The organism is Serpentinimonas barnesii (genome assembly GCF_000696225.1).
Classification (GTDB): domain Bacteria; phylum Pseudomonadota; class Gammaproteobacteria; order Burkholderiales; family Burkholderiaceae_C; genus Serpentinimonas; species Serpentinimonas barnesii.
Window position 1 is genome coordinate 1 of sequence record NZ_BAWN01000001.1, and the last position, 41556, is coordinate 41556.

42 protein-coding genes, 1 tRNA gene and 1 pseudogene are annotated in these 41556 nt (G+C 65.8%); 31 read left to right on the forward strand and 13 right to left on the reverse strand.

The genetic code is table 11. From position 1 onward, the window contains the following. A partial coding sequence (locus tag SRAH_RS00005; RefSeq protein WP_232840950.1) for a YheT family hydrolase occupies window positions 1-773 on the forward strand: 773 nt, incomplete at its 5' end. Window positions 774-835: 62 nt separating this feature from the next. On the opposite strand, the gene SRAH_RS00010 is transcribed toward SRAH_RS00005, so the two are convergent. Continuing rightward, window positions 836-1369 (reverse strand): c-type cytochrome, encoded by a 534-nt coding sequence (locus SRAH_RS00010; protein ID WP_082209983.1) that lies wholly within the window; start codon window positions 1367-1369, stop codon window positions 836-838. Between the two features lie 168 nt (window positions 1370-1537). Between SRAH_RS00010 and SRAH_RS00015 the strand changes: the two genes are divergently transcribed. The 5 genes from SRAH_RS00015 (at window position 1538) to ubiA (ending at window position 7627) form a co-directional block, all read left to right on the forward strand. Then, window positions 1538-2302: a ParA family protein gene (locus tag SRAH_RS00015; protein WP_029461312.1), complete on the forward strand. Its 765-nt coding sequence runs from the start codon at window positions 1538-1540 to the stop codon at window positions 2300-2302. Window positions 2303-2474: 172 nt separating this feature from the next. Then, complete coding sequence (locus SRAH_RS00020) at window positions 2475-3572, forward strand: calcium/sodium antiporter (protein WP_232840951.1); 1098 nt, start codon at window positions 2475-2477, stop codon at window positions 3570-3572. Window positions 3573-3637: 65 nt separating this feature from the next. Next, window positions 3638-5764 carry an ATP-dependent DNA helicase RecG gene (recG, locus tag SRAH_RS00025; protein ID WP_029461314.1) on the forward strand — a complete coding sequence of 709 codons (2127 nt, stop codon included), beginning with the start codon at window positions 3638-3640 and terminating at the stop codon, window positions 5762-5764. A 13-nt stretch (window positions 5765-5777) separates the two neighbouring features. Next, the gene (locus tag SRAH_RS00030) at window positions 5778-6740 is read left to right on the forward strand and encodes a LysR substrate-binding domain-containing protein (RefSeq protein ID WP_029461315.1); all 963 of its coding nucleotides are present in this window, start codon (window positions 5778-5780) and stop codon (window positions 6738-6740) included. Then, window positions 6737-7627, forward strand: a complete 891-nt coding sequence (gene ubiA / locus SRAH_RS00035; protein WP_029461316.1) for a 4-hydroxybenzoate octaprenyltransferase — start codon at window positions 6737-6739, stop codon at window positions 7625-7627. The genes SRAH_RS00030 and ubiA overlap by 4 nt, the downstream gene beginning before the upstream one ends. Here the strand turns inward: ubiA and proC are convergent. Together proC and glpK are read right to left on the reverse strand one after the other, a co-directional pair. After that, entirely contained in the window at window positions 7624-8550 is a 927-nt protein-coding gene (gene proC, locus SRAH_RS00040; protein WP_076606937.1) for a pyrroline-5-carboxylate reductase, read from the reverse strand. The genes ubiA and proC overlap by 4 nt on opposite strands. Before the next feature lie 99 nt (window positions 8551-8649). Beyond that, window positions 8650-10143, reverse strand: coding sequence for a glycerol kinase GlpK (gene glpK, locus SRAH_RS00045; protein ID WP_029461318.1), 1494 nt, complete (start codon window positions 10141-10143; stop codon window positions 8650-8652). A 254-nt stretch (window positions 10144-10397) separates the two neighbouring features. Here glpK and SRAH_RS00050 point away from each other — a divergent pair, with 254 nt between their 5' ends. The 20 genes from SRAH_RS00050 (at window position 10398) to SRAH_RS00140 (ending at window position 21390) form a co-directional block, all read left to right on the forward strand. Continuing rightward, the gene (locus tag SRAH_RS00050) at window positions 10398-11978 is read left to right on the forward strand and encodes a glycerol-3-phosphate dehydrogenase/oxidase (RefSeq protein WP_029461319.1); all 1581 of its coding nucleotides are present in this window, start codon (window positions 10398-10400) and stop codon (window positions 11976-11978) included. A 252-nt stretch (window positions 11979-12230) separates the two neighbouring features. Beyond that, window positions 12231-12599, forward strand: coding sequence for a 50S ribosomal protein L14 (rplN, locus tag SRAH_RS00055; protein WP_029461320.1), 369 nt, complete (start codon window positions 12231-12233; stop codon window positions 12597-12599). 13 nt (window positions 12600-12612) lie between these two features. Next, complete coding sequence (gene rplX, locus SRAH_RS00060; protein ID WP_029461321.1) at window positions 12613-12933, forward strand: 50S ribosomal protein L24; 321 nt, start codon at window positions 12613-12615, stop codon at window positions 12931-12933. 2 nt (window positions 12934-12935) lie between these two features. Next, window positions 12936-13475 (forward strand): 50S ribosomal protein L5, encoded by a 540-nt coding sequence (gene rplE, locus SRAH_RS00065; protein WP_029461322.1) that lies wholly within the window; start codon window positions 12936-12938, stop codon window positions 13473-13475. Between the two features lie 8 nt (window positions 13476-13483). Continuing rightward, a complete protein-coding gene (gene rpsN, locus SRAH_RS00070; protein WP_029461323.1) occupies window positions 13484-13789 on the forward strand; it encodes a 30S ribosomal protein S14 in 306 nt (101 codons plus the stop codon). A 20-nt stretch (window positions 13790-13809) separates the two neighbouring features. Beyond that, entirely contained in the window at window positions 13810-14205 is a 396-nt protein-coding gene (gene rpsH, locus SRAH_RS00075; RefSeq protein ID WP_029461324.1) for a 30S ribosomal protein S8, read from the forward strand. 24 nt (window positions 14206-14229) lie between these two features. Beyond that, complete coding sequence (rplF, locus tag SRAH_RS00080) at window positions 14230-14763, forward strand: 50S ribosomal protein L6 (RefSeq protein ID WP_029461325.1); 534 nt, start codon at window positions 14230-14232, stop codon at window positions 14761-14763. A gap of 11 nt (window positions 14764-14774) precedes the next feature. Then, the gene (gene rplR / locus SRAH_RS00085; RefSeq protein WP_029461326.1) at window positions 14775-15143 is read left to right on the forward strand and encodes a 50S ribosomal protein L18; all 369 of its coding nucleotides are present in this window, start codon (window positions 14775-14777) and stop codon (window positions 15141-15143) included. A 14-nt stretch (window positions 15144-15157) separates the two neighbouring features. Continuing rightward, complete coding sequence (gene rpsE, locus SRAH_RS00090) at window positions 15158-15676, forward strand: 30S ribosomal protein S5 (RefSeq protein WP_029461327.1); 519 nt, start codon at window positions 15158-15160, stop codon at window positions 15674-15676. Between the two features lie 13 nt (window positions 15677-15689). Beyond that, window positions 15690-15872: a 50S ribosomal protein L30 gene (rpmD, locus tag SRAH_RS00095; protein ID WP_029461328.1), complete on the forward strand. Its 183-nt coding sequence runs from the start codon at window positions 15690-15692 to the stop codon at window positions 15870-15872. Between the two features lie 13 nt (window positions 15873-15885). Further along, on the forward strand, window positions 15886-16320 hold the full coding sequence (rplO, locus tag SRAH_RS00100) for a 50S ribosomal protein L15 (RefSeq protein WP_029461329.1): 435 nt from the start codon (window positions 15886-15888) through the stop codon (window positions 16318-16320). Between the two features lie 34 nt (window positions 16321-16354). After that, a complete protein-coding gene (secY, locus tag SRAH_RS00105; protein WP_029461330.1) occupies window positions 16355-17674 on the forward strand; it encodes a preprotein translocase subunit SecY in 1320 nt (439 codons plus the stop codon). A 1-nt stretch (window position 17675) separates the two neighbouring features. Continuing rightward, a complete protein-coding gene (gene infA, locus SRAH_RS00110; protein WP_029461331.1) occupies window positions 17676-17894 on the forward strand; it encodes a translation initiation factor IF-1 in 219 nt (72 codons plus the stop codon). Between the two features lie 31 nt (window positions 17895-17925). Further along, window positions 17926-18039 (forward strand): 50S ribosomal protein L36, encoded by a 114-nt coding sequence (gene rpmJ, locus SRAH_RS11815; protein WP_072242940.1) that lies wholly within the window; start codon window positions 17926-17928, stop codon window positions 18037-18039. Window positions 18040-18057: 18 nt separating this feature from the next. After that, complete coding sequence (gene rpsM, locus SRAH_RS00115; protein ID WP_029461332.1) at window positions 18058-18423, forward strand: 30S ribosomal protein S13; 366 nt, start codon at window positions 18058-18060, stop codon at window positions 18421-18423. Window positions 18424-18444: 21 nt separating this feature from the next. Next, entirely contained in the window at window positions 18445-18849 is a 405-nt protein-coding gene (rpsK, locus tag SRAH_RS00120; RefSeq protein ID WP_029461333.1) for a 30S ribosomal protein S11, read from the forward strand. A 212-nt stretch (window positions 18850-19061) separates the two neighbouring features. Further along, on the forward strand, window positions 19062-19685 hold the full coding sequence (rpsD, locus tag SRAH_RS00125) for a 30S ribosomal protein S4 (RefSeq protein ID WP_029461334.1): 624 nt from the start codon (window positions 19062-19064) through the stop codon (window positions 19683-19685). A 114-nt stretch (window positions 19686-19799) separates the two neighbouring features. Further along, window positions 19800-20786, forward strand: coding sequence for a DNA-directed RNA polymerase subunit alpha (locus tag SRAH_RS00130; RefSeq protein WP_029461335.1), 987 nt, complete (start codon window positions 19800-19802; stop codon window positions 20784-20786). A 96-nt stretch (window positions 20787-20882) separates the two neighbouring features. Further along, complete coding sequence (rplQ, locus tag SRAH_RS00135; protein WP_029461336.1) at window positions 20883-21290, forward strand: 50S ribosomal protein L17; 408 nt, start codon at window positions 20883-20885, stop codon at window positions 21288-21290. 23 nt (window positions 21291-21313) lie between these two features. Then, window positions 21314-21390, forward strand: a tRNA-Met gene (locus SRAH_RS00140). A gap of 80 nt (window positions 21391-21470) precedes the next feature. Here the strand turns inward: SRAH_RS00140 and SRAH_RS00145 are convergent. From SRAH_RS00145 to SRAH_RS00155, 3 genes are all read right to left on the reverse strand, one after another. Then, entirely contained in the window at window positions 21471-22616 is a 1146-nt protein-coding gene (locus SRAH_RS00145; RefSeq protein WP_029461337.1) for a pyridoxal-phosphate-dependent aminotransferase family protein, read from the reverse strand. Window positions 22617-22813: 197 nt separating this feature from the next. After that, window positions 22814-23758 carry a class I SAM-dependent methyltransferase gene (locus SRAH_RS00150; RefSeq protein WP_045475562.1) on the reverse strand — a complete coding sequence of 315 codons (945 nt, stop codon included), beginning with the start codon at window positions 23756-23758 and terminating at the stop codon, window positions 22814-22816. A gap of 46 nt (window positions 23759-23804) precedes the next feature. Next, on the reverse strand, window positions 23805-24935 hold the full coding sequence (locus SRAH_RS00155) for a 3-deoxy-7-phosphoheptulonate synthase (protein ID WP_029461339.1): 1131 nt from the start codon (window positions 24933-24935) through the stop codon (window positions 23805-23807). Window positions 24936-25253: 318 nt separating this feature from the next. On the opposite strand from SRAH_RS00155, the gene SRAH_RS00160 reads away from it, so the two are divergent. From SRAH_RS00160 to SRAH_RS00175, 4 genes are all read left to right on the forward strand, one after another. Continuing rightward, entirely contained in the window at window positions 25254-27233 is a 1980-nt protein-coding gene (locus SRAH_RS00160) for an ABCB family ABC transporter ATP-binding protein/permease (RefSeq protein ID WP_045475550.1), read from the forward strand. Then, window positions 27214-28158, forward strand: a complete 945-nt coding sequence (locus SRAH_RS00165) for a LysR substrate-binding domain-containing protein (RefSeq protein ID WP_029461341.1) — start codon at window positions 27214-27216, stop codon at window positions 28156-28158. The genes SRAH_RS00160 and SRAH_RS00165 overlap by 20 nt, the downstream gene beginning before the upstream one ends. Next, window positions 28155-29201, forward strand: coding sequence for a dihydroorotase (gene pyrC, locus SRAH_RS00170; RefSeq protein ID WP_029461342.1), 1047 nt, complete (start codon window positions 28155-28157; stop codon window positions 29199-29201). The genes SRAH_RS00165 and pyrC overlap by 4 nt, the downstream gene beginning before the upstream one ends. A gap of 126 nt (window positions 29202-29327) precedes the next feature. Then, window positions 29328-30329, forward strand: a complete 1002-nt coding sequence (locus tag SRAH_RS00175) for a sodium-dependent bicarbonate transport family permease (RefSeq protein WP_029461343.1) — start codon at window positions 29328-29330, stop codon at window positions 30327-30329. Between the two features lie 17 nt (window positions 30330-30346). On the opposite strand, the gene SRAH_RS00180 is transcribed toward SRAH_RS00175, so the two are convergent. The 7 genes and pseudogenes from SRAH_RS00180 to SRAH_RS00210 all read right to left on the reverse strand — a co-directional run. After that, a complete protein-coding gene (locus SRAH_RS00180; protein ID WP_029461344.1) occupies window positions 30347-32839 on the reverse strand; it encodes an adenosylcobalamin-dependent ribonucleoside-diphosphate reductase in 2493 nt (830 codons plus the stop codon). Next, window positions 32836-34089 (reverse strand): NAD(P)H-dependent flavin oxidoreductase, encoded by a 1254-nt coding sequence (locus tag SRAH_RS00185; protein WP_045475553.1) that lies wholly within the window; start codon window positions 34087-34089, stop codon window positions 32836-32838. Before SRAH_RS00185 ends, SRAH_RS00180 begins: the two co-directional genes overlap by 4 nt. Before the next feature lie 126 nt (window positions 34090-34215). Next, the gene (locus SRAH_RS00190) at window positions 34216-35076 is read right to left on the reverse strand and encodes a peptidylprolyl isomerase (protein ID WP_029461346.1); all 861 of its coding nucleotides are present in this window, start codon (window positions 35074-35076) and stop codon (window positions 34216-34218) included. A 92-nt stretch (window positions 35077-35168) separates the two neighbouring features. Further along, complete coding sequence (gene narI, locus SRAH_RS00195; RefSeq protein ID WP_029461347.1) at window positions 35169-35888, reverse strand: respiratory nitrate reductase subunit gamma; 720 nt, start codon at window positions 35886-35888, stop codon at window positions 35169-35171. After that, entirely contained in the window at window positions 35885-36610 is a 726-nt protein-coding gene (gene narJ / locus SRAH_RS00200; protein ID WP_076606938.1) for a nitrate reductase molybdenum cofactor assembly chaperone, read from the reverse strand. The genes narI and narJ overlap by 4 nt, the downstream gene beginning before the upstream one ends. A 1-nt stretch (window position 36611) precedes the next feature. Continuing rightward, the gene (gene narH, locus SRAH_RS00205) at window positions 36612-38144 is read right to left on the reverse strand and encodes a nitrate reductase subunit beta (protein ID WP_029461349.1); all 1533 of its coding nucleotides are present in this window, start codon (window positions 38142-38144) and stop codon (window positions 36612-36614) included. 30 nt (window positions 38145-38174) lie between these two features. Continuing rightward, a pseudogene (locus SRAH_RS00210) lies at window positions 38175-40247 on the reverse strand (nitrate reductase subunit alpha); the annotation flags it as partial. Between the two features lie 39 nt (window positions 40248-40286). Between SRAH_RS00210 and SRAH_RS00215 the strand changes: the two are divergent. Next, a complete protein-coding gene (locus SRAH_RS00215; protein ID WP_232840952.1) occupies window positions 40287-41423 on the forward strand; it encodes an MFS transporter in 1137 nt (378 codons plus the stop codon). The last annotated feature ends 133 nt before the right edge of the window (window positions 41424-41556 follow it).

The window sequence follows — 41556 nt, forward strand, 5'->3', positions numbered from 1 at the left end:
CGTGGGCGCTATCTTGTCAGACCCGTAGGCTGCTGGCAAGGTGGGTTGGCGGGACGGTTACACCGCACTTCCGGGGCTGCTCTGGCTCCATCAACTTGGCCCCGCGCGCCTACCACAGCGGCGACCACGAAGAAATAGCCTGGATGCTGCGGCGCATACGCGAGCAAGTGGGGCCTGCTTGCACCTTGTACGCGGTCGGTGTTTCGTTGGGTGGCAATGCCTTGTTGCGCTGGGCGCAGGAGGCGGGAACCCTTGCAGGGATGATGGTGCGGGCCGTGGCAGCGGTTTCAGCCCCGCTGGACTTGTCTGCCGCTGGCGATGCGATCGACAGCGGAGCCAATTGCTGGATCTACGCGCAGATGTTTCTGCGCACCATGAAACTCAAGGCGCGCAGCAAAGGGCAGCAGTTTCCGGGTCTGTTTGACTTGCAGCGCGCCTTGGCCGCACGCACCTTGCGAGAATTTGACGACGCCTTTACTGCTCCGCTGCATGGCTTTGCCGGGGTGGACGATTACTGGAGCCGCGCTTCAGCCAAGCCCAGCCTGGCCGCCCTTGAACTGCCGACGCTGCTGCTCAACGCCCGCAACGACCCCTTGGTGCCGGGCAGCAGCCTACCCACTGTGGCTGAGGTGGGGCCATCCACCACGCTGTGGCAACCAGGAACGGGTGGGCATGTGGGTTTTCCGGGGGGCTTGCGCTGGAGTGCTGCAGGTCCACGCTGGAATTTGCAAACCCTGCCTGCCTCCGTGTGCGACTGGCTGGCAGGCCATTAACCTTGCGGCGATGGGCAGCGGGGGCAAGTGCGCCCCACAACAAACCCGTGAGGGTGTCCGGCTTATTGCGCAGGGGCGGCTGGCGCAGGCGCCGCTGCGGCGTCCGGGGCCACTGGCTCGGGGAAGGAGCCACCGCCAGCGTTGGCCAGATAGACCACGGCGCGCTTGATTTCGAAGTCGCTGAACGCGCCGCCGCCTTGGGCGCCCATGGCACCCTTGCCTTGCAAGGTGGAGGTGATCAGGCGCTCCAACCCGGCCCCGATGCGCGGCGCCCAAGCCGCGGCGTCGCCAAACTTGGGGGCACCTACCACGCCGGCAGCATGGCAGGCCATGCAGGCGGATTGGTACACCTGCTGGCCGGTTTGCAGTTCGCGCGTGGCTTCGCGCATGGCCACCGAACCGACGCGCTGGATGCGCTCGGCTAGGGCGCGCTCTTGCTCGGCCACGTTAACGGGGGGTGCAAAGGGCTTTTGCAACACCAGCACCACCAACAGGGTGGTCACGATCAAGGGGACCACCACGGCCAGAAGGATCAACCAGCTTTTGAGGTTGAACGTCGAGGGGGCGCCAGCGGGGGAGGATTTTGCGTCACTCATGGGGGGCCTTTGGATGCGAAAACGGCTCAAAAACACAGGAGCCCAAGCAGGGGGGCTCCGACTGGCACCATTATAAGCGGCAGCAAGCAGGAAAACTCATCCGGTATCGCCGGCCAAGCGCGGCGGCGTTATGATGCCAAGAGCGCATTCGCGCACGAAAGCCGCAACATGCCACTGGTCGTATTCAATCAAAAAGGCGGGGTGGGCAAGTCCACCATCGCGTGCAACTTGGCCGCCATCAGCGCGGCGCAGGGGCGTCGCACCTTGCTGATCGACCTCGACGTGCAGGGCAATTCGAGCCGCTACCTGCTCGGTGCCCAGCCCGCCACCCAAGCCGGTGGGGTGGCCGGTTTTTTTGAGCAGACGCTGAGCTACACCTTCAATCCGCTGGCGCCCACGCACTTTGTGCAGCGCACGCCCTTTGAAGGGCTGGACCTGCTGGCCGCCAGCCCAGCGCTGGATGAGTTGCAGCCCAAGCTGGAAGCGCGCCACAAAATCTACAAGCTGCGCGAGGCGCTGGCACTGCTGGGCCGCGAGTATGCGCAGATCTACCTCGACACCCCGCCAGCGCTGAACTTCTACACCCGCTCGGCGCTCATGGGGGCCAGCGGCTGCCTGATTCCTTTCGATTGCGACGACTTTTCGCGCCAGGCGCTCTACACCTTGCTGGCCAATGTGGAAGAAATCCGCGCCGACCACAACGCGGCGCTGCAGGTGAAAGGCATCGTGGTGAACCAGTTCCAGCCCCGCGCACGGCTGCCGCAGCAACTGGTGCAAGAGCTAATCGACGAAGGGCTGCCGGTGCTGCAACCTTATCTGCAATCGTCGGTCAAGGTGCGCGAGTCGCACCAGTTGGCGCGCCCGCTCATCCACCTCGAGCCCAAACACCCGCTCACCCAGGCCCTGCTGGCGCTGCACCAGCGGCTGCTCTAGGCCCAAAGCAGCGCGTGGCGGCGCCTAGGGCGCGAGGCGGGTGCGGCATCCCCAGCGCCGCTTTATTCACGTTTTCCCTGTAACATGCTTCGCTTTCGCAGATGTGTGCGCGGGCTGGCCCTTGCTACCATCCGCGCCTTTGCGTTTGAGGATATTGAATATGCTGCTGCACATGGTTTTTTTCGTCGCCGGTCTGGTGGCTTTGGTGTTCGGGGCCAGCTCGCTGGTGCGCGGGGCCTCCAAGCTGGCGCTGTCGGTGGGCATTTCGCCGCTGGTGGTGGGGCTGACCATCGTGGCCTTTGGCACCAGCGCCCCCGAGATGGCGGTTACCGTCGGGGCGGTGATGAATGAGCAGTACGACATCGCGGTGGGCAACGTGATCGGCAGCAACATCTTCAACGTGCTGTTTATCTTGGGGCTGAGCGCAATCATCGTGCCGCTGGTGGTGCACACCCAGTTGATCCGCCAAGAGGTGCCGATCATGATCGGGGCTTCGTTGCTGGTGCTGGCCTTGGGGCTCGACGGAGCCATCAGTTGGATCGACGGGGCCATTTTGTTTGGCCTGTTGCTGACCTATACCGGCTTTTTGGTGGTGCAGTCGCGCCGCGCCACGGCTGCCGAATCGGCTGAGTTTGACGCCGAATTGAAACCCGCCACCGCCGCCGACTGGGATGGCAAGCTGCCGGTGCAGATCGTGTTGATTCTCATCGGGCTGGTGCTGCTGGTGCTGGGCTCGGGCTGGTTGGTGGATTCGTCCATCGCCTTCGCGCGCTTTTTTGGCGTGAGCGAGCTGATCATCGGTCTGACCATCGTCGCTGCGGGTACTTCGATGCCGGAGGTGGCCACGTCCATCACCGCGGCCATCAAGGGCGAGCGCGACATAGCCGTGGGCAACGTGGTGGGCAGCAACACCTTCAACCTGCTGGGGGTGCTGGGGCTGGGGGGTTTGGTCTCGTTTGGATCGGCGGGCTTGATTTTCTCTGAAGCGGTGCTGGCCTTCGACATCTGGATCATGCTGGCGGTGGCGCTGGCCTGCCTGCCGGTGTTCATTTCCGGGCGTGAGATTGCGCGCTGGGAAGGCGCGGTGTTCTTTGGCTACTACGTGGCCTATGTGGCCTACCTGATTTTGGCGGCGCAACAACACGCGGCCTTGCACGGCTTTAGCATGGTGATGCTGGGCTTCGTGGTGCCGCTGACGATCATCACGCTGGTGGTGGTGATGCTGCGCCAAAAGCCGCCGGCCAGCGGCGCTGACGCTGGAACGAATTGAGGTGCCACGGGGTGCGGGCTTGGTGCATGGACTGCGGGGACTGCGGGAGCTGCAGGGGCTAGGGCGTGGCTGAGCCCGCCCCGCGCCCCAGCGCCCTGAGCGGGCCACAAAAAGCGCTGCGCAAGCTCGGCCTGCTGCGCCCGATCGACCTGGCGCTGCACCTGCCGCTGCGCTACGAGGACCAGACCCGCATCACCCCCTTGGCGCAGGCGCAGGCCGGGCAGACGCTGCAGATTGAGGGCACGGTGCGCAGCGCCGAGGTGCGCAGTGCGGGCCGGCGCCAGTTGCAGGTGCTGCTCGACGATGGCAGCGGCCGCTGCACCCTGTTGTTTTTCCACTTCAGCGGCGCGCAGCAAAAGGCGCTTGCTCCGGGGGCGCGCATCCGCGCCCGGGGCGAGCTGCGCAGCGGCCTGTTTGGCCCCACGCTCTTGCACCCGCAGTGGCAGCGCGCCGAGGGCGAGTTGCCGCGCACCCTCACCCCCGTCTATCCGGCCAGCGCCGGGCTGCCGCAGGCCTATCTGCGCCGCGCCATTGTGGGGGCGCTGGAGCGCGCCGATTTGAGCGAGACCGTGCCCGCGCAAGCCTGGGCCGACTGCCCTGGGCTGCAGCCCGAGCCCGAGCAGCTTGCAGCAGCGCCGCAGGGCAGTTTGCGCGCTGCTTTGCAGTGGCTGCACCAGCCACCGCCCGGGGTGGCGCTGGACAGCCTGGAGCAGCGCACGCACCCGGCCTGGGTGCGCCTAAAGGCCGAAGAACTGCTGGCGCAGCAACTGGCGCAGTGGCAGGCGCGGCGCGAGCGCTTGCTGCGCCAGGCCCCGGCTTTGCTGGCGCGCCCAGAGGGTTTGGCGCGCGCTTTGCAAGCCGTTTTACCCTTTGCGCTCACGGCAGCCCAAGGCCGGGTAGGCGCCGAAATCGTGGCCGACTTGGCCCGCAGCACCCCCATGCACCGCCTGCTGCAAGGCGATGTGGGCAGCGGCAAAACGGTGGTGGCGGCGCTGGCGGCGGCGCACGCCATCGACGCCGGCTGGCAGTGCGCCCTGATGGCCCCGACCGAAATCCTGGCCGAGCAGCATTTTGGCAAGCTGGTGGGCTGGCTTGCCCCCCTGCTGGCCCCTCAGGGCTTGTGCGTGGCCTGGCTCACCGGCAGCCAGGGCAAGGCAGAGCGCGCCGCCATGCTGGAGGCGGTGCAGCGGGGCACGGCGGCGCTGGTGGTGGGCACCCACGCCGTGATCGGTGAGCAGGTGCGTTTTGCGCGCCTAGGGCTGGCCTTGATCGACGAGCAGCACCGCTTTGGTGTGGCGCAGCGGCTGGCGCTGCGCGAGAAAAACGCCGACTGCGAGCCGCACCTGCTGATGATGAGCGCGACCCCGATCCCGCGCACGCTGGCCATGAGCCATTTCGCCGACCTCGACGTCTCGACCCTGGACGAGTTGCCCCCTGGGCGCAGCCCGATCCTGACCAAGCTGCTCAGCGCCAGCCGGCGCGACGAGCTGCTGGAGCGGCTGCGCGCGCAACTGGCGCAAGGGCGGCAGGCCTACTGGGTTTGCCCCCTGATCGAAGAAAGCGAGGCGCTCGATTTGCGCAACGCCCAGGCCACGGCAGGCGAGCTGGAAGCGGCGCTGGCGGGCGGCACCGGCCCCGACGGCGCGCCCTTGCAAGTTGGGCTGCTGCACGCGCGCCTGCCCGTGGCAGAAAAAAAGGCCGTGATGGCGCGCTTTAGCGCCGGGCAGATTGGGGTGCTGGTGAGCACCACGGTGATCGAGGTGGGAGTCGATGTGCCCAACGCCACGCTGATGGTGATCGAGCACGCCGAGCGCTTTGGCCTGAGCCAGTTGCACCAGTTGCGCGGCCGCGTCGGGCGCGGGGCGGCGGCCTCGGTGTGCGTGCTGCTGTACGCACCCGGCGAGCACGGCCGCCTGAGCGAGACGGCGCGCCAGCGCCTGCGCGCGCTGGCCGAAACCCACGACGGCTTCGAAATCGCGCGCCGCGACCTGGAAATCCGCGGCCCCGGCGAGTTTCTGGGGGCGCGCCAATCGGGCTTGCCGCTGCTGCGCTTTGCCGACCTGGCCCAGGATGCGCCGCTGCTGGAGTGGGCGCGCGCTTGGGCCCCGCGCCTGCTGGCCGAGCAACCGCAAGCGGCTCAGGCCCACATTGAGCGCTGGTTGGGAGCAAAATCGGACTTTCACAAGGCCTGAAGCGGGCACTGCCATGACCCTGACCGAACTCAAGTACATCGTTGCCGTGGCGCGCGAGCGCCATTTTGGCCGGGCCGCCGAGGCCTGCTTTGTCTCGCAGCCCACGCTGAGCGTGGCGATCAAGAAGCTGGAAGAAGAGCTGGACCTCAAGCTGTTCGAGCGCAGCGCCAGCGAGGTGAGCGTGACGCCTTTGGGGGCCGAGGTGGTGCGCCAGGCGCAGGTGGTGCTGGAGCAAGCCGCGCTCATCAAAGAAATCGCCCAGCGTGGCCAAGACCCGCTGGCCGGCCCGCTGCGCCTGGGGGTGATCTACACCATCGGCCCCTACCTGCTGCCCGACTTGGTGCGCCGCGTGATCGAGCGCACGCCGCAGATGCCGCTGCTGCTGCAAGAAAACCTCACCGCCAAGCTGCTGGAGCAGTTGCGCATTGGCGAGCTCGACGCCGCCATTCTGGCCGAGCCCTTCCCCGACACCAACCTGGCCATCGCGCCACTGTACGACGAGCCCTTTTGGGTGGCCTTGCCGGTGCAGCACCCGCTGGCGCAGCACAGCAGCGTGAGCGCCGAGCAACTCAAACAAGAGACCATGCTGCTGCTCGGGGCCGGGCACTGCTTTCGCGACCACGTGCTCGAAGTCTGCCCAGAGTTTGCGCGCTACGCCAGCAACGCCGAAGGCATACGGCGCAGCTTTGAGGGCTCCTCGCTGGAAACCATCAAGCACATGGTGGCCGCAGGCATGGGCATCACGCTGGTGCCGCGCCTGAGTGTGCCGGCGGCGGCGCTGGCGGCGCAGGCCGGGGCCCCGTTGCCGCCCGACGGGGCGCCCTATGTGCGCTACCTGCCCTTTGCCGGTGCACCGCCCACCCGGCGCGTGGTGCTGGCTTGGCGGCGCAGCTTCACCCGCTACGAGGCCATCGCTGCCTTGCGCAACGCCATTTACGCCTGTGCCTTGCCCGGGGTGCAGCGCCTGACCCCATGAACGCCGCCGCCCCGGGTGCGCCGGGCCGGCTGGCGCTGTACCTGGACTTGATTCGCTGGGACCGCCCGGCCGGCTGGCTGCTGCTGCTCTGGCCCAGCCTGTCGGCGCTGTGGCTGGCGGCCGAGGGCTGGCCGGGCTGGCACCTGCTGGCGGTGTTCGTGCTGGGCACGATTTTGATGCGCAGCGCGGGTTGTTGCAGCAACGATGTGGCCGACCGCGAATTTGACCGCCACGTCAAGCGCACCGCGCAGCGGCCCGTGACCAGTGGGCGCGTGCAGGCGCGCGAGGCGCTGCTGCTGGGTGCGGCCCTGGCTTTGCTGGCATTTATGCTGGTGCTCACCACCACCGCAGCGGCGGTGGCGTGGTCGGTGCCGGCGCTGCTGGTGGCGCTGCTCTACCCTTATGCCAAGCGCGTTTTTGCCATGCCGCAGGCGGTGCTGGGGGTGGCCTTCAGCTTTGGCATCCCCATGGCCTATGCGGCAGCGCAGGGCGCTGTGCCCGCATTCGCTTGGGCGCTGTTGCTGGCCAATCTGTTCTGGGTGTTGGCCTACGACACCGAATACGCGATGGTGGACCGCGACGACGACTTGCGCATCGGCATGAAAACCTCGGCCATCACGCTCGGGCGCTTTGATGTGGCGGCGGTGGCCGGCTTTTACCTGCTGCACCTGCTGCTCTGGGGCGCGCTGCTGTGGCCGCAGGTGGGCGGGCTCTGGTTTGGGCTGGCGCTGGGCCTGGCGCTGGCGCAGGTGGGCTGGCACCTGGGGCTGATCCGCCAGCGCCAGCGCGAGGGCTGCTTTCGCGCCTTTAAGCTCAACCACTGGCTCGGTTTCACCCTGTTTGCCGGGGTGGCGCTGGAGTATGCGCTGCGCGGGGCGCCTGCCTAGCCCCCAAACTCGTCGCCCATTTCGCGCGCGCGCCGGTGCGCCGCAGCGATGGCCGCCACGAAGGCATCGGCCACTTGGGCCGCTTCCAGCACGCTCAGGGCGGCGTGGGTGGTGCCGCCTTTGGAGGTGACGCGCTGGCGCAGCACCTCGGGCGGCTCGCTGCTGCTTTGCGCCAGTTGCGCCGCGCCGACGAAGGTGCCGATGGCCAGCTCGGACGCGGCGGCGGGGCTTAGGCCCAACTCGGTGCCAGCGCGGCGCATGGCCTCCAGAAAATAAAACACATAGGCCGGCCCGGAGCCCGACAGCGCGGTGACGGCGTCCAGGTCCGACTCTTGCGGCAGCCAAAGCGTGCGCCCGGTGCCCGCCAACAGCGCCTGCACCTGCTCGCGCTCGGCCGCACTCACGCCCGCGCGGGCGTAGAGGCCGGTCATGCCCAAGCCAACCAGCGCCGGGGTGTTGGGCATGGCGCGCACGATGCGCTCGCTGCCCAGCCAGCGCGCCATGCTCTCGGTGCGGATGCCTGCGGCCACGCTCAGGTGCAGGGCATGGGCGGGCAGGTGGGGGGCGGATTCCAGTGCCGCTTGTTTGAACGTTTGCGGTTTGACGGCCCAGACCACGATATGGGCCGATTGGGGGGGTTGCTCGCCCTGGGTGGCTGGGTCGGGTGTGCCGGCTTGGACGAGGCCGCGGGCATTGGGGTGCACCGCCACACCGGGGAACTGCTGCGCCAGGCGCTCGCGCTGTTCGTCCCAAGGTTCGACGATGTGCAGCGCGGCTGCGGGGTGGCCTTGGCGCAGCAGGCCGCCGACGATGGCGCTGGCCATGTTGCCGCCGCCGATGAAGTAGATTTGGCCGGGCGCACCGGGGTTGGGTGGCAGGCTGGGCAGATGGGTTGTGCGGGTGGGGCTGGTGGAGCTGTTCATGCCGCCATTGTCGCGCAAGGTGCTCGCGCTGCAGCCGCACGGTTCGGGGCCCTGAGAGGTGCCTTCAGGGCTGCAGGGTTTGGGGCTGGCTGGGGCGCTTCAGGGGGCCACGGTCTGGCGCACCGCGTGTTCCCAGCGCGCCATTTTGGCGGCCGCCTCGTCGCGCGAGAGCGTAGGCAGGAACGTGCGCTCGCAGCGCCACTGCCGGCTCAGATCCTCCAGCCCACCATAGACGCCGGCGTGCAGCCCGGCCAGCCAGGCCGCGCCCAAGGCGGTGGTCTCGGTCACGGCCGGGCGCAGCACCGGAATGCCCAGCAGGTCGGCCTGCATCTGCATCAGCAAATCGTTGACGCAGGCCCCGCCATCGACGCGCAGCTCGCTCAGCGGCACCCCGCCTGCGGCCACCGCGTCGCGGCTCATGGCTTGCAGCAGGGCCGCACTCTGGAAGGCGATGCTCTCCAGCGCCGCGCGGGCGATGTGCGCCATCGTGCTGCCGCGCGTCAGGCCGGTGATGCTGCCGCGCGCCTCGGGTTGCCAATAGGGCGCGCCCAGCCCGGTAAAGGCAGGCACCAGCGTCACGCCACCGGCATCGGGCACGCTGGCGGCCAGCGCCTGCACCTCGCTGCTGGAGTCGATGGCGCGCAGGCCGTCGCGCAGCCACTGCACCACCGCGCCGCCCACAAACACGCTGCCTTCGAGCGCGTACTGCGGGGTGCCCGCCGCTTGGGCCACTGCGGTGCTGATCAGGCCGTGCTGGCTTTGCTGCATGCGCTCGCCCGTGTGCATGAGCAAAAAGCAGCCGGTGCCGTAGGTGTTTTTGGCCATGCCGGGCTGGAAGCAGGCCTGGCCGAACAGGGCGCTTTGCTGGTCGCCCGCCACGCCGGCAATGCGCACCGGCGCACCCAAGCACTCGGCGCTGCTGAGGCCGTAGTCGGCGCTCGACGGCCGCACCTCCGGCAGCAACGCGCGCGGAATGTTGAACAGCGCCAGCAACTCCTCGTCCCACTGGCGCGTGTGCAGGTTCAGCAGCAGCGTGCGGGCGGCGTTGCTAAAGTCGGTGGCGTGCAGCGCACCGCCTGTGAGCTGCCACAGCAACCACGAGTCGATGGTGCCAAAAGCCAGCTCGCCGCGCTCGGCGCACGCCCGTGCCCCTGGGGTGTGATCGAGCAACCAGGCGATTTTGCTGGCCGAAAAATAGGGGTCCAGCCGCAGCCCGGTCTTGGCCTGCACCCAGGGCTCGTGCCCGGCCGCTTGCAGCGCGGCGCAGGCGGCGCTGGTGCGCCGGTCTTGCCAGACGATGGCGCGCCCCAGCGGCGCACCGCTGCGCCGCTCCCACAGCAGCGTGGTTTCGCGCTGGTTGGTCAGACCAATGGCGGCAATCTGCTGCGCCTGCAAGCCGGCCAAGCTCAGGGCTTGGCGCGCAGTGGCCAGTTGCGTGGCCCAGATCTCGTGCGGGCAGTGCTCGACCCAGCCCGGCTGCGGGTAGTGCTGCCGGATTTCCTGCTGCGCCTGCGCCAGCACGCGGCCCTGGCGGTCAAAGACGATGCTGCGCGAACTGGTGGTGCCCTGGTCCAGGGCCAGCAAATAAGCCATGTGTGTCTCGCTCGTGTCGGTCGGTTGCTGCTGGTTGGGGATGCGTTCATTCGCTTGCCACAAAGGCCGGTGACAATCGTCACAATCGAAGCCGGTTTGGCTTGCGGGTGGCCTTGCCGCCGGGCTGGCCCGCGAACCAGACGGGCTTGCGCGGTGGACTGGTTCACGCAGCGGCCCGCCGGCTTGTACTCCCGCCTGCTTGTGGCACTGTAACAGCCCCCCGCCCCTGTATTTGCCCTTATTCTTGCCCCACCATGACCCGCCAGCAGACCCTAGAACAGTTGCAAGGCACCCCGGTATGGGATCTGCTCGTCGTCGGCGGCGGAGCCACCGGCTTGGGCGTGGCGCTGGAGGCGGCTCGGCGCGGCTGGCGCGTGGCGCTGCTGGAGTCGCACGACTTTGCCAGCGGCACCTCCTCGCGCTCGACCAAGCTGCTGCACGGCGGCGTGCGCTATCTGGCGCAAGGCAATCTGACCTTGGTGCGCGAGGCGCTGGCCGAGCGCCAGGCGGTGTTGCACATCGCGCCGCACCTGGCGCAGCCGCTGCCCTTTGTGATGCCGTGCTACCGCCCTTGGCAGGCGCCTTTTTACGGGCTTGGGCTCAAGCTCTACGACTGGCTGGCCGGCAGCGCCGGCCTTGGCCGCACGCGCTGGTTGGACCGCGAGCAGGCGCTGGAGGCGCTGCCCGGCGTGCAGGCCCAGGGGCTGCTGGGTGGCATCCAGTACTGGGACGCGCAGTTTGAGGATGCCCGGCTGGCGCTGGCGCTGGCGCGTAGCGCCGAGGCGGCTGGTGCGGTGTTGCTCAACTATGTGGAGGTGCAGCAAGTGCAGAACGCCCAAGCGCCTGCCACCACGCAGGGCGGCGGCCTGCTGCAGGTGCAGGCGCTCGATCGGCACGGAGGAGGGCGGCTGCTGGTGCAAGCGCGCTGCGTGGTCAATGCCACCGGGGTCTGGGTGGATGGTTTGCGCCAAGGCATGCAGCCCGCAGCTGCGCCGCTGGTGCAGCCCAGCCAGGGCGTGCACCTGGTGGTGGCGCGCGATTTTTTGCCTGGGCAGCAGGCGCTGCTGGTGCCGCGCACCGCCGATGGCCGGGTTTTGTTTGCCGTGCCGTGGTTGGGCGCGCTGGTGTTGGGGAGCACCGACACGCCGCGCACCGATCTGCCGCGCGAACCCGAGCCCTTCGAGGCCGAAATCGAATTCATCTTGCGCGAGGCTTCGTTGGCGCTGGCGCGTCCGGTGCGGCGCACCGATGTGAAGAGCGTCTGGGTCGGGCTGCGGCCGCTGGTGGCTCCAGCCTCGGCCGGGGCCAGCACCAAAAGCCTGTCGCGCGAGCACCGCATTGTGGTCGATCGCTCGGGTCTGGTCACGGTCACGGGGGGCAAGTGGACCACTTTCCGTGCCATGGCCAGCGATGTGCTGGCGCACTGCGTAGAGGCCGGGCTGCTGGACGCGCGCGCCGCCTTGGTCAGCCCGCCTACCCCCCTGTGCGGGGCCGTGCAGGGGCCGCACCCGCCGTTGCACCAGGCACCCGGCTTGCACCTGTATGGCAAGCAAGCCGCCGCCGTGCAAGCCCTGCCCGGAGCCGGGCGCATGCTGGGAATGGGTCTGAGCGAAGCCATGGTGCGCTACGCCGTGCGGCACGAGTGGGCGCTAAACGTAGAAGACGTGCTGGCGCGGCGCTGGCGTGCCCTGTTTCTCGATACCGCCACCGCCGAGGGCATGGCCGCCGACGTGGCGCAGATCGTGCAAGACGAGTTGCAACGCGCCGGTGCGAGCCATACCGACCCCCAATTGCCGGCTTTTGTGGCGCTCGCGCAACGCTATCGGCTGCGCTAGGGCGGCGCTACAAGGTGGCTGCGGAGGGCGACCCCAGCCCCGCAAGCGCAGGACTTGTGCAACAAAGTTCACAAGACGCTTGACGCAGCCCCTTTCGTGTGTGACAATACGCGGCTTCGCTAGAAAAAAGCGAAGAATTCTTGCCCAGCGAAGCGGCTGCCTCGGTTTACCGGGGTGGCAGCAACGACGGGCCCAAGACTGATCGCCGCAGGCCAAGGGGGCCTTCGGGATTCAAGTTGGGACTTAAATCAAATGATCCAAACGCAATCTCGACTCGATGTTGCCGACAACACGGGTGCCAAGTCCGTGATGTGCATCAAGGTGCTCGGCGGCTCCAAGCGCCGTTACGCCAGTGTGGGCGACGTCATCAAAGTCAGCATCAAAGAAGCCGCGCCACGTGGTCGCGTCAAAAAAGGCGAAATCTACAACGCCGTGGTGGTTCGCACCGCCAAAGGCTTGCGCCGCCCGGACGGGGCCTTGATCAAGTTCGACGGCAACGCCGCCGTGCTGCTCAATGCCAAACTCGAGCCGATCGGCACGCGCATCTTCGGACCGGTGACGCGCGAGCTGCGCACCGAAAAGTTCATGAAGATCGTTTCGCTGGCCCCGGAAGTCCTGTAAGAGGAGTGTCGCAATGAACAAGATTCGCAAAGGCGACGAGGTCATCGTCATCGCCGGCCGTGACAAAGGCAAGCGCGGCAAAGTCACGCAGCGCGCCGATGAAACGCGGCTGCTGGTCGAGGGCGTCAACATCGTCAAGAAACACGCCAAGCCCAACCCCATGAAGGGTGAGCCTGGCGGCATCATCGCCAAGACGATGTCCATTCATCAGTCCAACGTGGCGATTTTTAACCCAAGCACCGGCAAAGCCGACCGCGTGGGGATCAAGCTGCTCGAAGACGGCAACAAAGTGCGCGTCTTCAAGTCCAGCGGCGCAGAAATCAAGGCGGCCTGAACATGACACGCTTTCAACAAGTTTTTCGCGACAAGATCGCACCGGCGCTGCAGCAGCAGTTCGGCTTCGAGTCCGTGATGCAGGTTCCGCGCATCACCAAAATCACCCTTAACATGGGTGTGGGTGAAGCGGTGGCCGACAAAAAAGTGCTGGAAAACGCCGTGGGCGACCTGAGCAAGATTGCCGGTCAAAAGCCAGTCGTGACCCGGGCCCGCAAGGCCATCGCCGGTTTCAAAATCCGTGAAGGCCAGCCAATCGGCTGCATGGTCACGCTGCGTGGTGCGCGCATGTACGAATTCCTCGACCGCTTCGTCACCGTGGCGCTGCCGCGGGTGCGCGACTTTCGCGGCATTTCGGGCAAGGCCTTCGATGGCCGGGGCAATTACAACATCGGCGTCAAAGAGCAGATCATTTTCCCGGAAATCGAATACGACAAGGTCGATGCCTTGCGTGGGCTGAACATCAGCATCACCACCACCGCCAAGAACGACGCCGAATGCAAGGCGTTGCTGGCTGGTTTCCGTTTCCCGTTCAAGAACTGAGGTGCTGCGTGGCCAAACAAGCTTTGCTCCAGCGTGAACTCAAGCGCGACCAACTGGTCGCCAAGTTTGCCAACAAGTACAACGAATTGAAGGCGATCTCCAAAGACGCCAAGCGCAGCGACGAAGAGCGCGACGCGGCCCGTCTGGCGCTGCAAAAACTGCCGCGCAATGCCAACCCAACGCGCCAGCGCAACCGCTGCGAAATCACCGGCCGTGCCCGTGGAACCTTCAAACAGTTCGGTCTGGGCCGCATGAAGGTGCGCGAAATGGCGTTTGCCGGCGAAATCCCCGGCATCACCAAAGCCAGCTGGTAAGGCGTGAAGGAGTAAACATTATGAGCATGAGTGACCCCATCGCCGATATGCTGACGCGCATTCGCAATGCGCAGATGGTGGAAAAGCCCACCGTGGCCATGCCGGCCTCCAAAGTCAAGGCCGCCATTGCGCAGGTCTTGAAAGACGAGGGCTACATCGACGGCTTCCAAATCAAGAGCCAAGACGGCAAGAACGAGCTCGTCATCGGCCTCAAATACTACGCCGGGCGCCCAGTCATTGAGCGCATCGAGCGCGTCAGCCGCCCAGGCCTGCGCATCTACAAAGGCAGCAAAGCCATTCCGCAAGTCATGAACGGGCTGGGTGTGGCCATCGTCACCACCCCGCAAGGCGTGATGACCGATCGCAAGGCGCGCGCTGTCGGCGTCGGCGGCGAAGTGTTGTGTTACGTCGCCTGATGCGAGAACGAAGGAGTATCTGAGATGTCTCGTGTAGGTAAAACACCGATCGCCATTCCGGCCGGGGTCGAAGTGGCCCTGCAGCCCGACGCGATTCGCGTCAAGGGCGCGCTGGGCGCACTGGCGCTGGCACCCAATGCCCAGGTCACGGTGCAGCAAGCCAACGGCAAGCTGACATTCGCTGCCGTGGGCGAGAGCGCACAGGCCAAAGCCCTGTGCGGCACCATGCGCCAGTTGGTCAACAACATGGTGCTAGGCGTGAGCAAGGGCTTCGAGAAGAAGCTCTCGCTGGTGGGTGTGGGCTACAAAGCCACCGCCAGCGGCAACAAGCTCAACCTGGCCGTGGGTTATTCGCACCCGGTCGATTTCGTGATGCCCGAAGGCGTCAGCGTGGCCACACCGGCCGCGACCGAAATCGTCATCAAGGGTTCGGATCGCCAGCGCGTGGGCCAGATTGCCGCCGAAATTCGCGCCGTGCGTCCGCCTGAGCCTTACAAAGGCAAGGGCATTCGCTACGCCGGCGAGAAGGTCGTCATCAAAGAGACCAAGAAGAAATAAGGACAGCGAACATGTTGACCAAAAAAGAACAGCGTTTGCGCCGTGCCCGCCAGACCCGCATCCGCATCGCTCAGCAAGGCGCCCTGCGCCTGAGCGTGAACCGCAGCAACCTGCACATCTACGCCAACGTCATCTCCGAAGACGGCGCGCGCGTGCTGGTCTCGGCCTCGACGCTGGAAGCCGAAGTGCGCGCCCAACTGGCCGCGGCCAGTGGCAAGGGCGGCAACAAGGCGGCGGCCGAACTGGTCGGTCAGCGCATTGCCGCCAAGGCCAAAGCCGCCGGTATCGAAAAGGTGGCTTTCGACCGCTCCGGTTTTGCCTACCACGGCCGTGTCAAAGCCCTTGCAGAAGCCGCGCGTGCCGCCGGCCTGCAATTCTGATTGGGGATGATCAAATGGCAAAGATGCTTGCGAATGTAAAAAGCGAGGCCAATGACGATGGCCTGCGCGAGAAGATGATTGCGGTCAACCGCGTCACCAAGGTGGTCAAAGGCGGGCGCATCATGAGCTTTGCCGCCCTCACCGTGGTGGGCGACGGCGACGGCCGCGTCGGCATGGGCAAGGGCAAGGCGCGTGAAGTGCCGGTGGCCGTGCAAAAAGCCATGGACGAGGCGCGCCGCAACCTGTTCAAGGTCGCGATCAAAAACGGCACCCTGCACCACGCGGTGCACGGCCAGCACGGCGCTTCCAGCGTCATGATGCTGCCGGCCAACAAGGGTACCGGCATCATCGCCGGCGGCCCCATGCGCGCCGTCTGCGAAGTGCTGGGTGTGACCGATGTGGTGGCCAAGAGCCACGGCTCGACCAACCCCTACAACCTGGTTCGCGCCACCCTCGACGCCCTGCAGCGCGCCATGACGCCCTACGAAGTGGCGGCCAAGCGCGGCAAGTCGGTCGAAGAAATTCTGGCCTAAAAGGGAAATCCCCATGACCACCGCCAACACCCTCACCATCAAGCTGGTGCGCAGCCCAATTGGCTGCCGTGAAGACCACCGCGCCACCGTGCGTGGCTTGGGTCTGCGCAAAATCAACAGCGTCAGTGTGCTGCAAGACACCCCCGCGGTGCGTGGCATGATCAACAAGATCAGCTACCTGCTGCAAGTGATCTGAACGGATTTTGATTATGGAACTCAATACCCTCAAGCCCGCTGCGGGCTCCAAATCGGCACGGCGCCGCGTCGGTCGGGGCATCGGCTCTGGCCTGGGCAAAACCGCCGGCCGTGGCCACAAAGGCCAAAAGTCGCGCGCCGGTGGCTACCACAAGGTGGGCTTCGAAGGCGGCCAGATGCCGCTGCAACGCCGTTTGCCCAAGCGCGGCTTCAAATCGACCACGCTCAAGTTCAACGCCGAAGTCACGCTGGCCGATCTGCAAGCGCTGGGTGAGGCGCAGGTCGACATGCTGCTGCTCAAGCAAGCGGGCTTGGTGCCGGAGCTGGCGCGCAAGGTCAAGGTCATCAACACCGGCGCACTGACGCTGGCGGTGCAACTGAACCAGATCGCTGCCACGGCTGGCGCCAAGGCAGCCATCGAGGCCGCTGGCGGCTCGGTGGCGGCTTGACGCCTGATCGTTTTACCAAGCACGGAACCTAGCTGTGGCCAACAACGCTGCCTCTCTAGCCAAAACCGGAAAGTACGCCGATTTGCGTCGGCGACTGTTCTTTTTGCTGGGCGCGCTGATCGTTTATCGCATCGGTGCGCACATCCCAGTGCCGGGCATCGACCCCGACCAACTGGCGCAGTTGTTCCAGGGCCAAGCGGGCAACATCCTGAACCTGTTCAACATGTTCACGGGTGGCTCGCTGCAGCGATTTGCGGTGTTTGCGCTGGGCATCATGCCCTACATCTCGGCCGCGATCATCATCCAGTTGCTGACCTACGTGGTGCCGTCGCTGATTGCGCTGCGCAAGGAAGGCGAAGCCGGCAAACGCAAGATCACCCAGTACACGCGCTACAGCACGCTGGCATTGGCGATTTTCCAGTCCTTTGGCATCGCGCTGGCGCTTGAGGGCATGCCCGGCATGGTGGTCGATCCTGGCTGGGCCTTTCGCTTCACCGCCGTGGTGAGCCTGGTGGCGGGCACCATGTTCCTGATGTGGCTGGGCGAGCAGATCACCGAGCGCGGCGTGGGCAACGGCATTTCCATGCTGATCTTTGCCGGCATCGTGGCCGGGTTGCCGAGCGCCATGGGCGGTCTGACCGAGTTGGTGCGCACCGGTGCCATGGGCATTCTGTCGGCCATCTTCATTCTGTTGCTGGTGGTTGCCGTCACCTACTTCGTGGTCTATGTCGAGCGCGGCCAGCGCAAGGTGCTGGTCAACTACGCGCGCCGCCAAGTGGGCAACAAGGTCTACGGGGGGCAATCCTCGCACCTGCCGCTCAAGCTCAACATGGCTGGCGTGATTCCGCCCATCTTTGCTTCGTCCATCATTCTGCTGCCGGCCACTTTGGTGAGCTGGGTCAGCACCGGCGATGGAACGGCGTGGCTGCGCGATCTGGCCGGAGCCCTCTCACCGGGGCAGCCGATCTACATTGCCCTGTACGCGGCGGCGATCATCTTCTTTTGTTTCTTCTACACCGCGCTGGTATTCAACAGCCGCGAGACGGCAGACAACCTCAAGAAGAGCGGCGCCTTCATACCGGGCATCCGGCCGGGCGACCAGACGGCGCGCCACATCGACAAAATCTTGGCGCGGCTGACGCTGGTCGGGGCGCTCTACATCACCGCGGTGTGTCTGCTGCCCGAGTTCCTGATCCTGTACTACAACGTGCCGTTCTATTTTGGGGGCACCTCGTTGCTGATCATCGTCATTGTCACCATGGACTTTTGGACCCAGGTGCAAAACTACATGATGTCGGAGCAGTACGAGTCGTTGCTCAAGAAATCCAATTTCAAGGGCGCCCCCGGGGTCTGATATGTCCAAAGACGATGTGATTGAGATGCAGGGTGAGGTGGTGGAGAATTTACCCAACGCCACCTTCCGCGTCAAACTGGAAAACGGCCACGTGGTGCTCGGGCATATTTCGGGCAAGATGCGCATGCACTACATCCGCATCCTGCCTGGTGACAAGGTCAAAGTGGAGCTCACGCCCTATGACCTGACGCGTGCGCGCATCGTGTTTCGCAGCAAATGAGTTTTTTGAGATTTACGTTCAGGAGTAAGACATGAGAGTTTCGGCTTCGGTCAAAAAAATGTGCCGCAACTGCAAAATCATCCGTCGCCATGGAGTGGTGCGTGTCATCTGCACCGATCCGCGACACAAACAGCGTCAAGGCTGATTCGATTAGAGGACCATCATGGCACGTATTGCTGGTATCAACATTCCGCCGCACAAGCACGCCGAAATCGGCTTGACGGCAATCTTTGGCATCGGGCGCACCCGCGCGCGGCAGATCTGCGAGGCTTGCGGCATTGATTACGCCAAAAAGATCAAAGAGCTGAGCGACGCCGAGCTGGAAAAAGTGCGTGAAGCGGTAAACGCTTTCACCATCGAGGGCGATTTGCGTCGCGAAACCACGATGAACATCAAGCGTTTGATGGACATCGGCTGCTACCGCGGTTTCCGCCACCGCCGCGGTTTGCCTGTGCGCGGTCAGCGCACCAAGACCAACGCCCGCACCCGCAAGGGTCCCCGCAAGGCCGCCCAGTCGCTGAAGAAATAATCCCCTAGAAGGACACCTGCCATGGCCAAGCCACAAGCCTCCAACGCCGCCGCACGCGTGCGCAAAAAGGTTCGCAAGAACATCTCCGACGGCATTGCACACGTGCACGCCTCGTTCAACAACACCATCATCACCATCACCGACCGCCAAGGCAACTCCTTGTCTTGGGCTTCGTCGGGTGGGCAAGGCTTCAAGGGTTCGCGCAAATCGACCCCCTTTGCCGCGCAGGTGGCGTCCGAGGTGGCTGGCCGTGCCGCCATCGAGCAGGGCATCAAAAACCTCGATGTCGAGATCAAGGGCCCCGGCCCAGGGCGCGAGTCTTCGGTGCGCGCGCTGGGTGCCCTCGGGATCCGCATCAACTCGATCGCTGACGTGACCCCGGTGCCGCACAACGGCTGCCGCCCACAAAAGCGCCGCCGCATTTAATGGGTGCTTGAGCTTGACGCGTTTTCAAGGTCTGTGGTCCGCTTGACTGCAGGCCAAGGAATGTGTTAGCATATCAGGCTCTGTTTTAGGGGCCACTGCAATGCGTTTGCGGTGGCATTTTCATTTTAAGCCCACCGCCGCTGCCCTGATTGGGGCCGGCTCCCACCACAGTCTGCAAAGCTGTCGGTGGCAGATCGTTCAAGGAAATCCACGTGGCACGTTACCTAGGCCCCAAGGCCAAACTCTCACGCCGTGAAGGCACCGACCTGTTGCTCAAGAGCGCGCGGCGCTCGATCAGCGACAAAGCCAAATTCGACTCCAAGCCCGGTCAGCATGGCCGCACTTCGGGTCAGCGCACCTCCGATTTTGGCTTGCAGCTGCGCGAAAAGCAAAAGGTCAAGCGCATGTACGGGGTGCTGGAGCGCCAGTTCCGGCGCTACTTCGCCGAAGCCGACCGCCGCCGTGGCAACACCGGCGCCAACCTGCTGGGCCTGCTCGAATCGCGCCTCGACAACGTGGTGTTTCGCATGGGCTTTGCCTCCACCCGCGCCGAAGCGCGCCAACTGGTCTCGCACAAGGCCATTTTGATCAACGGCCAGAGCTGCAACATTCCGTCGGCGCTGGTGAAAGCGGGCGATGTGGTGGCGGTGCGTGAAAAGTCGCGCGCTCAAAACCGCATCAAAGAGGCGCTCGAGCTGGCCAAGCAGATCGGCTTTCCGGCTTGGATCGAGGTGGCGGTTGAAAAAGCCGAAGGCACCTTCAAGAAGACCCCGGACCGCGACGAATTCGCCGCCGACATCAACGAATCGCTGATCGTCGAACTGTACTCGCGTTAAGCGGGCGCACAGGCAACCAAACGAGCCCGCTCGCCACCCTCGGGTGGCGGTCTGGATTTTGTGCTCCAGCAGCCTTATCGGTGTAACGAGCCGAGGGTATTGAAGGAAGTCCGAATGCTGAACAATCTGCTTAAACCCAAGAACATCCAAGTCGAGCAAATCGCCCCCAACCGGGCTGAGGTCACGCTCGAGCCCTTTGAGCGGGGCTACGGCCATACGCTGGGTAACGCCTTGCGCCGCGTGTTGCTGTCTTCGATGGTGGGGCACGCCCTGACCGAAGTCACGATTTCGGGGGTCTTGCACGAGTTTTCTTCGATCGAGGGCGTGCAGGAAGACTCGGTCAATCTGCTGCTCAACCTCAAAGGGGTGGTGTTCAAGCTGCACGGTCGCGACGAGGTGACGCTGAGCTTGCGCAAAGAGGTCGAGGGTCTGGTCACAGCGGCCGACATCCAGACCCCGCACGACGTAGAGATTCTGAATCCGCAGCACTGCATTGCCACGCTGAGCGCGGGTGCCAAGCTCGATATGCAGATCAAGGTTGAAAAAGGGCGCGGCTACGTGCCCGGCAACCTGCGCCGTGGCGACGACAGCACGCGTTCCATCGGACGCATTTTGCTCGATGCCTCGTTCTCGCCGGTCACGCGTGTCAGTTATGCGGTCGAGAACGCCCGCGTTGAGCAGCGCACCGATCTGGACAAGCTGGTGCTCGACATCGAAACCAACGGTGCCGTGGCACCCGAGGAAGCGGTGCGCGCCGCGGCCAAGATTTTGGTCGAGCAGTTGCAGGTGTTTTCGCAGCTCGAAGGCGCCGAGGCGTTTGACTTTGGCACCACGCCCAGCCGCAGTGCGCAGCAGTTCGATCCCATCTTGTTGCGTCCGGTCGACGAGCTTGAACTCACGGTGCGTTCGGCCAATTGCCTCAAGGCTGAGAACATTTACTACATCGGTGACCTGATTCAGCGCACCGAGAACGAGCTGCTCAAAACCCCCAACCTGGGTCGCAAGTCGCTCAACGAAATCAAGGAAGTGCTGGCTTCGCGCGGCTTGACGCTGGGCATGAAGCTGGAAAGCTGGCCGCCCGCCGGGCTGGACAAGCACTGAGCCGCTGGCCCGCGGTTCATCCCCTCAACCCCCTCATCGCCCATGACCCCTCGCAGTACCTGATCCGGCTGCGGGCATATCAGAAAGGAAATCACCATGCGTCACGGACACGGCCTTCGCAAACTCAACCGCACCACCAGCCACCGGCTGGCGATGCTGCGCAACATGATGAACTCGCTGCTCACGCACGAGGCCATTCAAACCACGCTGCCCAAGGCCAAGGAATTGCGCCGCGTGGTCGAACCCATGATCACCTTGGCCAAAGTGGCTACTGTGGCCAACCGCCGCTTGGCCTTTGACCGCCTGCGCGACCGCGACGTGGTGGTTAAACTGTTTGACGTGCTTGGCCCGCGCTTTAACGTCCGCCCGGGTGGCTACACGCGCATCCTGAAAACCGGTTTCCGCGTGGGTGACAACGCCCCCATGGCACTGATCGAGTTGGTTGACCGCGGCGACGCGGTGCAAGCCCAAGAAGATTCGGCCGCTGCTGACAAAACCCAGTAAGCGTGCTACAATAGCGGTCTTGACGCGGAGTGGAGCAGCCTGGTAGCTCGTTGGGCTCATAACCCAAAGGTCGCAAGTTCAAATCTTGCCTCCGCAACCAATTAAAAAGCTTGGTGCTGTAGCGGCACCAGGCTTTTTTCATGCTGTCAAGCACGGGCCATGGGGTGGGATTGGGCGTGCTTAGGCTGGGCGTGGCTGCAGGCCCAAGGCATCCAAAGCCGCTTCCAGGTGCGCCACGCTGCGCTGCGGGTGCAGCAGCTTGTCGAGCCCAAACAGACCGATGCGAAAGGTGCTCCAGTCGGCCGGCTCGTCGCACATCAGCGGCACCCCGGCGGCGGTTTGCAGCCCGAGCGCGAGGAATTTTTTGCTGTTTTGCAGCTCCGGGTCGCGGGTGTGGCTCACCACCACCCCAGGGGCTTGGAAGCCCTCGGCGGCCACGCTGCGCAGGCCGCGGCGCTCGAACGATGCGCGCACCAGCCGGCCGAGCTCGAACTGCTGCTGGCGCACCCAATCAAAACCGTGGCTGCGCGTTTCGAACATGGCGTCGCGCAAGCGCACCAAGGCGTCGGTCGGCATGGTGCTGTGGTAGGTGTGGCCGCCTTTTTCGTAGGCCTCCATCACGTGCAGCCATTTTTTGAGGTCGCAGGCAAAGCTGGAGCTGCGCGTGGCCTCGATGGCCTGGCGCACGCGCTCGCTCAGCACCACCATGGCGCAGGCGGGCGAGCTGCTCCAGCCTTTTTGTGGCGCGCTGATGAGCACATCCACTTCGCAAGCCGGCATATCGACCCACACCGCACCGGATGCGATGCAATCGAGCACAAACAGGCCGCCCACCTGGTGCACCGCTTGGCCCACGGCTTGCAAGTAGGCGTCGGGCAGCAGCATGCCGGCAGCGGTTTCTACGTGCGGGGCAAACACCACGGCCGGGCGCTCGCGCGCGATGGCCTCCAGCACCTGGTCCAGCGGGCATGGCACCCAAGGGGCATCGGGGGCGTCGCTTACGCGCCGCGCCTTGAGCACATGCTCCTGTGCGGGGATGGCGCCCATCTCGAAAATCTGCGACCAGCGGTAGCTGAACCAGCCGTTGCGCAGCACCAGCACCTTCTGGCCCTGGGCGAACTGACGCGCCACCGCCTCCATGCCAAAGGTGCCGCTGCCGGGCACCAGCGCCGTGGCATGGCCGCGATAGACCGCTTTCAGCACGCCAGAGATGTCGCACATCACGTGCCGAAAGCGCTGCGACATGTGGTTGAGGGCGCGGTCGGTGTAGACGACCGAGAATTCGAGCAGTCCGTCGGGGTCCACTTGGGGCAGGAGGGCTGGCATGGTGGGGGCTGGTGTGGGTTGTGAAGCTAGGTGGCGCATGGGGTGGCGCATGGCGCGCAAGCCGCGGCTGCGCGCACCACCGGCGCCAGCTTAGCACGGCTGGTGCAGCCGCACCGGCGCCCCGCCCGCGCCGCAGCACACAAGTTGCCAAGCGGCGGGGTGCCCAAGCGTCCTCGCGGCTGGTGGTGCTGGCGCCTTCAGGTCGCGTCGGGCGGCGGCGCAAAGCGCTGCTGCAACTCGGGCAGGCCCAGGGTGTGCAGCAGCTCCAGCAGGCGCTGGCGTGCGCGCGGCTGCGGCGCGCCGACCTTGCGCGCCACAATCAGCTCGTTTTTCATCGAGTGCTCCCAGCCCACCAGCTCGGTCACGGTGACGGCGTAGCCGTGCGCCTCCAGTTGCAGGCAGCGCAGCACATTGGTGATGTGGCTGCCAAACTCGCGCGTGTGCAGCGGGCGCTGCCACAGCGCCGAGAGCGGCGCTGGCGCCGGGCGGCCTCCCGCTGGCTCCGGCGCGGGTTCGTCAGCGGTCTCGTGCGCGGTCTCGTGTGCAGGCGCTCCCGACGGCTGCGCCCCTTGCAGGGATTTGTGGCGGCGCAAGGCCGCCGCCACCTCGGCCTGGCAGCAGGGCACCAGCAGCACGTGCTGCGCCTGGCGCGCCAGCGCAAAGGCGATGGCGTCGTCGGTGGCGGTGTCGCAGGCGTGCAGCGCCGTCACCAGATCGGGCCGCAGCGCCAGCGCGGGGTGATCCAGCGCCTGCTGCACCGTGGCGGCCACGAATTCCATGCGCGCAAAACCCAGCCGCTGCGCCAGCGCTTGGGCGCGCTGCACCAGTTCGGCGCGGGCCTCAATGCCGATCACCCGGCCCGCGCTGCGCCCCTGCAAAAACCGGTCGTAGAGCATAAAACCCAGGTAGGACTTGCCCGCCCCGTGGTCCACCAGCGTCACGTCACCGCGCTGCTGCAGCGCCTGCTGCAACAGCGGCTCGATGAATTGCAGCAGGTGCTTGACCTGCTTGAGCTTGCGCCGGCTGTCCTGGTTGATGCGGCCCTCGCGCGTCAGGATGTGCAGCTCTTGCAGCAGCGCCAGCGACTGGCCGGGGTGCAGATCGAGGTCGGCCAAGGCGGGGGGCGAGGGTTTGGTGGGCATGGTATGGCGGCGATCAGGCGTGGGGCTGGGTGTGTGCTTGAACGCTTCAAGCGGGCTGGCCCAGCGCGCGCCGCGCCGCCACTGCATCCGCCAGACCCTGCAGCACCTGCTGCGTATCGTCCCAGTTGATGCAGGCATCGGTGATGCTCTGGCCGTATTCGAGCGCCTGCACCGAGTCTTTGCCGGGCGTAAATTTTTGCGCGCCGGCTTTGAGGTGGCTCTCGACCATGACGCCCATGATGTGGCGCGAGCCGGCGGCGATCTGGCCCCCGATGTCGGCCGCCACCTCGATCTGGCGCTGGTGCTGCTTGCTGCTGTTGGCGTGGCTGCAGTCCACCATCAGGCGCGCATGGATTTGCGCCGCTTGCAGCTCGGCGCAGGCGGAGGTCACGCTGGCGGCGTCGTAGTTGGGGTGTTTGCCGCCGCGCAGAATCAGGTGGCAGTCCGGGTTGCCCTTGGTCTGCACGATCGCCACCTGGCCGTTTTTGTGCACCGACAAAAAGTGGTGCCCGCGCGCCGCCGCCAAAATCGCGTCGCTGGCGATGCGGATGTTGCCGTCGGTGCCATTTTTGAAGCCGATCGGCGCACTCAGGCCCGAGGCCAGCTCGCGGTGCACCTGGCTTTCGGTGGTGCGGGCACCGATGGCACCCCAACTGATCAGGTCGCCGATGTACTGCGGGCTGATCACGTCCAGGAACTCGCTGCCCGCCGGCAAACCGAGCCGGTTGATCTCTATCAGCAACTGGCGCGCAATGCGCAGCCCCTCGTCGATGCGAAAGCTGCCGTCGAGGTAGGGGTCGTTGATCAGGCCCTTCCAGCCCACGGTGGTGCGCGGTTTTTCGAAATAGACCCGCATCACGATTTCCAGCGTGTCGCGGTGCTGCTCGCGCAGCGGCTGCAGGCGGCGCGCGTAGTCCAGTGCGGCGGCTGGGTCGTGGATCGAGCACGGCCCGATCACCACCAGCAGCCGGTCGTCCTGCCCTTGCAAGATGCGGTGGATGTTGCGCCGGGTCTGGCCAATGAGTTGCTCCACCGCCGTGCCCCGGATCGGGAAAAAGCGGATCAGGTGTTCGGGAGGCGGCAGCACGGTGATGTCCTCGATGCGTTGGTCGTCGGTCTGACTGGTGCGGTCGATCGGGTGCGTGTGCCAGTAGTCGGCGGGGGCGGCGGTGCTCATGGTCTAACTCCAAAAAGTTGGGCTGGGCAAAAAAGGGGCGCATGCTTGCGGCAGGGGCAAAAAAAAACCGCCGGAGGGTTCCGACGGTTCTTTGGGCGCCTGCGGCCTGTTTTAGGGGGCCACACTCATCGCTCTCTGCCGTCGGGTGACGCGTGAGAACCAAAAGCGGGCAAAATAAAAGCAGGCTGCTTGCATGGCTGACAATGTAGCACATTTGCAGCCAAGCTGGGCGCCGCAGCGCAAAACCAGCCGCGGCCCCGCTGCCCGCACCCTGCGCCCCACAGGCTGGCCCACAAAGCGGGTAGAGTGTCAACCCTAATGAGACCCAGCCCCCCAGATACGGCCGCCGCGCCCCTTAGCTCCTCCGGCTCCGGCTCCAACCCTCACGCCCCCGAAGGGGCGAACCCCGCGGCGGCAACGGCCCATGCGGCCGCTCGGCCAGCCCCCAGCCCCGAACGCCAGGCCGACTGGTCGGCGCTGCGCCGCCTGCTGCCCTACCTGTGGCAGTACCGCTGGCGCGTGGCGGCGGCGCTGGCCTTTATGGTGGCGGCCAAGCTGGCCACGGTCTCGGTGCCGCTGCTGCTCAAAGAGCTGGTGGACACCCTGGCCCCGCCCGGCGGCCCCAACCGCATCGGCCTGCCCGAAGCCGGGGTCGCGCTGGTGGTGCTGCCGCTGGGGCTGCTGCTGGCCTACGGCGCGCTGCGGTTTTGCAACTCGCTCTTTACCGAGCTGCGCGAGCTCGTGTTTGCCAAGGCCACCGAGGGCGCCACACGCGCCATCGCCTTGCAGGTGTTTGGCCATCTGCACGATTTGAGCCTGCGCTTTCACTTGCAGCGCCAAACCGGGGGCCTCACGCGCGACATCGAGCGCGGCGTGCGCGGCGTGCAGTCGCTCATTTCCTACCTGCTCTACAGCATCGTGCCCACCATCTTGGAAGTCACGCTGGTGCTGCTGCTGCTGGGTTTGAAGTTCGACCTCTGGTTCGTCTGGATCACGCTGGCTGCCTTGGTGCTGTACGTGTTTTTTACGGTGCGCGTGACCCAGTGGCGCATGGAGCTGCGCCGCCACATGAACGAGGCCGAATCGCTCAGCCAGAGCCGCGCCATCGACTCGCTGCTTAATTACGAGACCGTCAAATACTTTGGCAACGAAGCCTTCGAGGCGCAGCGCTACGACCAGGCGCTGGAAGGGCTGCGCCACGCGCGCCTGCGCACCCAATCCACCCTCTCGCTGCTCAACGCCGGGCAGCAGCTCATCATCGCGGTGGCGCTGGTGGCCATGCTGTGGCGCGCCACCGAAGGCGTGCTGGCTGGGCGCATGACGCTGGGCGACCTGGTGATGATCAACGCCTTCATGATCCAGCTCTACATCCCGCTCAATTTCTTGGGCGTGCTGTACCGCGAAATCCGTCAGGGCCTGATCGATTTGGAGCGCATGTTCGAACTGCTCGACAGCCAGCGCGAGATCGCCGACCGGCCCGACGCGGTCGAGCTGCGCTTGGCGCACGCCCCCGAAATCCGCTTCGAAAACGTGCACTTTGGCTACGAGAGCGAGCGCGAGATTTTGCGCGGCCTGAGCTTTACCATCCCGGCCGGGCAGACGGTGGCGGTGGTCGGCCCATCGGGGGCGGGCAAATCGACGCTGGCGCGGCTGCTGTACCGCTTTTACGATGTGGGGCAGCCGGGCCAAGCGGCAGAGTCTGGCGGGCGCATCACCCTCGACGGGCAAGACCTGCGCCACTACACCCAAGCCAGCCTGCGCCGCGCCATCGGCATTGTGCCGCAAGACACGGTGCTGTTCAACGACAGCATCGAATACAACATCCGCTACGGCCGCCCCGAGGCCGGACCCGAGGCGGCGCGGCAGGCCGCGCAAGCCGCGCACATCCACGACTTCATCACCGGGTTGCCGCAGGGCTACCAGACGCGGGTCGGCGAACGCGGCCTCAAGCTCTCGGGTGGCGAGAAGCAGCGCGTGGCCATCGCCCGCACCCTGCTCAAAGACCCGCCGATCCTGATCTTCGACGAAGCCACCTCGGCGCTGGACTCGGCCAACGAGCGCGCCATCCAGGCCGAACTGGGCAGCGTGGCGCGCAACAAGACCACGCTGGTGATTGCGCACCGGCTCTCGACCGTGGTCGATGCGCATCAAATTTTGGTGCTGGACCAGGGCCAGATCGTCGAGCGCGGCGGCCACGCCGAGTTGCTGGCGGCAGGCGGCCGCTACGCGCAGATGTGGGCCTTGCAGCACAATGGGGCCAGCGCCCCCGGAGCCGAGCATGGACACCAAATGGCTTGAAGACTTCGTCAGCCTGGCCGAAACGCGCAGCTTCAGCCGCTCGGCGCAGCTGCGCCACGTCACGCAGCCGGCTTTTTCGCGCCGCATCCAGTCGCTCGAAGCCTGGGCCGGCACCGACTTGGTGGACCGCAGCGCCTACCCCACGCGCCTCACCCCCGCTGGCCAGACCCTGTACGAGCAGGCACTCGAATCGTTGCAACAGCTGCACAGCACCCGCGCCCTGCTGCGCGGCCACGGCCCAGCCGAACCCGACACGCTCGACATCGCGGTGCCGCACACGCTGGCCTTCACCTTCTACCCGCCCTGGCTTACGGGCCTGCGCAGCAGCCTGGGGCCGATCAAAAGCCGCTTGTATGCCTCCAACGTCCACGACGCCGTGCTGCGCCTGCAAGAAGGGCACTGCGACCTGCTCATGACCTACCACCACCCGGCGCACCCGATTGCGCTCGATGCGGCGCGCTTCGAGTGGCTGGCGCTGGGGCAAGAAGAATTGGTGCCGTGCGCACGCGCCGATGCCGTCGGCCAGCCGCTGCACCGCCTCGACGCCGCCGCCACACAGCCGGTGCCCTTTCTGGCCTACGCCAGCGGGGCCTACCTGCGCCGCGTGGTGGACTGGACGCTGCGCCAGGTCGAGCCGGCGGTGCCCTTGCAGCCCATTTTCGAGACCGATATGTCGGAGAGCTTGAAGGCGATGGCCATCGAAGGCCATGGCGTGGCTTTTTTGCCGAGGCGCTCGGTGGGCCGTGCGCTGCGCGACGGCCGGCTGGTGCCGGCCCACGGAGCCGACGAAACGCTGTGCGCCACGCTCGATATCCGCCTTTACCGCGAGCGCCCGGGTGCCGGCACAGGGGCGCTCAAAGGCAAGGCGCTGGCGCGCAAGGTATGGGAGCGGGTGGCGCAGAATGCGACAATCCGGACACCATGAGCGACCTCCCACACACCCTCACAATCACCCGCCCCGACGACTGGCACCTGCACGTGCGCGACGGCGCCGCCCTGCAAGCCGTGCTCGGGCACACGGCGGCGCAATTTGCGCGCGCCATGATCATGCCCAACCTCAACCCGCCGGTGCGCACGCTCGACGACGCCAGCGCCTACCGCGAGCGCATTTTGGCTGCGCTGCCGCCGGGATCGGATTTCCAGCCCCTGATGACGCTCTACCTCACCGACCACACCACGCCGGATGAGATCGTGCGCGCCCAGGCCAGCGGCATCGTGCATGGGGTGGGCGAAGCCTTTTTGGCCGGCGCCACCACCAACTCGGCCTACGGCGTGAGCGACTTCGAGCGCTGCCACGAAGTCTTTGCCGCCATGGAAGAAGTCGGGCTGCCGCTGCTGCTGCACGGCGAAGTCACCGACCCGGCGGTGGATGTGTACGACCGCGAGCGCGTCTTTATCGACCGGCACCTAGCGCCCATCGTGGCGCGCTACCCGCGCCTGAAAGTGGTGCTGGAGCACATCACCACGCGCGAGGCGGTCGAGTTCGTGAGCGCCGCCCCAGCCCACGTGGCCGCCACCATCACCGCGCACCACCTGCTCTACAACCGCAACGCCCTCTTTACCGGCGGCTTGCGGCCGCACTACTACTGCCTGCCCGTGCTCAAGCGCGAGACGCACCGCCTGGCCCTGCTTGAAGCCGCCACCAGCGGCAACCCCAAATTCTTCCTCGGCACCGACAGCGCCCCGCACGCGGTGTTGCTCAAAGAGCACGCCAGCGGCTGCGCCGGCTGCTACACCGCGCACGCCGCGCTCGAGCTCTATGCCGAAGCCTTTGAGTCCGTTGGTGCGCTCGATAAGCTGGAAGGCTTTGCCAGCTTCTTCGGGGCCGATTTTTACGGCCTGCCGCGCAACGCCAGCACCGTCACGCTGCAGCGCCAGAGCTGGACTGTGCCCGAGCGCTACCCTTTCGGGCAGGCCGACCTCAAGCCCCTGCGCGCCGGTGAGGCGCTGGGCTGGCGCATGGTCTAGGGCCATACAGCGGATCGGATCGCCAAGCTTAAGAAAAACACAAATCCATGCCGCTTGATTTTTGAATTTACCTGAACGCAAGGCCGGGTTACGCTGCGGTTTTACTTAACTGCAGCCGCACCTATCATGCAAAACCTGCTGGACCCGGCCATCCTGTTCTTTGTTTTTGGCGTTTTTGTTGGGCTGATACGCTCCAACCTCGAAATCCCGCCGGCCATTTCCAAATTCCTCTCGCTCTATCTGCTGATGGCGATCGGGCTCAAGGGTGGCTTCGCCATGGCGGCCACAGGCTTGACCTATGCCACGGCTGCGGCGCTGGGGGCGGCGGTGTTGATGGCTTTTCTGGTGCCCACGCTGGGCTATGCGCTGCTCAAAAACCGCGTCTCGCGCTTCGACGCCGCGGCCGTAGCGGCCTCCTACGGCTCGGTGAGCGCCGTCACCTTCGTGGCCGGCACCCAGTACCTCAAAAGCATTGGGGTCGACTTTGGCGGCCACATGATGGTGGCGCTGGTGATCATGGAGTCGCCCGCCATCATCATGGCGGTGTTGCTGGCCAGCGCGGCGCGCCATGCCGTGGCGCAGCAAGGCGGGGCGGCGGTAGCCGGCGGCGCAACCCAGTACGCCGCAGCCGGTGTGCCGCCACTGGGCAAAATCCTGCACGAATCCTTCACCGACGGCGCGCACCTGCTGCTGCTCGGCTCGCTGGCAATTGGCTTCTTGAGCGGCAGCGCCGGCGAGGCGATGATGAAGCCTTTCTCGGGCGACCTGTTCAAAGGCATGTTGGCCTTCTTTTTGCTCGACATGGGGCTGATGGTGGCCCGCAATTTCCAGCAGGCGCGCAAGGCCCCGCTGGTGCTGATCGGCTACGCCAGCCTAGGGCCAGTGGCACACGCCAGCATCGCACTCGGGCTGGCGTGGCTGCTCGGGTTGGGGCTGGGTGACACGGTCATGCTCATGATCCTCTCGGCCAGCGCCTCCTACATCGTGGTGCCCGCGGTGTTGCGCTACGCCATCCCCGAGGCCAACCCGGCGCTCTACTTCGGCCTGAGCCTGGGCATCACCTTCCCGATCAACATCCTGATCGGCATCCCGCTCTACACCTTCATGGCGCAGCAGGTGATGGGCTGAGGGAGGGGCTGAAGGGATCAGCCGCACACCCCCACGTGTCCGCAGGCGGTGCAGTAGTCGCAGCCGTCGCGGCGGATCATGGCGTGGGCGCCGCACTCGGGGCATTTTTTGCCGGCCATCAGGCCCGGGCCGAGCACCGCAGCGGGAGCGGCCGGGGCCGGATCGGGCTCGGGCAGGCCCAGGCTGAGCTGGTCCGCGCTGAGCGCGCGCTGGGCGCGCAGCGCCAGAATGTTCTGGATCGCGTAGGCGATGGCCGCCACTTCCGAGTCGTGCCACAGCGGCACCTGGGTGCCGTCTTCCTTGACCTTGTGGCCGTGGCGCACCGGGCCACGGTCCCAGGCCACTTTGCGCATGTCGCTCAGCGCCCGCTCCAAGAAGCCGCCGCGCGCCGCCAGCGACAGCAGCCGCATGCTGGCCGTGATCCACTGCTGCGACTCGCCGTATTGCCCCACCGGCATGAAGAACTCGATCGCGCGCTCCACATGGCCGGGGCCGTCGGGCCGGGGCAGTGGCAAAAAGGAGACGATCAGATAGACCCGCTTGTGGCCCTCGTGGGTCCAGTATTCGATTTTTTCGGCCACCGCGTCGAGCGCGCCTTTGGGGCGGCTCTCGATCACGCTGCGCATCGGGTCTGGGGCCGGGCTGCTGCCGTTCGAATGGCTCGGGCTGGGCGCAGCAGCCGCAGCGGGCGCCGCCGCCTCCGGCATGGTTTCCAGCACCGCGCCCAAGATGCTGTTGGGCCGGTAGGTGGCCAGCCCCTTGAGGCCGGCACGCCAGGCTTGCAGGTAGAGGTCTTTGAAATCTTCGTAGGGGTAATCGGCCGCCACGTTGACGGTTTTGGAAATGGCGGTGTCCACATAGGGCTGCACCGCCTCCATCATGGCGATGTGCTCGTGGGCGCTCATCTCGAGCGCGCTCACGAAGTAGTCGGGCAGATTGCTGACGTCGTGGCCCAAGGCACGATACAGCCGCCAGGCGTGGTCTTGCACCTCGTACTGGCTGCGGCTGCCGTCGGCTTCGCGCTTTTTGCGCAGATACGTCCAGGAAAAGGCCGGTTCGATGCCGTTGGAGGCGTTGTCGGCAAAAGCCAGGCTGACGGTGCCGGTGGGCGCGATCGACAGCAGATGGCTGTTGCGGATGCCGTGGGCACGGATGCTGGCCTGCAACTCGGGCGGCAGGCGGCTGGCGAAGGTGCCGGCCTCTAGGTAGCTGTCGGCCTCAAAGAGCGGGAAGGCGCCTTTTTCGCGCGCCAGCTCGACCGAGGCGCGGTAGGCGGCGTCGCGCATGCACTCGGCGATGCGCCGCGCCATTTCGCGCCCGGCGGCGCTGTCGTAGCGCAGGCCGAGCAGCACCAGCGTGTCGCCCAAGCCGGTAAAGCCCACGCCGATGCGCCGCTTGGCTTGCGACTCGCGGTGCTGCTGCGGCAGCGGCCAGTGGGTGAGTTCGAGCACGTTGTCGAGCGCGCGCACCTGCAGCGCCACGCTGTCGGCAAAAGCGGCGAAGTCGAACGCCGCCGCGCCGCCGTGGTTGAAGGGGTGGTGCACGAAGCGCGGTAGGATCACCGGCCCGAGGTCGCAGCAGCCGTAGGGCGGCAGCGGTTGCTCGCCGCAAGGGTTGGTGGCCGCAATGGTTTCGAGCGCACGCAGGTTGTTGTCGCGCTGGATTTGGTCCAGGAACAAAATGCCGGGTTCGGCAAAGTCGTAGGCCGAGCGCATGATGGCGTCCCAGAGCGTGCGCGCGCGCGTGCGCTGATAGACCCACTGCCCATCGGCGCGCTGCTGCGCCCCGGCGGCGATGTGCTCGGCACCGGGGTGCGCCGGGTGCACCAGCTCCCACTCGCGGTCGTGCTGCACGGCGTCGATGAAGGCATCGCTCACCGCCACCGAGACGTTGAAATTGTTCCAGCGCCCAGGGCTGCGCTTGGCGGTGATGAATTCGAGCACATCGGGGTGGTCGATGCGCAACACCCCCATCTGGGCGCCCCGGCGCGCCCCAGCGCTCTCGACGGTGGCGCAGGACTGGTCGAACACATTGATGTAGCTGCATGGCCCGCTGGCGGTGGAGGCGGTGCCCTTGACGCGCGCGCCCTTGGGTCGGATGCGGGAAAAATCGTAGCCCACGCCGCCACCGCGGCGCATGGTTTCGGCGGCTTCGCGCAGCGCCTCGTAGATGCCGGGAAAGCCGGCGTCGTCCTCGCCTTGGATGCAGTCGCCCACCGGCTGCACAAAGCAGTTGATGAGGGTGGCCTGGATGCCGCTGCCAGCCGCGCTCATGATGCGCCCGGCCCCAATGGCCCCGGCGGCCAGGTTGCGCCTGAAGCGCGCTTCCCATTGGGCGCGCTGCTCGGGCGCTTCTACGCTGGCCAGCGCGCGCGCCAAGCGGTCGAACAGATCGTCGGCGCTGCGCTCCTCGCCCTTGAGGTATTTTTCGCGCAGCACGTCGAGGCTGATGGGTTGTGGCGGGAGTTCGATTAGGGCCAGATTGGCAGGCAGCTCGCGGGGGTGGTTCATGTTGGATTGAGTTCGCTCTGCCACGCGGCTTTGGGGTCGTTGGGTACGCCTTCGCGCACGCCTTCGATCAGCCAGCGCATGAGGTCCAGCACCGGGCGAATCTGGTCGCCAAAGGGCAGGGGACCGGCGCCGCGAAAGTACAGGCCGCGCTGGCTGTCGCCTTCGAGCGCATGGCCGAGCTGTTGGTCGATGCAGAATTGTCCCATATCGGCCTTGCCGTCGCGCAGGCCGCAGTGGGTCAGGCAGTCAAAGCCCATGTTGCAATAGCCTTTGGCGTGCGCCACCGCCTTGAGCTTGGGCTCGACGCGCAGGTATTTGGCCAGCCAGTGGTTGCGCACCCCGCGCGCGGGCAGGCCGGCCACGCTGATGAACTCGGCCAGATCGCGTGGCCGCGCCCGCGCCAAAATCTGCTTGAAGCTGAGCGCGGCGTCGCACTCTTGCGTCACGGCAAAGGCGGTGCCCAATTGCACCGCGTCCGCCCCCAGCCCTTGCAGGCGCAGGATGTCGGCACGGTCATAGACGCCACCGGCGGCGATCAGGGGCAGGGCGCGCTCGATCCCGGCCGAGCGCAAAAAGGCGCGCACCGCCGGCAGCACCTGCTCGAAATCGAAGCGCGGGTCGCGCAGGTCTTCCACCTTGGCCGCGCCCAGGTGCCCACCGGCCCAGCGCGGGTGCTCGATCACGATGGCATCGGGCAGGCGGCCTTTTTTCTCCCATTTGCGCACCAGCACCTGCACCCCGCGCGCGTCTGAAAGGATGGGGATGAGCGCGGTGTGGGGGTGGTCTTGCGCCATCTCGGGCAAGTCCAGCGGCAGGCCGGCCCCCGCCACCAGCGCGTCGATGCCGCAGGCCAGCGCCTCGCGCACATGCGCCACGTAGGCGCTGATGGCCTTCATCACATTGAGGGCCAGCAGGCCCTGGCCTTGGGCGCGTGCGCGCGCTTGGCGGATTTCGCGCCGCAGCGCCTCCAGGTTGGCGGCGTCGATGAGGCCGCGCGATTTGGGGTCTTTCACGTCCAGGTGCTCGGTCTGCTGCATCAGGTCCGGGTGGTGGCGGCGCAAATCGACCGAGGACAGGGTGCCCACCGCCCCGAGCGCGGCCACGCTGCCGGCCAGGCCCGAGGCCGACACCCCCACCCCCATGCCGCCTTGCACCACCGGCAACAGGGTGCGGCCGGCCAGAACCAGGGGTTGCAGGCCGCTGCCGGCGAGCCAGCTCGAAACGGATGGGATGTGATTCAGCAGACTCATCAAGAAACTCCGGGCCGCATGGTGGGAAAGCTGATGGCAAGGCACCGCCGAGCCACCCAAACGCAGCGCGATACCGGCTGGCCTTGAATGGGGCGGTGACCACCGCACGCTGTCGTTGCCTCGATATTACTGCACCAACGGCGTAGCCGCGGCTTCGATCTCGATGCCTTCGATGTGCGCTGCACCGGCCAGCAGCTGCAGGTACTGGCGCAGCGCGGTGGCGCGTGCGCGCTGGCGCAATTGCTCTGCAATGCGCGGTTGCGCCTCGTCAAAGTCGAGCGTGCGCCCTTTGCGCTTGCCCAGCACTTCGATGATGTGAAAACCAAAGCGCGTGTGCACCAGGCGCGGGTGCAGGCCCATGCCGCCGAGCTGGTCGGTCTGGAAGAACAGTTCGTTGGCCAGTTCCGGGGCGCAGTCCTCGGGGCCGATCCAGCCCAAGTTGCCGCCTTGTGCCCCCGTGGGGCAGTTGGAGAGCTCGCGCGCCAGCGCCTCGAAGCGCTGCGGAGCCACCTCGGTGCGCGACAGCTCCAGCAGCGCCTGCTCGGCGCGCTGGGCCAGCGCATGCACGTCAACCCCGGGTGTGACGGCAAACAGAATGTGGCGCACGTGCATGGCCTGCCCGACCACAAAGCGCGGCCGGTTGGCCTCGTAAAAGCGCTCACACTCCGAGCGCGTGGGCTCGGGGATGTGCAGCTCGGCGTCGAGCATGGCCTCGATGGCCTGCAGTTGGGCGGCATCGGGCGCCGGGGCCAACTCGCCCACGAGGGCCGGCAGCAGGCCCAGCTGCACGGCCTGCTGGCGCAGCAGCTCGGCGTAGGCGCGCTCCAGCAGGGCGGGCTGCGGCAGCGCTTCGCCTGAGCGGTGCAGCGCCACGCCGTTGATGCGGGCCACCGGAGCTGGGGCGGGCGCAGCGGCGGTGCTGCACTGGCAGCCGCAGCCGCCTAGGCCGCCACAGCCGCTTTGCGGTTCGAGATTTGAGTGGTTCATACGCAGACACCCGGCCGCGCCAGCGCGATGGGTGCTTCCTTTAGAAGGTGGGGGCGGCGGTTTGGAGCGCCGCCGGGGTGGGTGTAGGGCGCTTAGCGTGGCGCGTTGCCGCGATCGGGCAGCCCTAGGCGGCGGCTGCGCACCAGCTGGTAGGGCCGGCTCAAATAAGCCAAGGTGCCAAAACCGCTCCAGACGTGTACCAGCCGGGTGAAGGGGAAGATCAGAAACAGGCTCATGCCCAGCAGCAGGTGCGCCTTGGTGAGCCAGTCCACCCCCACCAGCAGCTCAGGGGCACCGGCGCGCAAGGTGACGATGTGCTGCGCCCAAGACGAGAGTTGCACCATTTTGCTGCCGTCGAGGTGGTACTGGATCGAGAACGGGATCGTGGCCAGACCGAGCGCGAACTGCGCCCACAGCAGCCAGAGCAGGATGATGTCGCCGGGCTTGCTGGCGGCGCGGATGCGCGCGTCGCCCAAGCGCCGCTGCAGCAGCAGGCTCAGGCCGATCAGGCCCATCACACCGGCCAAGCCACCGACGCTGATCGCCATCAGCTTCTTGTCGGCCGCGCTCATGAAGGTTTCATAGATGAACGAAGGCATCAGCAAACCAACCGCGTGGCCGAAGAAGATCACCAGAATGCCGATGTGAAACAGGTTGCTGCCCCAGCGCAGCTGCCCGGTGCGCAGCATTTGCGAGGAATCGGTCTTCCAGGTGTACTGGTCGCGGTCGTAGCGCAGCAGGCTGCCGAGCAGAAACACCGTGAGGCAGATGTAGGGAAAGTAGCCAAAGAGGAAGTTGTGCAGCGAGTTCATGTCTGCGCTCCTTGATGCAAGGGATGGGAGGCGGTGGGTTTCTTCACGAAGCGGATCGGTTGTGGCTGGTCCGCACGGTCCTGGCCGGTGCTGGAGCAGCCGTCGAAGGCGGCCGGTTCGGCCCAGGTTTCATCCAGGTCGGGCTCGGCGGCGACCGGCACCGGCTCGGCCTTTTCGCCCGCCAGTTCCAGCACGGCGGCCAGCACGCAGGCGTAGTCGCTGCGGCGCTTGAGCAGGGCGCTGTAAATGACGCGCACGATGTGCGCCACTTCGCCCAGCAGCTCGCGCGCCTGCTGCGCCGGCTGGGTGGAGGCGAACTCCAGCAGCACCGGCAACTGGTCGGGCAGTTCGTCTGGGCCCAGGTAGAGGCCGGCCTTTTCGTAGGTCTGGATCAGGTCCACCATGGCCGGGCCGCGGTCGCGGCTGTCGCCGTGTACGTGCTCGAACAGGTGCAGCGCGGTGCCACGGCCGCGGTCGAACAGCTCCACGTACTCGGCCTCCAGCGTCAGGCCCGGTGTCTGCTGCAGGCGCTGCAAAAACCGATCGAGCTCGGCCAGGCGCATGGCCGGGAGCGCCGCCTCGCCATGCAGCACCGGACCCAGCTCGGGCAGGTGGATGCGAAGCGCCGCATCGGGGTAGCGCAACAGGTGCGAGAGCACCCGCAGCGACAGGCTCATGGTGGTGGGGGACAGCGTGCAGGGCGAGCGTAGGGGTGCGTTCATTTCAGGCCTCCACCTTGATCGGGATGGTGCGCTTTTTCTCGGCACCAAAGAGGCTGGTTTCGCTCACGCCCTCGGAGCAGCCGTTGCCGAAGCTAAAGCCGCAGCCGCCGCGCAGGTTGTAGGCGTTTTCGGCGTACTCGCGGTGCGTGCTCGGGATCACGAAGCGGTCTTCGTAATTGGCAATCGCCATGTAGCGGTACATCTCCTCGACCTGCGCGCTGCTCAGGCCCACCTGATCGAGCACCTCCTGGTTCACCACCCCTTCCACGTGCTTGGCGCGCTGGTAGGCGCGCATGGCCAGCATGCGCTCCAGCGCCTTGACCACTGGGAAGGTGTCGCCCGCCGTGAGCAGGTTGGCCAGGTACTTGACCGGAATGCGCAACTGGCTCACGTCGGGGATGATGCCGTTGAGGTTGAGCTGCCCGGAGTTGGCCGCCGCGCTGATGGGTGACAGCGGAGGGATGTACCAGACCATGGGCAGGGTGCGGTACTCGGGGTGCAGCGGCAGCGCCACTTTCCAGTCCATCGCCATTTTCCAGACCGGGCTCACTTGGGCGGCGTCCAGCCAGGACTGCGGCACGCCGTCGCGCAGCGCTTGCGCGATCACCTTCGGGTCGTTGGGGTCGAGGAACAGGTCGAGCTGGGCCTGGTAGAGGTCGGTCTCGCGCGCCACGCTGGCGGCTTGCTCGATGCGGTCGGCGTCGTACAGCAGCACCCCGAGGTAGCGGATGCGCCCGACGCAGGTCTCGGAGCACACCGTGGGCTGCCCGGCTTCGATGCGTGGGTAGCAGAAGATGCACTTCTCGGCCTTGCCGCTCTTCCAGTTGTAGTAAATTTTCTTGTACGGGCAGCCCGAAACGCACATGCGCCAGCCCCTGCATTTGTCCTGGTCCACCAGCACGATGCCGTCTTCCTCGCGCTTGTAGATGCTGCCCGAGGGGCAACTGGCCACGCAGGTGGGGTTGAGGCAGTGCTCGCACAGGCGCGGCAGGTACATCATGAAGGTGTTTTCAAACTCACCCACCATCGCTTTTTGCGCCGCCTCGAAGTTGTTGAGGTTGGGGTCTTTGCTGCGCTTGGAGAACTCGCCGCCGAGAATTTCTTCCCAGTTCGGGCCCCAGACGATTTTTTCCATGCGCTGGCCGGTGATGAGCGAGCGCGGCCGTGCCGTGGGGGCGGTCTTCATCTCGGGCGCCGTGTGCAGGTGCTCGTAGTCGAAGGTGAAGGGCTCGTAGTAGTCGTCGATCTCGGGCAGGTTGGGGTTGGCAAACAGGCGCATCAGCAGCGACCAGCGCCCGCCCTGTTTGGGCACGATGCCGCCGTCGGCCGAGCGCGTCCAGCCGCCGTTCCAGCGCTCTTGGTTTTCCCACTCCTTGGGGTAGCCGATGCCGGGTTTGGTCTCGACGTTGTTGAACCAGGCGTACTCGACGCCGGGGCGATTGGTCCAGACGTTCTTGCACGTCACCGAGCAGGTGTGGCAGCCGATGCATTTGTCCAGGTTCAGGACCATGCCAATCTGTGCGCGTATTTTCATTGCATTGCTCCTCGTTTCGGTGGGCCGGGCTCAGGGGTTCTCACCCTGCGACTGGAAGGCGCGGGCGAGTTGATCGTCGCGCGGGGTGTCGAGCCAATCGACCTTGTGCATCTTGCGCACCACCACGAACTCGTCGCGGTTGGTGCCGATGGTGCCGTAGTAGTTGAAGCCGTAGCTCAGTTGCGCGTAGCCGCCGATCATGTGCGTGGGCTTGGTGACGGCGCGCGTGACCGAGTTGTGGATGCCGCCGCGGTGGCCGGTGATTTCCGAGCCTGGCGCGTTGATGATCTTTTCCTGCGCGTGGTACATCATCACCATGCCTTGGTTGACGCGCTGGCTGACCACGGCACGCGCCGAAATGGCGCCGTTGACGTTGAACAGCTCGACCCAGTCGTTGTCCTCGATCCCGGCCGATTTGGCGTCGTCTTCCGACAGCCAGATCACCGGCCCGCCGCGGTTGAGGGTGAGCATCATCAGGTTGTCGGAGTAGGTGCTGTGGATGCCCCACTTCTGGTGCGGGGTGATGAAGTTGAGCAAGATCTCCTTGTTGCCATTGGGCTTGAGGTTGTGGATGGCGGCGGTGGTGTTGAGGTCCACCGGTGGCCGGTAGCTCGAAAGCCCCTCGCCGAAGGCGCGCATCCAAGGGTGATCTTGGTAGAACTGCTGGCGGCCGGTGAGGGTGCGCCATGGAATGAGTTCGTGTACGTTGGTGTAGCCGGCGTTGTACGAGACTTTCTCCGACTCCAACCCAGACCAGATCGGCGAGGAGATGATCTTGCGCGGCTGCGCTTGGCAGTCGCGAAAGCGGATTTTTTCGTCCTCGCGGTGCAGCGCCAGGTGCGCGTGCTCGCGCCCGGTGACTTTGCTCAGCGCCTCCCAAGCCTTGACGGCAACGTGGCCGTTGGTCTCGGGCGCCAGTAGCAAAATCACTTCGCAGGCGTCGATGTCGCTGACGATGCGCGGCATGCCCTTGGTCGGGCCTTCTTCTAGGGTCAGGCCGTTGAGCTCGCCCAGTTGCGTGACTTCGGTCTCGGTCTTCCAGGCCATACCCTTCCCGCCATTGCCCAGCTTGTTCATCAGCGGCCCCAAGGCGGTGAAGCGCTTGTGCAGGTTGGGGTAGTCGCGCTCGACCACGGTCATCTGCGGCGCGGTTTTGCCTGGGATGAGATCGCACTCGCCTTTTTTCCACTCCTTGACATCGAAGGGCTGCGCCAGCTCGGCCGGGGTGTCGTGCATCAGCGGTGTCAGCACCAACTCTTTTTCTACCCCGAGGTGGCCGCGGCAGACTTCGCTGAAGGCTTTGGCCAGCCCTTTGTAGATTTCCCAGTCGGAGCGGCTCTGCCACACCGGGTCCACCGCCACCGAGAGCGGGTGGATGAAGGGGTGCATGTCGCTGGTGTTGAGGTCGTTTTTCTCGTACCAGCTTGCCGTGGGCAGCACCACATCGGAGTACAGGCAGGTGGTGCTCATGCGAAAGTCCAGCGTCACCAGCAAATCGAGCTTGCCCTCGGGCGCTTGGGCGTGCCAGGCCACTTCGGTGGGTTTGGCATCGGCCGCGCCCAAATCTTTGCCTTGCACCCCGTTTTGCGTGCCCAGCAGGTGCTTGAGGAAGTACTCATGCCCCTTGCCCGAGGAGCCGAGCAGGTTGGAGCGCCAGACGAACAGGTTGCGCGGCCAGTTCTGCGGCGCATCCGGGTCTTCGCAGCTCATTTGCAAGCGGCCGTCTTTGAGCGCCTGCACGGCGTAGTCCTTCGGGTCCAGGCCAGCGGCCTGGGCGTCGCGCACCACTTGCAGGGGGTTGGTCTTGAGCTGCGGTGCGCTGGGCAGCCAGCCCATGCGCTCGGCGCGCACGTTGTAGTCGATCAGGCTGCCACCGTAGGCCTTGTGATCGGCCAGCGGCGAGAGGATGTCGCCCACGCCAACCTGCTCGTAGCGCCACTGGTCGGTGTGGGCGTAGAAGAAGGAGGTGGAGTTTTGCTGGCGCGGCGGGCGCGCCCAGTCGGTGGCGAAGGCCAGCGGAATCCAGCCCGACTGCGGGCGCAGCTTTTCCTGCCCCACGTAGTGGGCCCAGCCGCCGCCGCTTTGGCCGATGCAGCCGCACATACGGCCTTCTCCACCGCCATGCTCGTGTTCGGGCTGCTGATGTTCATCGGCGGTTATTTCGTAGACAAATACGGTCCAAAGATCGTGTTCCTCGTCGGGGCGGCGTTCTTGGCCACCTCGCAAATTCTGTCGGCGCAGATTGATACCGTCACCGGTTTGGTCCTGACCTTTGGGGTGGTCGGTGGCATCGGCTTGGGCCTGACCTACACGGCGGCCACGGTGGCCGTGAGTTCGCGCTGGTTTCCAGACAAAAAGGGCACGGCGATCGGGTTTGCGGTGCTGGGCTTTGGCTTGGGAGCGGCGGTGGCGGGTCCAGTCTGGACCGCCAGCATCGCAGCCATAGGCTGGCGCGAAACCTATATGTGGACCGGGGCGGTGTTTGCCGTGGTGTTGTTGATCATTTCCACCATTCTTCGCTTTCCGCCTGCCGATTGGCACTTCGTGCCCGGCAAGGGCTGGGAGCCCATGAACGATGAAGCCGCCGCCGCTGCTCGGGGCAAAGACGAGGTGGCCGTTAACCCGAACGATCTGACCTTTGCCGAAGCCGCCCGCACACCGCAGATGTGGCTCACCGGCGCGATGTTCTTTTTGAGCATTTTCGGTGGCCTGATGGCGGTTTCGCAACTGGCGGCCTTTGCCCGCGACGCCCAGCCGGCTGGCATCGGCATGGTTGCCGCCGCAGCCGCCTTGGTGGTGATGACCATGGCCATCTTCAACGGCGCCGGGCGCCCGTCGTGGGGCGCCATTTCCGACATCATCGGCATACGCAACGCCTACATGATCGTGATCTGCCTCATGATCGCGGCCATGCTAACGCTGAGCATAGCCGCCACACCGACCATGATGTTTGTGGCTGCCGGCCTGACCGGTTTTGCTTTCGGCGGCACGCTGGCCCTCAACCCGATCCTGACCACGGCCTTCTTTGGCGCCACTTATGTGGCGCGCATCTATGGGCTGATATTTCTGATCGGATTCGGCGGCGGGGGCTTCTTTGGGCCCATGGTGGGCGGCATGGTGCGCACCAACACCGGCAGTTACGACATGGCCTTCCTGAGCGCTGCGGCCACTGCCACTGTGGCCCTGGTGCTGGCCTTCTTCTTGGTGCCCAAGAGCGGGCAGGAGCACCTCAAGCGGCCGGGCATGGCACCTGTGCCACCGACCCGAGCCGCTGCCTGAAGGCGTCCGTTTACACTCCCATGGGTCTGCATCCGGCGTGGCCGCAAAGGCTGCGCCCGGTGCTGCCCGTCTAAGTGTCGCATCCCGGATGATCATATAGACTCAAGGCGCTCTCCTTTGTTCATGGCCAGAG

Excerpts from the sequence above, each read along its gene's own strand:
- SRAH_RS00010 (WP_082209983.1), bottom strand. The coding sequence starts at position 1,369 with ATGAGTGACGCAAAATCCTCCCCCGCTGGCGCCCCCTCGACGTTCAAC.
- SRAH_RS00015 (WP_029461312.1), top strand. The coding sequence starts at position 1,538 with ATGCCACTGGTCGTATTCAATCAAAAAGGCGGGGTGGGCAAGTCCACC.
- SRAH_RS00020 (WP_232840951.1), top strand. The coding sequence starts at position 2,475 with ATGGTTTTTTTCGTCGCCGGTCTGGTGGCTTTGGTGTTCGGGGCCAGC.
- SRAH_RS00030 (WP_029461315.1), top strand. The coding sequence starts at position 5,778 with ATGACCCTGACCGAACTCAAGTACATCGTTGCCGTGGCGCGCGAGCGC.
- ubiA (WP_029461316.1), top strand. The coding sequence starts at position 6,737 with ATGAACGCCGCCGCCCCGGGTGCGCCGGGCCGGCTGGCGCTGTACCTG.
- proC (WP_076606937.1), bottom strand. The coding sequence starts at position 8,550 with ATGAACAGCTCCACCAGCCCCACCCGCACAACCCATCTGCCCAGCCTG.
- glpK (WP_029461318.1), bottom strand. The coding sequence starts at position 10,143 with ATGGCTTATTTGCTGGCCCTGGACCAGGGCACCACCAGTTCGCGCAGC.
- SRAH_RS00050 (WP_029461319.1), top strand. The coding sequence starts at position 10,398 with ATGACCCGCCAGCAGACCCTAGAACAGTTGCAAGGCACCCCGGTATGG.
- rplN (WP_029461320.1), top strand. The coding sequence starts at position 12,231 with ATGATCCAAACGCAATCTCGACTCGATGTTGCCGACAACACGGGTGCC.
- rplX (WP_029461321.1), top strand. The coding sequence starts at position 12,613 with ATGAACAAGATTCGCAAAGGCGACGAGGTCATCGTCATCGCCGGCCGT.
- rplE (WP_029461322.1), top strand. The coding sequence starts at position 12,936 with ATGACACGCTTTCAACAAGTTTTTCGCGACAAGATCGCACCGGCGCTG.
- rpsH (WP_029461324.1), top strand. The coding sequence starts at position 13,810 with ATGAGCATGAGTGACCCCATCGCCGATATGCTGACGCGCATTCGCAAT.
- rplF (WP_029461325.1), top strand. The coding sequence starts at position 14,230 with ATGTCTCGTGTAGGTAAAACACCGATCGCCATTCCGGCCGGGGTCGAA.
- rplR (WP_029461326.1), top strand. The coding sequence starts at position 14,775 with ATGTTGACCAAAAAAGAACAGCGTTTGCGCCGTGCCCGCCAGACCCGC.
- rpsE (WP_029461327.1), top strand. The coding sequence starts at position 15,158 with ATGGCAAAGATGCTTGCGAATGTAAAAAGCGAGGCCAATGACGATGGC.
- rpmD (WP_029461328.1), top strand. The coding sequence starts at position 15,690 with ATGACCACCGCCAACACCCTCACCATCAAGCTGGTGCGCAGCCCAATT.
- rplO (WP_029461329.1), top strand. The coding sequence starts at position 15,886 with ATGGAACTCAATACCCTCAAGCCCGCTGCGGGCTCCAAATCGGCACGG.
- infA (WP_029461331.1), top strand. The coding sequence starts at position 17,676 with ATGTCCAAAGACGATGTGATTGAGATGCAGGGTGAGGTGGTGGAGAAT.
- rpmJ (WP_072242940.1), top strand. The coding sequence starts at position 17,926 with ATGAGAGTTTCGGCTTCGGTCAAAAAAATGTGCCGCAACTGCAAAATC.
- rpsM (WP_029461332.1), top strand. The coding sequence starts at position 18,058 with ATGGCACGTATTGCTGGTATCAACATTCCGCCGCACAAGCACGCCGAA.
- rpsK (WP_029461333.1), top strand. The coding sequence starts at position 18,445 with ATGGCCAAGCCACAAGCCTCCAACGCCGCCGCACGCGTGCGCAAAAAG.
- SRAH_RS00130 (WP_029461335.1), top strand. The coding sequence starts at position 19,800 with ATGCTGAACAATCTGCTTAAACCCAAGAACATCCAAGTCGAGCAAATC.
- rplQ (WP_029461336.1), top strand. The coding sequence starts at position 20,883 with ATGCGTCACGGACACGGCCTTCGCAAACTCAACCGCACCACCAGCCAC.
- SRAH_RS00145 (WP_029461337.1), bottom strand. The coding sequence starts at position 22,616 with ATGCCAGCCCTCCTGCCCCAAGTGGACCCCGACGGACTGCTCGAATTC.
- SRAH_RS00150 (WP_045475562.1), bottom strand. The coding sequence starts at position 23,758 with ATGCCCACCAAACCCTCGCCCCCCGCCTTGGCCGACCTCGATCTGCAC.
- SRAH_RS00155 (WP_029461339.1), bottom strand. The coding sequence starts at position 24,935 with ATGAGCACCGCCGCCCCCGCCGACTACTGGCACACGCACCCGATCGAC.
- SRAH_RS00160 (WP_045475550.1), top strand. The coding sequence starts at position 25,254 with ATGAGACCCAGCCCCCCAGATACGGCCGCCGCGCCCCTTAGCTCCTCC.
- SRAH_RS00165 (WP_029461341.1), top strand. The coding sequence starts at position 27,214 with ATGGACACCAAATGGCTTGAAGACTTCGTCAGCCTGGCCGAAACGCGC.
- pyrC (WP_029461342.1), top strand. The coding sequence starts at position 28,155 with ATGAGCGACCTCCCACACACCCTCACAATCACCCGCCCCGACGACTGG.
- SRAH_RS00175 (WP_029461343.1), top strand. The coding sequence starts at position 29,328 with ATGCAAAACCTGCTGGACCCGGCCATCCTGTTCTTTGTTTTTGGCGTT.
- SRAH_RS00180 (WP_029461344.1), bottom strand. The coding sequence starts at position 32,839 with ATGAACCACCCCCGCGAGCTGCCTGCCAATCTGGCCCTAATCGAACTC.
- SRAH_RS00185 (WP_045475553.1), bottom strand. The coding sequence starts at position 34,089 with ATGAGTCTGCTGAATCACATCCCATCCGTTTCGAGCTGGCTCGCCGGC.
- SRAH_RS00190 (WP_029461346.1), bottom strand. The coding sequence starts at position 35,076 with ATGAACCACTCAAATCTCGAACCGCAAAGCGGCTGTGGCGGCCTAGGC.
- narI (WP_029461347.1), bottom strand. The coding sequence starts at position 35,888 with ATGAACTCGCTGCACAACTTCCTCTTTGGCTACTTTCCCTACATCTGC.
- narJ (WP_076606938.1), bottom strand. The coding sequence starts at position 36,610 with ATGAACGCACCCCTACGCTCGCCCTGCACGCTGTCCCCCACCACCATG.
- narH (WP_029461349.1), bottom strand. The coding sequence starts at position 38,144 with ATGAAAATACGCGCACAGATTGGCATGGTCCTGAACCTGGACAAATGC.
- SRAH_RS00215 (WP_232840952.1), top strand. The coding sequence starts at position 40,287 with ATGTTCATCGGCGGTTATTTCGTAGACAAATACGGTCCAAAGATCGTG.